43 protein-coding genes, 1 tRNA gene and 1 pseudogene are annotated in these 44772 nt (G+C 73.7%); 17 read left to right on the top strand and 28 right to left on the bottom strand.

Annotated elements, in window-relative coordinates; genetic code table 11:
- Nucleotides 1–161: 161 nt before the first annotated feature.
- The 5 genes from ADY01_RS03830 (at nucleotide 162) to ADY01_RS03810 (ending at nucleotide 6192) form a co-directional block, all read left to right on the top strand.
- A complete protein-coding gene (locus ADY01_RS03830; RefSeq protein WP_063784108.1) occupies nucleotides 162–2045 on the top strand; it encodes an IucA/IucC family protein in 1884 nt (627 codons plus the stop codon).
- Nucleotides 2042–3859 (top strand): IucA/IucC family protein, encoded by a 1818-nt coding sequence (locus ADY01_RS03825; protein ID WP_063784107.1) that lies wholly within the window; start codon nucleotides 2042–2044, stop codon nucleotides 3857–3859. The genes ADY01_RS03830 and ADY01_RS03825 overlap by 4 nt, the downstream gene beginning before the upstream one ends.
- Nucleotides 3856–4494, top strand: a complete 639-nt coding sequence (locus ADY01_RS03820; RefSeq protein ID WP_078899961.1) for a GNAT family N-acetyltransferase — start codon at nucleotides 3856–3858, stop codon at nucleotides 4492–4494. The genes ADY01_RS03825 and ADY01_RS03820 overlap by 4 nt, the downstream gene beginning before the upstream one ends.
- A 64-nt stretch (nucleotides 4495–4558) precedes the next feature.
- Nucleotides 4559–5467 (top strand): bifunctional helix-turn-helix transcriptional regulator/GNAT family N-acetyltransferase, encoded by a 909-nt coding sequence (locus tag ADY01_RS03815; protein WP_049565350.1) that lies wholly within the window; start codon nucleotides 4559–4561, stop codon nucleotides 5465–5467.
- Nucleotides 5464–6192, top strand: a complete 729-nt coding sequence (locus ADY01_RS03810; RefSeq protein WP_063784106.1) for an HD domain-containing protein — start codon at nucleotides 5464–5466, stop codon at nucleotides 6190–6192. The genes ADY01_RS03815 and ADY01_RS03810 overlap by 4 nt, the downstream gene beginning before the upstream one ends.
- Here the strand turns inward: ADY01_RS03810 and ADY01_RS03805 are convergent.
- The 6 genes from ADY01_RS03805 to ADY01_RS03780 all read right to left on the bottom strand — a co-directional run bounded on the left by ADY01_RS03805 (nucleotide 6093) and on the right by ADY01_RS03780 (nucleotide 10956).
- Nucleotides 6093–6581, bottom strand: coding sequence for a nitroreductase family deazaflavin-dependent oxidoreductase (locus ADY01_RS03805; protein ID WP_049565349.1), 489 nt, complete (start codon nucleotides 6579–6581; stop codon nucleotides 6093–6095). The two genes, ADY01_RS03810 and ADY01_RS03805, sit on opposite strands and share 100 nt — an antisense overlap.
- A gap of 108 nt (nucleotides 6582–6689) precedes the next feature.
- Nucleotides 6690–7271, bottom strand: a complete 582-nt coding sequence (locus ADY01_RS03800; RefSeq protein WP_159000938.1) for a hypothetical protein — start codon at nucleotides 7269–7271, stop codon at nucleotides 6690–6692.
- The gene (locus tag ADY01_RS03795) at nucleotides 7250–9472 is read right to left on the bottom strand and encodes a hypothetical protein (protein ID WP_049565347.1); all 2223 of its coding nucleotides are present in this window, start codon (nucleotides 9470–9472) and stop codon (nucleotides 7250–7252) included. The genes ADY01_RS03800 and ADY01_RS03795 overlap by 22 nt, the downstream gene beginning before the upstream one ends.
- Nucleotides 9473–9476: 4 nt before the next feature.
- Nucleotides 9477–9893 carry a hypothetical protein gene (locus ADY01_RS03790; protein ID WP_159000936.1) on the bottom strand — a complete coding sequence of 139 codons (417 nt, stop codon included), beginning with the start codon at nucleotides 9891–9893 and terminating at the stop codon, nucleotides 9477–9479.
- A gap of 59 nt (nucleotides 9894–9952) precedes the next feature.
- Nucleotides 9953–10144, bottom strand: coding sequence for a DUF397 domain-containing protein (locus ADY01_RS03785; RefSeq protein WP_049565338.1), 192 nt, complete (start codon nucleotides 10142–10144; stop codon nucleotides 9953–9955).
- Nucleotides 10141–10956 (bottom strand): helix-turn-helix domain-containing protein, encoded by an 816-nt coding sequence (locus ADY01_RS03780; protein WP_049565337.1) that lies wholly within the window; start codon nucleotides 10954–10956, stop codon nucleotides 10141–10143. Before ADY01_RS03780 ends, ADY01_RS03785 begins: the two co-directional genes overlap by 4 nt.
- Before the next feature lie 151 nt (nucleotides 10957–11107).
- On the opposite strand from ADY01_RS03780, the gene ADY01_RS03775 reads away from it, so the two are divergent.
- Both ADY01_RS03775 and ADY01_RS38850 read left to right on the top strand, forming a co-directional pair.
- Nucleotides 11108–11335, top strand: coding sequence for a hypothetical protein (locus ADY01_RS03775; protein ID WP_049565335.1), 228 nt, complete (start codon nucleotides 11108–11110; stop codon nucleotides 11333–11335).
- On the top strand, nucleotides 11325–11495 hold the full coding sequence (locus ADY01_RS38850) for a hypothetical protein (protein ID WP_159000934.1): 171 nt from the start codon (nucleotides 11325–11327) through the stop codon (nucleotides 11493–11495). The genes ADY01_RS03775 and ADY01_RS38850 overlap by 11 nt, the downstream gene beginning before the upstream one ends.
- Nucleotides 11496–11501: 6 nt before the next feature.
- Here ADY01_RS38850 and ADY01_RS39635 read toward each other — a convergent pair whose 3' ends face one another.
- The 6 genes from ADY01_RS39635 to ADY01_RS03745 are packed head-to-tail and all read right to left on the bottom strand — an operon-like array spanning nucleotide 11502 to nucleotide 19774.
- Nucleotides 11502–14966 (bottom strand): PQQ-dependent sugar dehydrogenase, encoded by a 3465-nt coding sequence (locus tag ADY01_RS39635; protein WP_199826155.1) that lies wholly within the window; start codon nucleotides 14964–14966, stop codon nucleotides 11502–11504.
- Between the two features lie 57 nt (nucleotides 14967–15023).
- Nucleotides 15024–15803: an ABC transporter ATP-binding protein gene (locus ADY01_RS03765; RefSeq protein ID WP_049565333.1), complete on the bottom strand. Its 780-nt coding sequence runs from the start codon at nucleotides 15801–15803 to the stop codon at nucleotides 15024–15026.
- Entirely contained in the window at nucleotides 15793–16536 is a 744-nt protein-coding gene (locus ADY01_RS03760) for an ABC transporter ATP-binding protein (RefSeq protein ID WP_049565332.1), read from the bottom strand. The genes ADY01_RS03765 and ADY01_RS03760 overlap by 11 nt, the downstream gene beginning before the upstream one ends.
- Nucleotides 16533–17678, bottom strand: coding sequence for a branched-chain amino acid ABC transporter permease (locus ADY01_RS03755; RefSeq protein WP_199826154.1), 1146 nt, complete (start codon nucleotides 17676–17678; stop codon nucleotides 16533–16535). Before ADY01_RS03755 ends, ADY01_RS03760 begins: the two co-directional genes overlap by 4 nt.
- Entirely contained in the window at nucleotides 17662–18546 is an 885-nt protein-coding gene (locus ADY01_RS03750) for a branched-chain amino acid ABC transporter permease (RefSeq protein WP_049565331.1), read from the bottom strand. Before ADY01_RS03750 ends, ADY01_RS03755 begins: the two co-directional genes overlap by 17 nt.
- Nucleotides 18547–18553: 7 nt before the next feature.
- Nucleotides 18554–19774 (bottom strand): amino acid ABC transporter substrate-binding protein, encoded by a 1221-nt coding sequence (locus ADY01_RS03745; protein ID WP_049565330.1) that lies wholly within the window; start codon nucleotides 19772–19774, stop codon nucleotides 18554–18556.
- 152 nt (nucleotides 19775–19926) lie between these two features.
- On the opposite strand from ADY01_RS03745, the gene ADY01_RS03740 reads away from it, so the two are divergent.
- Together ADY01_RS03740 and ADY01_RS03735 are read left to right on the top strand one after the other, a co-directional pair.
- On the top strand, nucleotides 19927–20985 hold the full coding sequence (locus ADY01_RS03740; protein WP_049565328.1) for a LacI family DNA-binding transcriptional regulator: 1059 nt from the start codon (nucleotides 19927–19929) through the stop codon (nucleotides 20983–20985).
- Nucleotides 20986–20995: 10 nt separating this feature from the next.
- Nucleotides 20996–21652 carry a class I SAM-dependent DNA methyltransferase gene (locus tag ADY01_RS03735; protein WP_049565327.1) on the top strand — a complete coding sequence of 219 codons (657 nt, stop codon included), beginning with the start codon at nucleotides 20996–20998 and terminating at the stop codon, nucleotides 21650–21652.
- 8 nt (nucleotides 21653–21660) lie between these two features.
- On the opposite strand, the gene ADY01_RS03730 is transcribed toward ADY01_RS03735, so the two are convergent.
- The 3 genes from ADY01_RS03730 to ADY01_RS03720 all read right to left on the bottom strand — a co-directional run bounded on the left by ADY01_RS03730 (nucleotide 21661) and on the right by ADY01_RS03720 (nucleotide 22878).
- Entirely contained in the window at nucleotides 21661–22032 is a 372-nt protein-coding gene (locus ADY01_RS03730) for a hypothetical protein (protein ID WP_049565325.1), read from the bottom strand.
- Nucleotides 22029–22241 carry a hypothetical protein gene (locus ADY01_RS03725; protein WP_049565323.1) on the bottom strand — a complete coding sequence of 71 codons (213 nt, stop codon included), beginning with the start codon at nucleotides 22239–22241 and terminating at the stop codon, nucleotides 22029–22031. The genes ADY01_RS03730 and ADY01_RS03725 overlap by 4 nt, the downstream gene beginning before the upstream one ends.
- Nucleotides 22242–22515: 274 nt before the next feature.
- Nucleotides 22516–22878 (bottom strand): ArsR/SmtB family transcription factor, encoded by a 363-nt coding sequence (locus ADY01_RS03720; protein WP_234320045.1) that lies wholly within the window; start codon nucleotides 22876–22878, stop codon nucleotides 22516–22518.
- Nucleotides 22879–22915: 37 nt separating this feature from the next.
- Between ADY01_RS03720 and ADY01_RS03715 the strand changes: the two genes are divergently transcribed.
- From ADY01_RS03715 to ADY01_RS03705, 3 genes are all read left to right on the top strand, one after another.
- On the top strand, nucleotides 22916–23719 hold the full coding sequence (locus ADY01_RS03715) for a methyltransferase domain-containing protein (RefSeq protein WP_049565318.1): 804 nt from the start codon (nucleotides 22916–22918) through the stop codon (nucleotides 23717–23719).
- Between the two features lie 77 nt (nucleotides 23720–23796).
- Nucleotides 23797–24573: an SAM-dependent methyltransferase gene (locus ADY01_RS03710; protein WP_049565316.1), complete on the top strand. Its 777-nt coding sequence runs from the start codon at nucleotides 23797–23799 to the stop codon at nucleotides 24571–24573.
- A gap of 4 nt (nucleotides 24574–24577) precedes the next feature.
- Complete coding sequence (locus tag ADY01_RS03705) at nucleotides 24578–25099, top strand: GNAT family N-acetyltransferase (protein WP_049565313.1); 522 nt, start codon at nucleotides 24578–24580, stop codon at nucleotides 25097–25099.
- A 217-nt stretch (nucleotides 25100–25316) separates the two neighbouring features.
- Here ADY01_RS03705 and ADY01_RS03700 read toward each other — a convergent pair whose 3' ends face one another.
- Together ADY01_RS03700 and ADY01_RS03695 are read right to left on the bottom strand one after the other, a co-directional pair.
- Nucleotides 25317–27050 carry a cellulase family glycosylhydrolase gene (locus ADY01_RS03700; protein ID WP_234320043.1) on the bottom strand — a complete coding sequence of 578 codons (1734 nt, stop codon included), beginning with the start codon at nucleotides 27048–27050 and terminating at the stop codon, nucleotides 25317–25319.
- A gap of 178 nt (nucleotides 27051–27228) precedes the next feature.
- Entirely contained in the window at nucleotides 27229–27753 is a 525-nt protein-coding gene (locus tag ADY01_RS03695) for a pectinesterase family protein (RefSeq protein WP_049565311.1), read from the bottom strand.
- Nucleotides 27754–27935: 182 nt separating this feature from the next.
- Between ADY01_RS03695 and ADY01_RS03690 the strand changes: the two genes are divergently transcribed.
- On the top strand, nucleotides 27936–29906 hold the full coding sequence (locus tag ADY01_RS03690; RefSeq protein ID WP_078899960.1) for a glycoside hydrolase family 97 protein: 1971 nt from the start codon (nucleotides 27936–27938) through the stop codon (nucleotides 29904–29906).
- A 162-nt stretch (nucleotides 29907–30068) separates the two neighbouring features.
- Here the strand turns inward: ADY01_RS03690 and ADY01_RS03685 are convergent, their stop codons facing one another.
- From ADY01_RS03685 to selD, 7 genes are all read right to left on the bottom strand, one after another.
- Nucleotides 30069–30584 carry a hypothetical protein gene (locus ADY01_RS03685; protein ID WP_049565309.1) on the bottom strand — a complete coding sequence of 172 codons (516 nt, stop codon included), beginning with the start codon at nucleotides 30582–30584 and terminating at the stop codon, nucleotides 30069–30071.
- A gap of 63 nt (nucleotides 30585–30647) precedes the next feature.
- On the bottom strand, nucleotides 30648–30824 hold the full coding sequence (locus ADY01_RS39630) for a hypothetical protein (protein WP_199826153.1): 177 nt from the start codon (nucleotides 30822–30824) through the stop codon (nucleotides 30648–30650).
- The gene (locus ADY01_RS03680) at nucleotides 30824–31756 is read right to left on the bottom strand and encodes a peptidoglycan-binding domain-containing protein (protein ID WP_049565308.1); all 933 of its coding nucleotides are present in this window, start codon (nucleotides 31754–31756) and stop codon (nucleotides 30824–30826) included. The genes ADY01_RS39630 and ADY01_RS03680 overlap by 1 nt, the downstream gene beginning before the upstream one ends.
- Nucleotides 31756–32271, bottom strand: a complete 516-nt coding sequence (locus ADY01_RS03675) for a hypothetical protein (protein ID WP_049565307.1) — start codon at nucleotides 32269–32271, stop codon at nucleotides 31756–31758. Before ADY01_RS03675 ends, ADY01_RS03680 begins: the two co-directional genes overlap by 1 nt.
- Nucleotides 32259–32822, bottom strand: coding sequence for a MauE/DoxX family redox-associated membrane protein (locus ADY01_RS03670; RefSeq protein ID WP_049565301.1), 564 nt, complete (start codon nucleotides 32820–32822; stop codon nucleotides 32259–32261). The genes ADY01_RS03675 and ADY01_RS03670 overlap by 13 nt, the downstream gene beginning before the upstream one ends.
- Nucleotides 32823–32829: 7 nt before the next feature.
- Nucleotides 32830–33534: a hypothetical protein gene (locus ADY01_RS03665; protein ID WP_049565295.1), complete on the bottom strand. Its 705-nt coding sequence runs from the start codon at nucleotides 33532–33534 to the stop codon at nucleotides 32830–32832.
- Between the two features lie 90 nt (nucleotides 33535–33624).
- Complete coding sequence (gene selD / locus ADY01_RS03660; RefSeq protein WP_049565294.1) at nucleotides 33625–34632, bottom strand: selenide, water dikinase SelD; 1008 nt, start codon at nucleotides 34630–34632, stop codon at nucleotides 33625–33627.
- A gap of 65 nt (nucleotides 34633–34697) precedes the next feature.
- Here selD and ADY01_RS38845 point away from each other — a divergent pair.
- From ADY01_RS38845 to ADY01_RS03645, 4 genes and pseudogenes are all read left to right on the top strand, one after another.
- Nucleotides 34698–34790 (top strand) — tRNA-Sec (locus tag ADY01_RS38845).
- A gap of 14 nt (nucleotides 34791–34804) precedes the next feature.
- Nucleotides 34805–36111, top strand: a pseudogene (selA, locus tag ADY01_RS03655) (L-seryl-tRNA(Sec) selenium transferase).
- 38 nt (nucleotides 36112–36149) lie between these two features.
- Nucleotides 36150–38018 carry a selenocysteine-specific translation elongation factor gene (locus tag ADY01_RS03650; protein ID WP_234320042.1) on the top strand — a complete coding sequence of 623 codons (1869 nt, stop codon included), beginning with the start codon at nucleotides 36150–36152 and terminating at the stop codon, nucleotides 38016–38018.
- Between the two features lie 97 nt (nucleotides 38019–38115).
- The gene (locus ADY01_RS03645) at nucleotides 38116–39399 is read left to right on the top strand and encodes an MFS transporter (RefSeq protein WP_063784105.1); all 1284 of its coding nucleotides are present in this window, start codon (nucleotides 38116–38118) and stop codon (nucleotides 39397–39399) included.
- Nucleotides 39400–39450: 51 nt separating this feature from the next.
- On the opposite strand, the gene ADY01_RS03640 is transcribed toward ADY01_RS03645, so the two are convergent.
- The 4 genes from ADY01_RS03640 to ADY01_RS03625 form a co-directional block, all read right to left on the bottom strand.
- The gene (locus tag ADY01_RS03640) at nucleotides 39451–40875 is read right to left on the bottom strand and encodes a PhoX family protein (protein WP_049565293.1); all 1425 of its coding nucleotides are present in this window, start codon (nucleotides 40873–40875) and stop codon (nucleotides 39451–39453) included.
- Nucleotides 40876–41079: 204 nt separating this feature from the next.
- A complete protein-coding gene (locus tag ADY01_RS03635; RefSeq protein WP_159000932.1) occupies nucleotides 41080–41640 on the bottom strand; it encodes a hypothetical protein in 561 nt (186 codons plus the stop codon).
- Between the two features lie 287 nt (nucleotides 41641–41927).
- Nucleotides 41928–43040: a glycerophosphodiester phosphodiesterase gene (locus ADY01_RS03630; protein ID WP_049565288.1), complete on the bottom strand. Its 1113-nt coding sequence runs from the start codon at nucleotides 43038–43040 to the stop codon at nucleotides 41928–41930.
- 150 nt (nucleotides 43041–43190) lie between these two features.
- Nucleotides 43191–44639 (bottom strand): Hsp70 family protein, encoded by a 1449-nt coding sequence (locus ADY01_RS03625; protein ID WP_234320047.1) that lies wholly within the window; start codon nucleotides 44637–44639, stop codon nucleotides 43191–43193.
- Nucleotides 44640–44772 lie beyond the last annotated feature (133 nt).

The following is a 44772-nucleotide window of genomic DNA, read 5'->3' as shown; positions in this document are numbered from 1 at the left end:
GACCGGTCCCCGAGCCGCTCACCCCGGCTCGGAGGGGGGCTGAGGGGGGCTGAGGGGGCGCCATCGCCGCATTGCAAATTAGGCAAGGCTAACCTAATCTGGTGCGCGTCTCGGGCGTGGAGCCCGGTCCTCTTCCTCCCCACCACGCCCGGAGCCGCTCGATGCCCACGTCCCGTACCAGCGCCGACGACCGGCGAGCCGAGGAACCCTCGCCGGCGGCACACCCCGTTCCCGAGCTGCCGGACGTGGACCCGGCGGCCTGGCGGGAGTCCGGCCGACGTCTGCTCGCCAAGGCACTGGGCGAGTGGTGCTTCGAGGACATGCTCAAGGCGGTCGAGACGGGCGAGGGCCGTTACCGGGTGGACCTCGACAGCGGTACCACCTACGTGTTCGCCGCCGAGCCGGGCGCGTTCGGCTGGCTCCGCGTGGACCCCGGCTCGATCAGCCGCACGGCCACCGGCATGCTGGGCAACTCCATCGCCGAACCGGCCTGGGACGTCCAGCGGTTCCTGCTGGACGCGGCCTCGACCCTGGGCACCGACGCCGCCACGGTCGCCACCTACTTCACCGAGCTGTCCGCCACCCAGGCCGTGGACGCCGCCCGCGCCACCCACGGGGGCGAGAAGGCCGACGAGCTGCTCTCCCTCGGCCACACCGAGCTGGAGTGCCGCATGACCGGGCACAACCTGCTGGTGGCGAACAAGGGGCGCGTCGGCTTCTCCGCCTCCCAGGTCCGCGCCTACGCCCCGGAGTCGGCCCAGCCGGTCCGCCTGCGCTGGATCGCCGTCCACCGCGGCCTCGCCGAGTTCAGGGGAACCTCCGAGCTCTCCGAGCGCGAGGTGCTCTCCCGCGAGCTGGACGAGGACACCCGGGCGCGCTTCACGGCGGTCCTGGACCGGGCGGGCCTCGCGCCCGAGGGCTTCGTCTGGATGCCCGTGCACCCCTGGCAGTGGGACCACGCCGTCCAGATCCTGCACGCCGCGGACATCGCGCAGCGCCGCATCGTTCCCCTCGGCGACAGCCCCGACGCCTACCTCCCGGGGCAGTCCATCCGCACCATGGCCAACGTCACCCACCCGGAGCGGTACGACGTCAAGCTGCCGCTGAAGATCCTCAACACCCTGGTGTGGCGCGGGATCCCGCCGCACTGCACCGCGGGCGCGCCCGTGGTCACCCAGTGGCTGCGCGGCCTGCTCGACCGCGACCCGCTGCTGACCGAGGAGACCAGGACGGTGTTCCTGGGCGAGGTCGCCTCGGTGACGGTGCGCCACCCCTACCTGGACGCGTTCCCCGAGGTGCCCTACCAGCACCTGGAGACGCTGGGCTGCATATGGCGCGAGTCGGTCTCCTCCCGCGCCGGTGCCGGGGAACGGGTCCGCACCTTCGCCTCGCTCCTGCACGTGGACAGCACCGGGGACGCCTTCGTCGCCGCGCTGGTGCGCTCCTCGGGGCTGCCCGCGGAGGAGTGGCTGGGCCGCCTCTTCAGCACGCTGCTCGATCCCCTGCTGCACGTCCTGTACCGGTACGGCGTGACGTTCAACCCGCACGGTCAGAACACGCTGCTCGGGTACGACGGGCGCGACGTCCCGGTCCGCCTCTACCTCAAGGACTTCGTGGACGACGTCTGCGTCTCCTTCGACGACGTGCCCGAGCGCGGCCCCGAGCCCGACAGCCACGGCCACATCCTGCCCCGCAAGCACCCGTCCGTGATCCGGCAGCACGTGATGGACCAGGTCTTCGTCGGGCACTTCCGCTACCTCGCGCCGCTGTGCGCCGAGCACCTCGGAGTGCCGGAGGCGACGTTCTGGGGCATGGCCCGCGACACCATCCTCGCCTTCCAGGCCCGCTTCCCCGAGCTGGCCGAGCGCTTCGCCGCCTACGACCTGCTGGTTCCCGACATCCCCCGCTACGGGCTGAACCGGGACCGCCTCGTGGTCACCCGTTACACCGACCGGGCGCTGCGCCATGCCCTGTATCCCAACGGCACCCACCCCAATCCGCTGGCGCGCGACCACGGCCTGAGCCCCCGGGGGAACGCCCGATGAGCCGCCCCCCGGCCACCGCCGGCGCCACCGCCGTGACCGGCCCCGTGACCGGCGTCGCGGCCACCGACCGGCTGCACCTGGCGGATGCGCGCGCCGCGGCGGAGCACGCCCACCTGGAGGCGATCCTGCGGTGCTGGCTCAACGAGCGGGGCTCGGCGCCGGTCGCGGGGCCGGTGCGGGTCGAGCTTCCCGTCTCGGGCCTGGCCCTGATCGCCGAGGTCACGCACTGGTCCCCCACCGGGTGGCACCGTTTCGGGCCCGTCACCCTGCGCGGCCCCGGCGGGCCGCTGGGCGCCGCGGCCGACCCGGTGACCGTGATCGCCCTCCTCGCCGCCGAGGCCGCCACGGCAGGGGGGCGGCGCGAGGGCGGGGTGCCCCCCGGCGAGGCGGCCGACCTGGTGGAACGCACCGCGGAGTCCGTGCGCCGCGTCGCCGCCTTCGTCGGCGCCCGCCGCGCCGAGCCGCGTCCCCCCGCGGGGGTCGACGGCTTCCTCGACGCCGAACAGGCCCTCCTGCTGGGCCACCTGCACCACCCCGCCCCCAAGAGCAGGGACGGGATCTCGGACAACGACGCGGCCCGGTACTCGCCGGAGCTGCGCGGCTCCTTCCGCCTGCACTGGTTCGCCGCGGATCCCTCGGTGGTCTCCCACGACGCCGTGGCCGGCGCGCCCTCGCTGGCCGGGCGGGACAGCGTCGCGCTCCTCGCCGACCTGGCCGGGCACCGGGATCCCGGCGGCCGGGTGCTGGTCCCGGCCCACCCCTGGCAGGCCCGCGACCTCCTGGAACGGCCCCGGATCGCCGCCCTCGTCCGCTCCGGGGCGCTGGAGCCGCTGGGCGAGCTGGGCCCGCCGTGGTGGCCGACGTCCAGCGTGCGCACCCTCTACCGGCCCGGCGAGCCGGTGATGCTGAAACTCTCGCTCGGCCTGCGGCTGACCAACTCCCGCCGCGAGTCCACGCGCACGGAGCTGCGCAGGGGCCTGGAGGTCGACCGGCTGCTCGACGCCGGATACGGCGCATCGACGTTCGCGGCGCACCCCGGGTTCGCCATCACCCGCGACCCCGCCTGGCTGGCGGTGGACGAGCCGGGCCGTCCCGGGGGCCCCGAGGTCACCGGCCTCGACGTCGCCGTGCGCGAGGTGCCGCCCGGCGTGGACGCGCTGCGCTGCCTCGCGGGCCTCGTGGCCCCCCGGCCCGGCCTGGGCCGCAGCCGCCTCGGCGAGCTGGTGGCCGCGCTCGGCCCGGGAGCCGCCGAGCGGTGGGTGGCCGACTACACCGACCGGGTCCTCGTCCCCATGCTGCACCTGTACGCGGCCACGGGCATCGGCCTGGAGGGGCACCAGCAGAACACCCTGGTCCGCCTGGACGCCGAGGGGCGGGTGGCGGGCGGCGCGTTCCGCGACAACCAGGGCTACTACCTGGCCCGTTCGCACCTGGAGGGGCTGCTGGCCACGTCCGGCGCCGCCGCCTCCACCCTGGCCGTGGTGGACGACGCGCTCGTCGACGACCGGCTGTCCTACTACCTCCTGCGCAACCAGGCGCTGGCCGTCGTCGGCTGCCTGGCCGTCGACGGGCTCGCGCCCGAGAGGCGCCTCCTCGGGGTGCTCTCCGACCGGCTGCGCGCCGCGCTGCCCGCCCTCGCGGACGCGGGCCCCGACGGCGACCGGCTGGCGCGCCGGTGGCTGGAGGCGGAGGAACTGCCCTGCAAGAGCAACCTGTTCACCCGGCTCCACGGCATCGACGAGGTCCTGGCCCCGCTGGACGCGCAGTCCGTGTACTACGAGGCGCGCAACCCGCTCCGGCCGGAGAAGGGGTGAGACCGCCCGTTCCCGATCCCGGTGACGGTCCCGATCCCGGTGACGGGGCCGCGGTACCGGGCCCGCCGCTGCCCCGCCTCGGCGGCGGCTGGACGGTCCGCGCGGCGGAGGCGCGGGGGGAGGACCTGGACCTCGTCCACCGCTGGATGGCGCGGCCCCACATCGCGGAGTTCTGGCACCAGGCGTGGTCCCGCGAGGCGTGGGCGGCGGAGCTCGCGGGGCAGCGGGCCGGGGTCCACTCCCTGCCCTGCCTGATCAGCCGGGACGGCACGTCCCTGGCCTACGTCGAGGTCTACCGGGTGCTGCGCGACCGGCTGGCCGGGTACTACCCGTGCCACCCGCACGACCTGGGGGTCCACATCGCCCTGGGCGATCGCCACCGCGTCGGCCGGGGGCTGGGCCGGGAGCTGCTGCGGGAGATCGCCCGGGGGCTGTTCGACGCCGACCCGGACTGCACCCGGGTCGTCGCCGAGCCCGACGCGCGCAACGCCGCGTCCACCCGGGCCTTCGCCGCCGCCGGATACCGCCCCCTGGGAACGATCGAACTGCCGGAGAAGACCGCCCGGCTCCTCGCACACCCCCGTCCGAGTGCTTGCCCCTCCGCCCCCTACGCACCAGCTCCGGGGGCGGCGTGAGCAGCTGCCGCGTGGAGTGGGCCGCCTCTGGTCACGCCCACAGTTGTCTGACTAGAGTCAGAGAATGGATGCGACGCAGATCGAGCGGGTGCGGCGGTTCAACCGCACCGTCACCGAGCGCGTGGGCGTGCTCCACGACCACTACCTGGGGCGCGACCGGCCCATCGGTGAGGCCCGGCTGCTCTGGGACATCGGCGAACGGGGCCAGGACGTACGGCGGCTGCGCGAGCGCCTCGGGCTCGACTCCGGTTACGTCAGCCGCCTGCTGCGTTCCCTGGAGAGCGACGGCCTGGTGACGGTGGAGCCGCAGCCCCGGGACAGGCGGGTGCGCACCGTCCGGCTCACCGACGCGGGCCGCGCGGAGCGCGCCCTGCTCGACGACCGCAGCGACGAACTGGCGGGCTCCCTCCTGGAGCCGCTCAACACCGCCCAGCGCTCCCGGCTCGTCGCCGCCATGGCCGAGGTCGACCGGCTGCTGACCGCCGCGACGGTCACGCTGGCCGCCGTCGACCCGGGTCATCCCGACGGGGAGCAATGCCTGCGGTCCTACGTCACCGAGGTGCGGGAGCGCTTCGAGAACGGCTTCGACCCGGCGCGGAGTCTGCTGCCCGACGCGGGCGAACTCCGGCCGCCGCACGGGCTGTTCCTGGTCGCCCGGCTGCACGGCGAGCCCGTCGGCTGCGCCGGTCTCAAGCTGCGGCCCGGCGCCCCGGCGGAGATCAAGCGCATGTGGGTCGCGCCCCACGCCCGGGGCCTCGGCCTCGGCCGCCGCTTCCTGGCCGAACTGGAGGCACGGGCCGCGCGGCAGGGCTTCGACCTCCTGCGCCTGGACACCAACAAGGCGCTCAGCGCCGCGATCGGCCTGTACCACTCCAGCGGCTTCCAGGAGGTCCCCGCCTTCAACGACGAGCCGTACGCACACCACTGGTTCGAGAAACGGATCACCCCGGCGCCGTCGGAGCGAACGGCATGACGGGACCGCGGGTTTTCGAGGCGGCGGCCGGATGGCCGTCCCTGCGTCAGCGATGGGCGCGGCGCGTCGCGGATCAGGACCTCGAACTGCTGGACGACGCGGTCGCGTTCGCCGTGCGGTGGCACGGGGACCAGACCCGGCCGGCGGGCGAGCCCTATGTCGAGCACCTGCTCGAAGCCGTGTGCGTGTTGGTCGAGGCGGTGGGCACGACCGACATCGACGTGCTGCGGGCCGCCGTGCTGCACGATGTCGTCGAGGACACGGAGTGTTCCTCCGAGGACGTGCGGGAGCGCTTCGGTGACCGCGTCGCGGTCCTGGTCGACTGGGTGACCAAGCCCGCGCCGTCGGAGGGACGGACCCGCGCGGAGGCTCGGGCGGCGTATCTGGCACGCCTGCGACATGCCCCGGACGACGCCCTGCTGGTGAAACTGGCGGACCGGCTGAGCAACGTGCAACGGCTGGACACGCATCCCCGGCCGGAGAAGCGCCGTTCGTACTACCGGGAAACGGTACGCGCCATCGTCCCCCTCGCGCAGTCGCACCCGTGGTTCCGCGAGTGGTACGCGGTCTGGCGCGAGGCGTTCGCTCACCTGGCCGACGAGGCCGAGCCAGGTGATCCTGGCGGTCACGCTGGGCCGACCTCGCCCTCTTGCCCTGCGCCGGCGGGTCCGTCCAGCGGGGTGAGCAGGACGATCGGGATCTCGCGGTCGGTCTTCCGCGCGTAGTCGTCGTAGAGCGGGAAGATCTTCACCATCCGCGCCCACAGGGACGCGCGCTCGGCCGGGGACGCGACGCGGGCGCGGGCGGTGAACCGGCGGGTGCCGACCTGCACCCCGACGCTGGGGTCCGCCTCGATGTTCATGAACCACGCCGGGTTCTGCTCGGCGCCGCCCTTGGAGGCGACGACGACGTACGCGTCGCCCGAGGTGCCGTAGATCAGGCAGGTGCGGCGAGGCGTGCCGGTCCGGCGTCCGGTCGTGGCGAGCACGAGGGTGTGCACGCCGTCGTTCACATGACCCTCGGTGCCGCCCGAGGCCAGGTACGTGCGGGTGTGCTCGGCGACCCAGTCCCACTGCGAGTCGGTGGCGCGATCGAGGTCCTCGGCGATGGCCATGGTGGCTGTCCTTCCGGTATGCGCGACGGTGCGGCCACGTCGGCCGCATCCGCCCCTGGGACGGAGCCGCCACACCGTTCTCGACATCCCGGCCGTGCCTTCGCGCGCTCAGCCGTCGGCGTGCTCCTCGCACGGGGTCTTCTCCATGACCACGGCCATCAGCGGCAGGATCACCTCGGAGAGGACCTGCCGTGACTCCTCGTCGTCTCCGGGGTACTCGGCTTCCACCGTGAGCAGCATGGTGTCAAGGCCCACTGTCGTGCAGGGCGCCAGGGACAGGGCGTAGCCCGGCCACACCCTCGCCTCGTACTCACCTGACACGACCTCGGCATCCGCCGGGTCGAAGGGCCCCGCATCCCACGAGTTCTCATCCCCGAAGGGCCCGGTGCCGGTCGCGTCCGCTTCGAAGAACAGCTCATCGTCCACGAGCAATTCGCAGCGGTGTGGCGGCAACTCCTGGTCATCCGCGAAGGTCTGCCTGACCCAAAGCTCTGAACCTCCGGGAAACAGGGGTGCGTACAACTCCTCGTCCATCTCGACGCCGCAGAGGTTGTCAGGTAGCGTGTACTCCCGCTCTGCCGACCCCCCGCACGCCACGGTCGTCAACGTCATCGTCAGAAGCACCGCGCCCACCTTGCCGAACGTGCGCCCTTCATAGCTCATGGCCTTTACCCTTCCGGTGGCTTCCACGCGATCTGGACTCCAAAGTTGTCCTGGGTGGTCATCCTGACCGTGTTGCGCAGAATCCTCGGCGCGTCGCTGTCGGATCCGTATCGTTCTCCGGCTGCCACTGTGACGGCGTTGGCCGCCGAGTCCACAGCAGCCTCGTAGCCCGCTGTGTAGCTTTCCCCGGCGTCCTGGGCCGCCTGCTCGCTGTTGTCACGCTCCAGCGTGGCGAAGATGGAGTCCGACAGCTCGCCCACGCCCCACTCGATGACCGGGCCCGCGACGGGGTACCTGTCGGCCACCCGTCCCACCGCCTCGTCCAGGACGACACCCGTCCAGTCCTGAACCATCGTGACGCGGTCGTTGTGTTGCTGATCGCCCGCGATTCCCTCCTCGAAGATCGCATTGGCTCGGGCCTCGCTCATGATCCCCGCGATCTGCGCCCCCGGGGCCACGGCCTGCGAGACGGTCTCCTCCAGTCCCATGCCCGGGGGCAGTTCCGCAGTCATGGCATGGTCGAGGGCGAGAGTCGTGTACGCCTGCTGGGCTCCGGTGACGATCCCGTGCGCGTCCTGGTCGCGCCCCAACTGCGAGAGGAAGGCGGCGATCTCCTCCGGCTCCCCCAGTGTGACGAGCCCCTCCGCCGCATCGTTGATCTCCATCCGCGTCAACTGCGCCTGAAAGTCCCCCATATATGCCGCCGTCATCGTGGCCAGTTCGGGGCGGAGGGTGGCGAAGGCGCCGTTGTCCGCGATCAGGGCGGCGTCGTCCGCGGCGAACTTGTCGAACACCAGCTCGGTGATCCGTTCACCGCCGCGCGTGAGGTGGAGCTCGGTCGGGCGCTCGCCGGCCGGGACGCCGGTCGTGGCGGCCTGGAGCGCGGCGCCGAAGCCCTCGTGCGACGACGGGAGGTCCACAGCGGTCGTCGGGCTGATCTGCATCGTCATCTGCGACCAGTCACGCTCGTCGATGAGGTACTCCAGCCGGTCGTTCCCGCCACCCGGATCGAGGTAGGACGTGGCCACGGAGGGCTGGTCGCCCATGATGCCGAGCATGGCGTCCATCGGGTCGGCCCTGAACCACTCCAGGTCCTCCTCGTCCAGTCCGTCGACCCCCTGGTCGTCGCCGGACTGGAGCCAGAAGTCCGGGTCGCCGCCCACGGCGGGGTCCTCGGCGGCGCGGATGTGGTCCGCGAGGTCGTGCAGCAGCCGGGCCGGGTACTCCGCCTCCCCGGAGCCCATCACGCTCGCGAGCAACTGGTACCCCCGCACGTCGCTCTCGGTCAGCCCCTCCACCTGGTACTCCGCGCGCCCGGCCTCGTCCAGCTCGGACATGAACCGGGTGTAGAACTGCTCCCCGTCCGTCCGCGACCAGCCCGGCCCCAGCGTCGTCACGTCGGTGCCGGTCGCCAGCAGCGTTCTCATGTGGTCCTGGATGGTGAGGAAGTCCCGTCGGGTGTCGCCCTCGCCGCCCGCGACCTGACCGGCGATCTGGGCGGACAGGTTGACGAACCCCTCCCCGCCGAGGCCGTCCAGCATCTCCCGCGCGAACTCCGGGTCGGACGCCTCCAGTTCCATCAGCCGGATGAGCTCGGCCCGCTCCCGCGCCGACAGTTCCTCGCCGCCGGCCAGCCTGGCGGCCAACTCCTGTGCGCGGCCCGCCAGTACCTCGTCCGTGGTGTCCTCGGCGCCGCCGTTGAAGATGCCCGCCTGCCTGCCGTCGGTCTCCACCGTCATCCGGGTCAGCGCCCGGTGCAGACTCTCGTCGGCCTGCGTCACCGCCTCCACGGCCCGGTCCAACACGCCCTGCCACGCGCTGCGTTCGCGCTCCAGGCGGTCGGACTCCGTGTCGTTGGCCCAGTCCGGGTTCAGCAGGACCCGGCCCTCGCCGCTCACGCTGAACCGCTCGGCCCTGATGTCGGCGACGACCGTCTCCAGCGCGTCGCGCAGGCGCACCAGTTCGGCCTTGCCGTCTCTGATGACGCCCGCGAGCGCTCGGGCCTCCGTGGTGGCGGCGTCCCACTCCTGCTCGGTCACGGAGAACCGGACGCTCGCCGCGCTCGCGCTCTCTCCCACCCACAGGTCCTCGTGGCCGGGCAGCGAGGCGACCTCGTCGCGGTAGCGCCCGGCGATCTCCTCGAACCCGTTACCGGCGGCGTCCAGTTCACTCGCCGCCGTCTCCAGGACCCCGAAGTCCTGTTCCATGATCTCGGCGTAGGTCGGCACCGGCTCAGCCGCTTCCGTCGATGAGGCCGAGCTGCCGCAGCTGGTACTGGGTCTCCAGCTCGCCGCCCGCGAAGCTTGTCGAGGTGCCGCGCAGCGCGTCCGCCTCGGCCCGCACCTGCGTCGTCAGCCGCTCCACCTTGCCGGACCAGGTGTCGGCGACCGCCTGGAGGCCGGTGGCCGACGCCCACCCGCTCATGCGGGCCGCCGCCTGTTCCAGCTCCTCCACCGGCCGGTTGCCCTCCCGGCGGGCGTCCGGAAGCAGTTCCCTCTCCAGGTAGTCGGCGGCCGTCCGCTGCGCGTCCGATCTGACCGTCAGCCGATCGTTCCCCCCGCCGCCACCCGAGGAGTTGAGCCGGGTGCGGATCTGTTCCTCTCGGGCCTCGGCCTGTAACTGGGCCCACTCTTCATCGAACGCCGACACGGAACCCCCCATGGGAACTGCGGAACGTCACGACGATCTTACGCCGGGGATCGGGCCCGTCAGAACGAACGAGACGCGACCATGCCCAGGAAGGCGGCCCAGGCCTCGTCACGTGTCACGATGACCGGCCCGCTGTCGCCCTGCTTGGTGTCGCGCACGGGCACTGCTCCGGGCATACCGTCGGCCACTCCCACGCACGCGTTGCCACTACCCCCCGAGTAGCTGGACGTGCGCCAGACGAGGTCAGTCATGACGAGTATTCCTTTACCAGTTGTTCAATGAGCCGCATCGTGTCGCGAACTCCCATGGACTCCGCGCGCATCCGATCGTATGCCTGCCGGGCAAACTCTCCTCGCGCCTCGTCTTCGCTCATCTGTCCACCCAGAGCGGTGTCTCCGAACAGCAACCGGCTTCCGTCCGGCTGTTGCAGCAAGATCATGGGTTCGACCGACGCCGGAGCCCCTGCCCGGAAGGGATGGACTTGAACGTTGACCATGGGGCGAGCGGCTACTTCGGTGAGTTTGGTCATCTGCTCGCACATGACACGCGGACCCCCGACGACCGTGCGAAGTGCCGCCTCGTGCAGCACCACCCATAGGCGCGGGGGGCGGTCTTTGAACAAGATGGCCTGCCGTTGCAACCGGTTTTTCACCAACGCAGAGATGTCCTCCCTACTGGCCGCAGGGTCATACGATTCGAAAACAGCCCTGGCGTACTCGGCCGTCTGGAAAATCCCCGTGATCACACTGGGCGCGTAGTCGAGGATCTCCACGGCCGTGCGCTCAAGTTGAGTGAACGGGACGAACCAACTCGGGTGCCCACGTTCCAGCAGCCTGCGGCGCAACCGGACGAACATGCCGTCGGTGCCCAGCACGAGGTCACACTTCGCCGCGAACTCCTCCGAGGGGATCTTCCGTCCCGCCTCGACTCTCGACACGTGACCCTGGCTGCACCCCACGCCTGTACCGAGCTGGCTCTGCGTCAGCTTTCGGGCAAGACGGGCCCTCATGACCTCCTCACCGAAATACTCAAGATCAGACATGTCTTCGCCGGTGGCCGACATCGCATCCTCGCTGACCTGCCACTACGCGCCGAATCCGACGATTCGGCCCGCACCCGTTATGCCTACGCGGCAGACATACCCATCGCGGACCCGCTCAGTCTGCTCTACTCCTCACAGAACGCAACCGATCCGGTACACGGAGGTCACCCCCATGACTCTGAACATCGCGGAGGAGCCCCGGCGCTCGCCCAAGGCCGAGGCCATGGACGCGCTCCAGGCGCTCAAGATCGCGCTGGACAAGCACGCCATCCTGCTGCCCACGCTCGAACTGGACACCTACAGCAGCCTCGTGCCCACCCCGCTGATCGCCCTGGGCCGCTGCAACGCCCAGACCGCCCGCGCGCTCGCCGCCGTGCTGGAGGCCGCCCATGTCCGCTGACGCGCTCGACGTGGGCGCCTACGTCCGGGACACGGCGCGCGGCGTCGAGGGGACCGTGGAGCGCATCGCCGTGTACACCGTGGTGATCAGGCGCTCCGACGGCTCCCCTCACTACGCCGACATCGATCACATCGTGGTCCTCCGCGCCGCCAGGGCGTAGCCCACCTCAGGGAAGCGGGGTCCCGGTGATCGTGGTGCCGGTGGTGCGGCCGTAGTTGTCGAACGAGCCGAAGCCGAGGCGTCCGCCGGTGAACGCGGTGTCGGTGGCGGTCATCAGCGGGGTGTCGGCGCCGTCCATGTAGACCTCGGTGCGGCCGGTCTCGGCGCAGAAGTCGACGCGGATGTCGTGCCAGTCGGTGTCGTCGATGGCCGGTGGGGCGCCCTCGTCCACGCCGTTCCACTGGTCGTCGGCGCGCAGCCGGTCGGCGTCGTTCACCACGAAGATGCCGTTGTGCGGGTAGATCGTGTTGTCCTGCGACAGGTGCACGTAGGAGAACCGGGTCGGTGAGCGGTAGTTGTAGATGAGTACGACGTCGCGGTCGTTCCGGGCGACCGGCTCGTCGATGCGGACGCTGGCCTCGTGGCGGAACGACCCGTACTCCGGGCCCGCGGTGAGGACGGCGTACTCGAACGGGCGGCGCGGGCCCTCGGGTTGCTCGCCCCGCTCGGTCTGGATGACCTCGCCGTTCTCGAAGGCCCAGCGGGACGGCGTCAGCGGTGCCCAGTCGTCGGCGTCCGCCACGTCGGTGGTGACGGTGTCGCCGAGGTCGCACCCGGAGCCCGTCCCGCCGCCTCCGGTCGCCGCGGTCACCCGCCAGATGGTGCCGTTGGCCTTGGACAGCAGGTAGAGGCGGCCCTCGGCGTCCTGGCCGAAGCGCAGGTCGGCGCGGTTGTTCCCGGCCAGTTCGCGCATCGTCGTGGGATTGCCCGCCGCGTCGACCAGGCCGACCTGGTGGAAGGGGGCGCGGTCGGCGCCGCGTCGCATCTCGGCCGCCTCGGCGAAGCGGATCTCGCCGCTGACGATGTCGCCGAAGAGGTACTTCCCGTCGAGCGAGGGGTAGGTGTCACCGCGCGAGACGAAGCCGCCGACGAGGGAGACGCCGGAGTTCCGGCCGACGGAGAGCACCGGATAGGTGTAGCCGTACCGCTCGTCGTCCGGGGGCAGCGGGTAGACGTGACCGGGGTCGGACTTCTTGAAGAGGAAGCCGCCCTCGCGCTCGTTCCACCCGAAGTCGTCGCCGGGCAGCACCTCGTAGACGGAGTCGACGGACCGCTCGCCGATCATCCCGACGAACATCCGGCCGTCGGCCGGGTCCCAGCTGAAGCGGTGCGGGTTCCGCAGCCCCATGGCGTAGACCTCGCCGAGGGCGTCCGGGTCGCCGACGAACGGGTTGTCGGCGGGGATGCCGTACGCGCCGCCGGGGCCGTCGCTCCCGGCCGGGTCGATCCGCAGGATCTTGCCCTGGGGCTGGCCCGGATCGCCGGGCCTGGTGGTGAAGTTGGGCACCTCGTCGCCGTCGCCCGAGGCGATGTACAGCAGGCCGTACTCGGCGTCGCCCGGCTGGGCGAGCGGGTGGAAGGAGATCTGCTGGAGCCCGTGCAGGAAACGGCTGTAGCCGACGCGCAGCACCTCGCGGCGGGTGCCGGAGAACGTGTCGGCGGCCGGGTCGTCCGCGATCCACTCCGTGATCACGCCGTGCACCCGGGTGTCCGGCGGCGGGGTGTGGGTGGGTGTCGCGGTGGTGAGGGCCTCGCCCGCCTCGGTGTGGACGGTGTAGAAGGTGCCGTTGGCCGCGAACTCCGGGTGGAACGCGACGAATCCGAGGCCGGTGCCCAGGCTGGGCTGGCGCACGAAGTCGGGGAAGGTGGCCGCCGCGTCCAGGTAGGTGGTGTGCGCGCCGCTCTCCTCGTCCACCAGGTACAGCGGGCCGTTGAGGTCGGGAACGGCCAGGCGTCCCGAGCCCTGCCCGTCGGCGGCGGGCAGCTCGGAGACGTAGTTGATCCTGGCCTCGCTGCCCGCGCCCGTGGTGGGCAGGTCGGCGACCTCCTCCAGGCGCAGCGTCACGTCGGAGGGGAGCGGGGTCTCGGGGATGGGGGTCTCGATCGGCTGGTCGCCGGTGTCCACGACGTCGCAGTCGCCCGCGTCGCCGCTGGGCACGCGGAGATTGGCGCTGTGCGCGTCGACGGCGATGTCGTCGATGAGCAGGCGGCCGTCGCCGGTGGCGCCGTTGATCGCGAGGAAGCGGTCGAGCGCGGCGGTCGGGGACTGGCGGAAGGCGAAGTCGAGGGCGTCGTCCACCGGCAGGCGGGTGGTGGTGCGGTAGGGGCCGCCGCGGCTGTACATCGCGAGCCGGTCGGTCTCGTTGTCGGCGACCATCCACACGCACTGCCAGGCGTCGGCGGGCCAGGTGCCGACGGTGCGGAACCGGTCGCCGTCGCGGACGCCCAGGTCGGTGGAGTTCTGGCTGTTGGCCTGCACGCGCATGTCGGCGAACGCGGCGGGGTCGGCCACGTCGGTGAGGCCGAGCGAGGTGTCGAGGAGGCCGTCGCGGTGCATGCGGAAGAAGACGGTGCCGACCGAGCCGTCGGCGATGCCCGGCACCGGGCGGTCGGCGGCCTGGTCGGCGCCGGTCATCTCCATGACGCGGTTGGGGGCGGCGGGGCCGGTCGGGTCGTCCAGGACCCGGGCGGCGGTGCCCGCGCGCCACCCGTCCTGCCCGTCCAGGGCGCCGGCCCGGTAGCCGCCGGACTCCTCGAAGCCCACGACCTCGGCGAAGGCGGGCGCCGGATTCCCGGTGGTGGCCGTCGTCGGCGCGACGTGGATGCTGTCCAGGTGGGTGTCGCCGGAGGGAGGCTCGTCCGGGTCGTTGAGCAGCAGGAACGTCTCCAGCGGCGCGTCGCCGCCGGTGCGGAAGGCGAAGTCGGTTTGGCCGTCGGGGCCTTGGGCCGGGCGCGGGGTGCCGTCGGCTCCCGCGACGTGGACCCGGTAGGTGTCGGCCGCGTTGTCGACGGTCAGCCACAGGCCGTAGCGCTCGCCGTCCGCCACGGTCACGTCCAGCACGCGCTCCCCGGCGCCGTCGCGGGCGACGAGCCCGCGGGCGTCCAGGGTGAGGTGGGGGCCGAAGTCGTCCAGGTCCAGGGGGTCGCCGGTGGTGTCGGCGCCGAGGCCGGGTGAGGTGTCGGCGCTCAGCCCGATGTTCAGGGCGGTGGCCGCCAGGTCGTCGGTGACCAGCTCCCAGAAGACGGTGCCGGTGGCGTCCGCGGGGACGGCCAGGTCGTCCAGGACCGCGTAGGCGTTGCCGCGGTACTGGACGGGCACCTCCTGCTCGGAGAGGAAGATCGTCAGCGCCTTGCCGGAGAGCGAGGCGGGGGCCTCGTCCGAGGCCACCGCCCCGTCCGGGGCGCCGGGGGTGTTGACGAACCACGGGCCCTGGGTGCGCAGGCTGCCGTTCGCGTAGTCGTCGAAGACCGCGAGCGGGGTGAAGCCGTCCGCGGCGGGGGCGGGTGGCGACTCGGCGGCGCCCTGGCCCGCGCTGAGCAGGGTGGCCACCAGCGCGCCCGCCACCGCCGTGGGGAGGAGCCCTCGCCCGCCCCGTGCCCTTCCTCGACCGCGTCCTTGTCCGCTGAACATCCGCATTCCTCTCGACAGCGTCGTCGTCGGTTCCGTGCAGGGGCCGCGCGGCGGGGGTCAGCCCTCGCCGCTGAGCGAGGGCTCGGCCGGCCGGCCGCCGAGGTACAGCTCGGAGAGCTGCGGGTCGGCGAGGAGTTGGGGCGCGGGGCCGCTGATGTGGACCCGGCCGAGGTCGAGAACGCAGCCGAGGTCGGCCGTCTCCAGGGCGCGGCGGGCGTTCTGCTCGACCAGCAGCACCGCGGTCCCGGCGTCGCGCATCCGCGCGACCTGCGCGAAGACCGTGGCGGTGGTCTTGGGGTCCAGGCCCATGGACGGCTCGTCCAGGAGCACCACCGCGGGGTCCACCATCAGCGAGCGGGCGAACTCGACCTGCTTCTGCTGCCCTCCGGAGAGCAGCCCGGCGAGCTGCTTCCAGCGCTCGCCCACGACGGGGAAGAGGTTCCGGACGAACTCCACCCGTTCCGCGATCCGCTCCTTGTCCCTCAGGGTGTACGCGCCGAGCAGCACGTTCTCGGCGACGGTCATCTCCCGGAAGACGCTGTGCCCTTGCAGCACGTGGGCGAGGCCGGAGGCCAGCATCTGCTGGGGCCCCTGCCCGGTGACGTCCCGGCCTCCGACGAGGACCCGGCCGCCGCGCGGCTTGAGCAGGCCGCTGGCGACCTTGAGCACGGTGGACTTGCCCGCGCCGTTGGGCCCGACCAGGCACACCACGGTGCCGGGCGGCACCTCGATGGTCAGGCCGCGCAGCACCATCGCGGCGCGGCCGTATCCGGCGTGGACGTCGTCGAGGACGAGCAGCGGCGCGGGCGTGCCCTCGGGGGTCGGCTCAGATGCCAAGGTAGGCCTCCAGCACTCGCGGGTCGGCCCGCACGGCCGACGGCGGGCCCTCGGTGATGGGGCGGCCCCGGTCGAAGACGATGACGTGGTGGGACAGGCTCATGACCATGTCCATGTTGTGTTCGACGACGAGGAACGTCTTGCCCTCGGCGTTGAGTTCGCGGATCAGGGTGCCGATGCGGCCGATGAGGGCGGGGTTCACACCGCCCGCGGGCTCGTCCAGCATGATGGTCTCCGGGTCGCCCATCAGGACCCCCGCCAGCTCCAGCAGCTTTTGCTGGCCGTAGGAGAGGGTTGCGGCCTCGGCGTTCTCCAGGTGGTCGATGCCGACGCGCACCAGCAGCCGCCTGGCCTTCTCGATGTCCTCCGGTTGCCGGGCGCCGGCGAGCAGGTCGCGCAGCCGGGTGCGGCGCACGGCGACGAGCATGTTCTCCAGCACGGTCATGCGCGGGAAGACGCGGCAGAGCTGGAAGCTGCGGCCGATCCCGGCGCGGGCGACGCGGTGCGGGGGCCTGCCGGTGATGTTCCGCCCGCGGTAGGTGACCGTTCCCGCGTCCGGCCTGATCATCCCGGTGACGCAGTTGAAGAAGGTGGTCTTGCCGGAGCCGTTGGGGCCGATCAGTGCGTTGATCTCGCCGTGCCGGAAGGTGACGGTGGCGCTGTCGACGGCGCGCACGCCGCCGAACGACTTGGTGAGCTCCACGGTCTCCAGGCCGCGTGGGGGCGTGGTCATCGGTCCTCCTCCTTCGCGCCGTCGCCCGCCGTCATGTTCCTTTCCAGCAGTTCGGCGGCGGTCATCTCGCGGATGGAGGAGTCCTGGGGGCCGAACCTCCTGACCAGGTCCCGGGCCGCGGGGATGATCCCGTCGGGGGTGAAGAGGACGACGACGCCCAGCAGCACGGCGGTGGCGACCAGGTGGAGCTGGGTGTCGCCGAACTCCAGCTTGAAGTACTCCAGGGCGCTGCCCACGATCAGCGCGCCCAGCAGCGGCCCGTAGAGGTGCCGCACCCCGCCCAGCAGCGCCATCAGCACCATGTAGGCGCCGAGCAGGATGGAGAACTGGAAGATCGGGTCCAGGTCGCCGAACCACAGGGCGTACAGGCCGCCCGAGAGGCCGGTGAAGAACGCGGAGACCAGGTAGGCGACCAGCTTGTAGTTCCGGGTGGGCACGCCCAGCGCCTGGGCCTTGTCCTCGTCCTCCCGCACGGCCTTGAGCCCGGCGCCGAACCGGGAGCGGTCGATCGCCCACCACACCAGGAGCATCGCCGCGAGCAGCGCGACGAAGAGGTAGAAGAACCTCCGGTGGTGCTCGGGCCGCAGCAGGTCGGGGAACGGGCGGGGCACGACCAGCCCGTTCGAGCCGCCGGTGAAGTCCTTCCACGCCTGCGAGACCAGCAGGAGGATCAGGACGAACGCGATCGAGACGATGACGAAGGACGCGCCGCGCACCCGCAGCGCCGCGATGCCGACGGGGATGGTGATGAGGAAGACGATCACGCCGGCGCCCAGCCAGGCGGCGAACGGCGACCAGGAGAGGTCGCGGATCAGCAGACCGGTGCCGTACGCGCCGAGTCCGAAGAACGCCGCGTGGCCGAGCGAGATGTAGCCGGTGAAGCCGCCCATGAAGTTCCACGCGGTGGCGGTGCAGGCGTAGGACGCGACGACGACACCGGCGGAGAGGACGTAGGGGTTGGGGGCCATGTCCGGGAAGGACAGGATCAGGGCGGCGGCGGCCAGGAACGCGGCCAGCCGCAGAGCCCCGCCGAGGGTGACCCGGGCGCGCGGCGACGTGCCGCCCCGGCGCCGCCGCTCCCCGCCGGGCCCGGCCGTCGCGGTGGTGGGCGGGGTCCCGTGGGTGTCAGAAGCGTTGGGCAAGGCGGCCTCCGAAGAATCCCTGCGGGCGCAGCATCAACGTCGCGAAGAGGGCGACATAGAACAGCGTCTGCGCCCAGGTGGTGCCCAGTTCGACCTGGAGGAGGCTCTGCCCGATGCCCAGCACCATGGCGGCGATCGCCGTGCCCGGCACGGACCCGAGGCCGCCCACGACGATGATCGCCATCAGCGGGCCGACCCAGTGCCAGTGCAGCGAGGGGTAGATGGTGGCGTCCAGCGCCAGCGCGGTGCCGCCGACCGCGGCGGTGGCGAGGCCGAGCCCGAAGCCGAGCCCCGCGACGCGGTCGGTCCTGATGCCGACCAGCGCGGCGGCCTCCCGGTGCTGGATGGTGGCGCGCAGCGCGTGGCCGAACCGGCTCTTCTTCAGCAGCAGGTACAGCAGCGCGAGGGAGACCGCGGCGAGCCCGAAGGCCACCAGCTTGACCACCGCGACGCGGGCGCCGAAGAACTCGATGTTGGAGCCGGAGTAGGGCAGTTGGACGCGCCGCTGGGTGCCGCTCCAGGCGAGGCCGATCAGGCCCTCGATGAACAGGGCGATGGCGAACGTCAGCAGCACCGACATCATGGTCAGCGTGGCCGGGCGCAGCCGGGTGATCAGGAGCCGCTGCATGCCGACGCCGACCACGAAGAACAGGGGCACGGTGAGGAAGAGCGAGAGCAGCGGGTCCATGCCGGTTCGCTCGTTGAAGTACCAGGCCAGATAGGCGGCGAGGATCAGGAACGCGGAGTGGGCGATCATCACCACGCGCATCACGCCGAAGTACAGGGTCAGCCCGGCCGCGAGGAGGGCGTAGAGCCCGCCGAGGAGGACCCCGAGCACGAGGCTCTGGAAGAGCAGGGATCCGGACACGGCGCGCTCACCACTCCGGCTTGGGGTGGAGGAACTCGGCCTCGGCGGCGTCCGCGGGGAGCACGATCCGTATGCCGCCGTCCACGTACTGCTGGATCATGTGGGCGCTCTGCGGGCGGCCCCGGTCGTCCCAGGAGAGCGGCCCGACGACGGTCTCCACCTCGTTCTCCCGCAGCCAGTCGATCAACTGCTGCTGGCATTCGCCCTGTTCGGCGCAGCCCACGGCCTCGACGGCGGCGGCGACGACCTGGCCCGTGGTGAAGGCGTTGGCCTCGTCCTCGGCGGGCGGGTTGCCGTGCGTCTCGGTGTACCGCTCGACGAACTCGACGTTGGAGGGCCAGGGGGCCTCGGGGGTGTAGCCGGTGGGGGCGAGGATGCCCTCGGTCCGCTCGCCGATCGCGGCGGAGAACTCGGGGTTGGTCGGCGCGGTGGAGAACGCCGCCAGCTGCGGCTGGTAGTCGAGCTGCTGGAGCGCGACGATGAGGTTGACGGCGTCCTGGTACTGCGTGCCGCCGATCACGACGTCCGCCCCCGAGTCGCTGATCTTCGCGGCGATGCTGGAGAAGTCGGTGGTGTTGGGCGGGTAGACCTCGTCGACCAGCACGTCGAGACCGGCCTCGGCGAGCTTGTCCCGCAGGCCGTAGGCCGTGCCCTGGGCGAACGGGTCGTCCATCGCCGCGACCGCGACGGTCTGCGGGCGTTCCCCCTCGGGCAGCGAGAGGATGTGCTCGGCAAGGTGGTTGTAGTGGTCGTCAGCGATGGCGGGGGCGGCGTAGAAGAGGTTCTCGAAGCCCTGGTCGAAGACCTCGGCGGCGGCGCCCGCGGGCTCGACGAAGAGCATGCCGTACTCGGAGGCGACGCGGGCGCTGGGCACCACCAGGCGGGTGGAGAACGGGCCGAAGACCAGGTCCACCTGGTCCTGGGCTATCAGCGCCTCGTAGTCCTGGACCACCCGGTCGGCGTTGGACTGGTCGTCGAGGATCTTGAGTTCGACCTCGCGGCCGAGCAGCCCGCCGTCGGCGTTGACGCTCTCGGCCCACGCCTCGTAGCCGCGCTGCACGCCCTTGCCCGGCTCGGAGAAGTCACCGGTGAGGGGGAGGGAGACGCCGATGGTGATGGTGTCGTCCGAGCCCCCGCCGCCGGAGTCGCCCGAGCAGGCGGTGAGGAGGAGGACGCATGCGGAAAGCGTGGCCGCGAGGCCCACCGCGGGCCGGTTCCACTGGGGCATGAGGTGACTCTCCCTGCTTCTTCGCCCATGGGACCTCATGGGCAGGCCGCTGCTGCCACGTTGAGTGAGTAAGCGCTTTCGCAAGCGCTTGCGGTACCGTACGGGCAACTCAGCAGCGTGGCAATGGTCACAACGAAAGACGGTGGTTCTCGATGGCCCGAGGCGTCCGCGGGGAGGGGACCGCGGGGCGCGCGGGTGCGCCGCGGCTGCTCGATGTGGCGGAGCGGGCCGGGGTCTCCCTCGCCACCGCGTCGCGCTCGCTGCGCGGCAGGGACGGCGTCTCGCCCGAGGTCGCCGCCCAGGTCCGCGCCGTCGCCGCCGAGATGGGCTATGTCGCCAACCCGCACGCCAGCACCCTCGCCGGCGGGGTGACCCAGGTGGCGGGGCTCGTCGTCTACGAGATCGGCGACCCGTACTTCTCGGAGATCGCCAGCGGTGCCGTCCGGGTCGCCGCGGAGAACGGCTGGACCGTCCAGATCAGCCACACGGCGCGCGAACCCCGCGCGGAACTGGCCCAGATCAGGCTGCTGCGCGCCCACCGGGTGGGCGCGATCGTGATGGCGGGCTCCGGGTATGTCGACCGGGCCGACGAGGAGGGCGCCGGGCGCGCCCTGCTCGACTACCAGAGCTCGGGAGGGCGGGTCGCCGTCATCGGGCGGCACCACCTGCGCTGCGACGCGGTCCTGCCCGACAACCGGGCGGGCGGCGCGACCCTCGCGGAGCATCTGCTCGCGCTCGGGCACCGGCGCATCGCCATCGCCGCGGGTCCGGCGCGTCTGACCACCATCCACGACAGGCTCGACGGCATCCACCAGGCCCTCGCCGAACGGGGGTTGGACCCGGGCGCGGTGCCCGTGGAGCCCGGCGCGTTCACCCGCGAGGGCGGCCGGGACAGCACGGAGCGCATCCTGCGCGACCACCCGGGGACCACCGCGATCATCGCGCTCAACGACGCCATGGCCACCGGCGTTCTCTCGGTCCTGCGGGAACGCGGCATCCCCGTGCCGGGGCGGGTCTCGGTGGCCGGGTTCGACGACATCCAGGTCGCGCAGGACCTCTCCCCCGCGCTGACCACGGTCGCCCTGCCCATGGCCGACATGGGGGCGGCGGCCCTGGAGATGGTCCTGCGCCCGCGGTCCGCGCGCCCCCGCCGCAAGACCACGGGTCACCGGCTCAGGGTGCGTGACTCCACGGGCCCGGTCCCGGCGTAGGGTTCCGGGCGTGACCGAGCCCTCCTATCTGCGCGACACCCGCGCCTCCTACGACACCGTCGCCGCCGACTACGCCAGGCTCGTGCCCGCCGCGTTCGCCCGCGACGCCTGGGGGCGCGCGATGCTGGCAGCCTTCGCCGAGCTGGTGTGGGAGGCCGGCGACGGCCCGGTCGCCGACGTGGGGAGCGGTCCCGGACATGTGACGGCGCATCTGCGCGCGCTGGGCCTGGACGCGTTCGGCGTGGAGCTGTCCCCGGGCATGGTCGCCGTGGCCCGTCGGGACCACCCGGGCCTGCGGTTCGACGTCGGGTCGATGACGGATCTCGACCTGGCGGACGGCGAACTCGGCGGCATCGTCGCCTGGTACTCCGTCATCCACCTGCCGCCCGAGGTGCTGCCCGCGGTGTTCGACGAGTTCGCGCGGGTGCTGGCCCCCGGGGGCCATCTGCTGCTCGGCTTCCACGTCGGCGACGAACGACGGCACAAGGACGAGGGATACGGCGGCCACGCGATGTCGCTCGACGTCTACCTGCTGCCGCCCGACCGCCTCGCCGAACTGGCCACCCGCGCCGGGCTCGTCCCGCACGCCCGCCTGCTCATCGAGCCGGCCGTCCCCGGCGGGACCCCGGGCGCCTGCCTCCTGCTCCACAAGCGGGACGCGGCCTGAGCCTGAGCTCAGTTGCTCCAGCTGCGCAGGATGGCTGCGACGGAGGCTGCGGTCGATTCGGGGCGTTTGAGTTCGGTCGCGAGGGCGGTGACGCCGTTCTGGGTGAGTTTGGCGTCGATGCCGGTGGCGGTGAGGTAGCCGTGGGCGACCGCGACGGCGACCCGGAGGTTGGAGCGTTCGAGCCATTGCAGCCTGCCCAGGGTGTGGGCCAGTGCCGCGGCGCGGGCGTAGGCGCCGTGGTAGATGTCCTGTCCGGCCAGGACGGCCTGGTGCCGCTCCACGGCCGCGACCGGCACGCCGTAGTCGTCCGGCGCGGGGTCGTCCTGTCCGGCGCGGCGCGCGACCTCGAGGATCCAGGTCAGGTCGATGTGGAGGGTCACGCAGTGGCCTCGATCTCGTCGATCAGGTCGCCGTAGGTGTCCAGGACTTCCTGGGCACCGGCCAGGAAGGTGTCGCGGAGCTTCTCGTTGTCCGCCCGGATCAGCCGCTCCACGTACTCGTTGACCGGCAGATGCCGTGTCTCGGCGGCCTGGCGGGCCATCTCGGCGGTGGCCTCTTCGAGCCGGAGGTTCACTTGTGTCTTCGCCATACCGGGAAGCTATCACCTGATAGCACAGCCGGGTAGCAGGTGATAGCAGCCCTTGAGGAGCCGGTCACACGGAGCCGCGGAGGTGGTCGCGGTGGCGAAGCTTCCGGTCACCCCGTGAGGCGTTGCTTCCGTCGTCGGACGACGAGGAGGTGGCGCTCCTTGCGGCCGACCTCGACGAGGGTGGTGTCGTTGCCCAGGGGCCGTCACGGGGAGCGGCCCTCGACGCGGTCGCACACGATCAGCACCGAGGAGACCGGGGCGGGGTGCCGGGCCCTCATGGGGCTGCCGACGGCGTCGCGTCCTTGGTGGCCAGCACGGCCGCGAGCCGCTCCAGGGCGGCGGGGAGCGCCCAGTAGTACACCCAGGTCCCGCGGCGTTCGCAGTCGATGAGCCCCGCCTGCCGCAACTGCTTCAGGTGGTGGGAGATCGTCGGCTGGGACAGTTCGAACGCCGGAGTCAGCTCGCACACGCACACCTCCCCGCCCGCGCGGGAGGCGATCATCGACAGGAGCCGCAGCCGCACCGGATCGCCCAGCGCCTTGAACACCTTCGCCAGATCCGCCGCCCGGCCCTCGTCCAGCGGCCCGGCGGCCAGCCGGGAGCAGCACCCGCCCGCGCCGCCGTCCTCGCCGAGCACCCAACGAACGTCGATACAACGGAGAGGGAGGCAGCCCATGACCGCGGAACAGAGCACCGGGCATAGCGCCGAGGGGGCCGACGGGCACAACGGCCTGCGGGAGGCCGTGCGCGAGCGCTACGCCGCCGCGGCCCTGAAGGTCTCCGTCGAGGGCGGGAGCCCCTGTTGCGACCCGGAGGCCACCGAACGCGACGAGCGCTTCGGCTCCACGCGCTACACCTCGGGCGAGCGCGACACCCTCCCCGCCGAGGCCGTCGCCGAACTCAGGGCGGGCGAGAGGGTGCTGGACCTGGGTTCGGGCGGCGGCATCGACGTGCTGCTCTCCGCCCGCCGCGTGGGCCCGACCGGCAGGGTCTACGGCCTGGACATGACCGAGGAGATGCTCGCCCTCGCCCTGGCCAACAAGGCGAAGGCGGGCGCGGACAACGCCGAGTTCCTCAAGGGCGCCATCGAGGCCATCCCGCTGCCCGCGAACTCCGTCGACGTCGTCATCTCCAACTGCGTCATCAACCTCTCCACCGACAAACCCGCCGTCTTCGCCGAGACCTTCCGCGTCCTGACCCCCGGCGGCCGGATCGGCGTCTCCGACGTCGTCGCCGATGACACGCTCACCCCCGCGCAGCGTGCCGAACGGGGCGACCACGTCGGCTGCATCGCGGGCGCCTTGTCGTTCGCCGAGTACCGGAGGGGCCTTCAGGCCGCGGGGTTCACCGAGGTGAGCATCACCCCGACCCACCAGGTCGCCGACCGCATGCACTCCGCCCTCGTCCGCGCCACCAAGCCTGTCGCCGAGCCCACCGCCCAGCCCTCCGCCGAAGCGGGCGTCGCCGCGGCGCCCTGACCGCTCCTCCGGACCATTCGTCCGAGAAGGCTACGCTTCGGGTGACCCGAACGACGCGGCCGACGGAGGCTCGGCGGATGGACATCGACAGCTCGACGGCGCACGCGGCCCGGGTATGGAACTTCTGGCTCGGCGGCACGGAGTGGTACGGCGCGGACAAGGAGGCGGGCGAGCAGATCACCCGCACCTGTCCCGGCATCGTGCGGACGGCCCGTTGCCAGAGGATGTTCCTCGCCCGCGCCGTCCGCTTCCTCGCGGGCGAGGCGGGGATACACCAGTTCCTCGACCTGGGCTCGGGCCTGCCCACGGTGGACAACACCCACGAGGTGGCCCAGCGCGTGGCGCCCGAGTGCCGCGTCGTCTACGTCGACAACGACCCGCTGGTCCTGGCGCACGCCCGCGCGCTGCTCACCAGCACCCCCCGGGGCAGGACCGCGTACATCGACGCGGATGTGCGCGCCCCGGAGGACATCCTCGAACAGGTCGCCCGGATCCTGGACTTCACCGAGCCCGTCGCCGTGACCATGCTGGGCATCCTCGGGCACATCCCCGATGAGGACCGGCCGGGCGACATCGTGCGCCGCGTCCTCGACCCACTGCCGCGCGGCAGCCATCTGGCGGTGAGCGACGGCACCGACACCAGCGCCACGCTCAACGCCGCCACCACCGGCTACAACGCCCGCCTGGCGGGCGGCTACACGCTGCGCCGCCCCGAGGAGGTCGCCGGGTTCTTCGAGGGCCTGGCCCTTCTCCCTCCGGGGGTGGTCACCGTCGACCGCTGGCGGCCAAAGTCCCCGCCCCCCGGAGTGGAGCGCCCGGTGGACGCCGTCTGCGGACTCGCCGTCAAGCCGTGACGGCATGGTGAGCCTGCGGGTCCTCACGGGGGACGACTGGCCGCTGTGGCGCGAGGCCCGCCTCGCCGCGCTGGCCGACGCGCCGCACGCGTTCAAGGCCCGGCTCGGTGACTGGCCGCGCGGCGGGGAGGAGCGCTGGCGCGCCCGCCTGACGCTGCCCGGCGCGCACAACGTCGTCGCCCTGCGGGACGGCCGCCCCGCAGGAATGGCCGGCGGCGTCCCCGGCCAGGGCGGCGCGGTCGAGCTGAGGTCCCTGTGGGTCGGCCCGGGGGCGCGCGGCCAGGGCGTCGGGGACCGGCTGATCGGCGAGGTCGAGGCGTGGGCCCTGCGGTCGGGCGCCACCACGCTGAGGCTGGCGGTGCTCCCGGACAACGCCCCCGCCGCCGCCCTCTACCGCCGCCACGGCTTCGTCCCCACCGGCGGACTCGGGGACCTGCTGCCCGACGGCGTGAGCAGGGAACGGCTGATGGCCAAGCCGCTCGGCCGACCGCCGGACCGCGAGACGGACCACGCAAGAGGACGGTGACGTGCGCGCACGGGGCATCAACTACGACACCGGATTCCTGCCCGGAGAGGGCATCTCCCGCAGGACCTTCACCACCGAGGCGGTCCGGGACGAGATGGCCGTCATCGCCGGTGGCGCCGATCAGGCGAACCGCCCACCCGGCAGGGGCCGCCGGGCCGAACGGGCCCCGGGCGAGGGGCGTCGCGAGGCGTCCGCCCGCGGCGCCCCCCGCGGTGACTCAGCCGGTGACGGCCGTGCCGGTGACGGTGGTGCCGGACCTGGTGAGCGTGTAGGTGACCCGTTCGCCGCTCCAGAAGTGGAACGTCAGCGTCACCGTGGAGTTGTCGGTGACCTCGGCGAAGAAGGCCGAGGGCAACGTGATGGCGCCGGTCGCGTAGTCCGGCGAGAAGGCGGCGCCGAACTCCTTGTAGGACGTCCAGTTGTGCGGGCCGGCGTTGGTGCCGTCGGCGTACACCGCCTCCATGGTGGCCAGTCGGTCGCCGTGGAAGGCGGCCGGGATCACCAGGGAGCTCGTCGTGCCGGCGGCGCTCTCCAGCACCGGGGTGTCGTGGACGAGGACGTCCACGTCCCACGGGACTCCCCCGGAGAACCGCAGGGAGAGCTCGGCGTTGACGCCGTACTGCTGGCCCGCGGTCAGGCCGGCCAGGGTGGCGGCGGCGAACGTGAGCTGGTCACCGCTGACGGTGTAGTCGCTGCCGAGGACCAGGGGCCGCGAGCCGTGCACGACCGAGTCCAGGCGGTGGCCGGCGAGGTCCAGCGTGATCGTCGCGTCCGAGGGGGCCTGGGCCCTGCGGACGAAGATCTGGTCGGTGGAGGCGGTGGCCGAGTCCGTGGTCCAGCTGGAGCTCATCTGCCGGTAGAGGCTCGGGTCGTTCCACTGGAGCGTGGTGCGGTTGAAGTGCTGGCCGTTGTCCCACAGCATCGTGGTGAGCTGCCGGTCACGGGCGTAGGCGCCGAGGAACTCGAAGAACTTCAGCTTCTCGCCCTGCTGGATGGTGTCGGTGCTGCGGTCGAAGCCCAGCAGCCCGTACTCCCCGACGAGCACGGGGATGCCCTCGGCCACGAACGCCGCGTGGACGCGGTCGAAGGTGTCCGTCAGGTCCTGCCGGGTCGCCGCGTCGAAGCGGGTGGTGCCCGCGACGTTCACGCTGAACGGCCAGTAGCCGTAGAAGTGGACGGTGGCCACGAGGTTGGGGTCGTCCAGCGCGGTGAAGGTGTCGACCAGCTCGTCCACCCGGGCCTGCTCGGGCGAGGAGTGCAGGCTCGGCAGGACCAGCAGCCGGGTCGCGTTGCCGCCCCCGGAGCCGCGCACCAGCGAGTGGAAGGTGCCGTTGAGCTCGTGCATGAGCTCGGCGTTCTGGGCGTCGCCCGAACTTCCCTCGAAGGTCGGCTCGTTGATGCTCTCGAAGAGCAGCTCGGGAGGCGCGTCGCGGAAGGTCCCGGCGATCTGTTCCCAGGTCGCGGTGTACCGGGCCAGCACGGCGTCGTGCTGGGTGGGCAGGTTCATGACCCACTGCCACGAGTCGTGGTGCACGTTGATCAGGACGTGGAGGTCCTCGGCCAGCGCCCAGTTCACGACCTCCTCGACACGGGCCAGATACGCCGGGTCGATCGTGTACGAGGGGGCGGCTCCCTGGTGCTGGCCCCAGGTCACCGGGATGCGGATGCTCTCGAAGCCCTGGTCCTTGACGCCGCGCAGCAGTTCGCGGGTGACGCGCGGGTTCCCCCAGGAGGTCTCGTCGGCGCCGGTGGAGTCGAAGGTGTTGCCCAGGTTCCAGCCGGGCTGCATCGCCGCGACCGTGGACATCGCGGAGGCCGCCCCGGGCGGCGGCCCCGACCCCCCGGCCGTACCGGCGTCGGCGGCATCGGCCGCATGGGCGGCGGGCGGTATGACCACCAGGCCGAGGAACACCACCAGGGCGGTGAGCAAGCGTCGTGAACGGCTCTTCACGGTCGTCCCTTCCGTTCGAGTCGGGGAACGGCGCACCCGGCGACGGACCGCTCGCCGTGCCCGTTCCGGCCATCCGATGGGAGCGCTCCCAGCGAGCGTGGGGCCGATGCTAACTGTCGAATGCCGTTCGCATAAGGGATCGCGCGGCGACGTCCGGCGGCCCGCCTTCCCTCGTCTCTCAACGGTCGGGCCGCAGGGTCACGCGGCGCAGCCTCAGTCCCTCGCCGGTGGCGTGGAGGGCGACCGCGGGCCCCTCCCCCGCGAAGGTGTTCTCCACGGTCAGATCGGCCAGCGTGACCCGGTCCGCCGGCACGGACAGCGTCGCGCTGCCCTCCGCGCCGTGGGCTCCTCCGTAGAACTTCTCCTGCTCGACGCCCAGGTCATAGGTGAGAACGGTGTCCCCCGGATCGCCCGACACGCCCCGGATGGTGACGCCGGAGGCGGTCGGCCAGACGTGGACGAGCTCACGGTAGACGCCGGGCGCCACCTCGATGGTCACCGGGCCCCTCCCGCCGGCGGCGGCAACGGCGCCGAGCGCGGCGCGGACGCTCGCGAAGTCGCCGTCCCCGTCCAGGGAGACGGCGAGGGTGCGCCTCGGCCGCCCGGGGGCGCGGCGCACCGGGCCGGCGTGGCGTCCGACGATCCCCGGCACGGAGCGGGCCGGATTGGCGCGGTAGGCGTAGTGGGGGACGTTCCTGCTCACTGGCGCACCTGGTCTCGAAATTTCGAATCGCCCCGCTCGCCCTCCTCGCCCCCGCGCGCGCCCGGACCCTTGACAGGTCCACCGGACAAGAATTCACTCAACCCGACTTGAAGCAACAGGTCGCTGCAACATGTCAGTGCAAAACGGTCCCTTTCGCTCGCACCGCATGTGAAGGAGCCCTTGTGCCCCTCCTCAGCCCGCTGGGACGGCGGCTGGTCGGCATCACGCTGACCGCGCTGACTGTTCTGGTCTCCCCCTGGCTCCCCGCGACATCCGCCGCCGCGCCCCCGGCCGCCGGCGGCTCCTGGACGGTCGCGGCGCCGCCCGGTCCCGCCCAGCCGCCGCCGTCCGCCCCGTCGGCGGAGGTCGAACACGATCCGGGGACCGGCGCGTTGACCCTCACCGTGCGCCGGGGCGATCAGGTCGTCCTCGGCGACTCACCGGTCGGCCTGCGCACGCGCGACGCCGACCTGACCCGGAACCTGGAGTTCCTCGGCCGCGAGGACCGGCACGTCACCGAGACCTACACGATGACCACCGGCAAGCGGCGCCACGTGCAAGCGCCCATGAACGAGTCCACGTTCGCCTTCCGTGGCGACGGCGGCACCCGCATCGACCTCGTGGTCCGCGCCGCCCACGACGGCGTCGCCTTCCGCTACGCGCTGCCGGACTCGGCCGGCGCCGTCGTCACCGGCGAGGCCACCGGCTACCAGCTGCCCGCCGCCGCGCCCGCCTGGCTGCTGCCGCACACCCCCGAGTACGAGGAGGTGCGCCGGGAGACGACCGCGGGGGACGCCGCGGCCGGCGAGTACGGCTACCCGGCGCTCTTCGAGGTCGGCGACAGCCATGTGCTGCTCACCGAGTCCGGCATGAGCTCCGCCTACCCCGGCGGCAGGCTGAGCACCACCGGCGGCTCCGGCGCGTACTCGGTCGTCCTCGCCGAGAGCGAGGTCGTCTCCGCGGGCGACCTCACCACCCCCTGGCGCACCGCGATCGTCGGCGACCTGGCCACGGTGACCGAGTCCACGCTCGTCAGCGACCTCGCGCCGCCCGCGCGGTTCACCGACACCTCCTGGGTGCGGCCCGGCACGGTGTCCTGGTCCTGGCTGGTCGAGCACGACAGCCCGCGCGACCTCGAACGGCAGAAGGACTTCGTCGACTACGCCGCCCAGCACGGCTGGGAGTACACGCTCGTCGACGAGGGCTGGGACCGCGCGTGGGTGCCGGAGCTGGTGCGGTACGCGCGCGAGCGCGGCGTGGACCTCCTGCTGTGGTTCCGCTGGTGGGAGGTCGACACCCCGGAGGAGATGGAGACGGTCTTCGGCGAGCTCGGCGACTGGGGCGTGAAGGGCGTGAAGATCGACTTCATGAACCAGGGCGAGGGCGAGCCCGAGGGCGTCGGCCGCCACGCCTGGTACGAGGACGTGCTCGCCGCGACCGCCGAGCACCGGCTGGTGGTCAACTTCCACGGGGCGACCGTTCCGAAGGGCCTCCAGCGCACCTGGCCGCACCTGATGACGTACGAGGCGGTGCGGGGCCACGAGTTCTACACCTTCGACCAGCCGCTCACGCCCGCCTACAACACGATGCTGCCCTTCACCCGCAACGTCGTCGGCTCGGCCGATGTGACCCCGGCGACGTTCTCGGTGGCCGGCCGGACCCACACCGACGCGCACGAGCTGGCGCTGCCCGTGGTCCACGAGTCCGGGCTCCAGCACCCGGCGGACAGCCCGGAGAGCTATGCGCGGCTGCCGGAGGCGGAGCGTGTGCTCGACCAGCTGCCCACCGTCTGGGACGACACCCGCTATCTCGGCGGCCGGCCGGGACAGGACGCGGTGCTGGGGCGCCTCGCCGGTGAGCGGTGGTTCGTGGGCGGCATCCACGCGGGCCCGGCGGGTGCGGTGGAGGTCGACCTGGGCAGGCTCGGCGGCGGCGAGGACCTCCTCGTCGAGCTCGTGACCGACGGCCCGGACGGCCTGCGCCGCGAGGCGCTGCGGGCCCGGGCCGACGAGACGCTGCGGGTGCCGGTCGAGGAGAACGGCGGGTTCGTGGCGCTGGTCTGCCCCGCGGAGGACGGGCGCGAGACCTGCGACCGGCCGGTCCGTGCCACGCCCGCGACGCCGTCCGCCGGCCCGGGGGCGGGGTCCGGCTGAGCGGGCCGCCCGCCGCGGGCGGCGAACGGCCGGGCTTCGGCCCGGCCGGGCCGGGCCCGGCACCGGCAGCTCCGCGTGAGGGCGGTGACCCGTCTCGTCCGCGACGGCCGCCCGCCCCCGGCGGATCCCTGCCGGGGGCGGGCCGGCGCGTCGCTATCCGCCCTATCCGTGCAGCGCGAGCGCCGTCAGGGCCCCGGCCACCACCGTTCCGCCCCCGATCGCGAGCAGCGGCAGCCGGTCGAGCAGCCGGTCGTCCCACTCCTCGCCCGCGCCGGAGGCGAGCCGCAGCGCGGGGGTGGCCGCCCGGCCCAGCGCGAAGCCGACGCCGGCCAGCAGTGCCGCGCCCGCGTCGTTGGCGAGCAGCACGCCCACGGCGACGACGTACGGGAGGCTCGCCGACACGTAGGTCCGCACCCCGGTGCCCAGCTCGAAGCCGAACTGGAGGGCGCCGCGCACCAGATCACGTTGCAGGACGTCCTGCGGCACCTGACGCGCGTTCTGCGGCAGCCGCAGCCTGACCAGGCCCGCGTCCCGCGCCACGCCCGTCAGCGCGACCGCGACGGCGGCGAACGCCCGCCCGCTCCCGGGCAGCGGCGCGACGAGGCCCGAGGCGAGCCACAGGGCCGAGGCCGACAGGGCGCCGCCGAGCAGCAGTCCCGCCGTGAAGATCCCGAGCACGGTGGTCTGCCGATGAACCGCCCGCCAACCTGGCGAGGCAAGCGCGTGCGCGCTGTTGCGCGTTCAAACGGAGCCGGAGAGCGAGTAGCCGGCGAGTCCGCCGATGACCGCCCAGGTCAGCACGGAGGCGTACCAGGAGGCGGCGACGGCCCCGCAGACCAGCGCGAGCACCGGCACCGCCGGGTCCGTCAGCCGGCCGCGCCACGCCGGGCGGGCGGCCCCCGCCTCGACGCCGCCCACTACGCCGTGCCGGTCAGCGCGCGCCAGGTCTGCTGGCCGACGACCGCGTCCGCGGTGAGCCCGCCGGCCCGCTGGAAGGTCCGCGTGGCCTCGGCGGTGAGCGCGCCGAAGGCGCCGTCGACGGTGAGCTGGTGGCCGTGCTTGACGAGCTGCCGCTGCGCCGCGCTCACCGCCTCGCCGTCGTCGCCCTGGCGGACCGTGACGACCAGCCGGGGCCAGGTCGCCGGGTCGGCGACGCCGGTCGCGCCGAGCCCGGCGGACTCCTGGAACGCCGTGACGGCCGCCTCGGTGGCCGGCCCGAACACCCCGTCCGGGTCCGTGGCGAACCCGTGGTGGGAGACCAGGTGCTGCACCGCGTACACGTCGGGCCCCCGGGCGCCGGACCGCACGGTGGGCCAGGTGACGGCGCCCTCACAGCCGCAGTCGGTGGTCCAGCGGCAGATCGAACGCACCCAGCCGGAGCCGGAGTTGAGGTACCCGTCGTGGCAGCGTCGTTCGATGCCGCAGCCGCAGGCGCCGCACGCGCCGCTGAAGCGCCACAGCCAGCCGTCGTAGGAGCCCGAATAGCACTGGTTGGGCCGCAGCGTCCAGGTGACGCCGTCGTTGCGGTGGAAGCCCGCGTTCGCGCCGCTCGTCTCGCAGGCGGCGGCGTACACCGTGCTCGGCCCGCAGCCGGGCGAGCAGTCGTGGTCGGAGGCGTAGGAGGGGCACTCCCCGGTCCAGATGTCGTATCCGTCCGCGTACGCCTCGCGGGCCGCCGCGAAGACCCCGAGCGCGGTGAAGCCGACGGCCGTCGCGGACTGGAGGACGGTGCGGCGGCTGGGAACGAACCGTGGCAGGCCCTCCGCCCTCGGCCGCCGGGCGGGTCGGTGGGCGGGTCGGTGGGCGCCGTCGGCGCGGCGCAGCAGGGGGACCTCGTCGAGGCTGGTCATCACGCGCTCCTCGGCTGGCTGGGATACGGGGCGGCGAGCAGCTCACGCAGGGCGGCCGGGGAGCCGAGCGGTTCGGAGCGCACCACGCGGCCCGTCGCGCCGACGACGACGGCGAACGGGGTGGCGATCGCGTCGTAGGCGGTGAAGAGGTCGGGCCGGTGGTCGGTGACCGGCACCGTGGCCGCAGTGGGGGTGGGGGCGGCGCCGGCGTAGACCGCCCGCACCTGGGGGCCGTCCGCCGACCGGTGCGCGCCGGCCCGGTCGGCCTCGGCCAGCACGTCGGCGCAGGTGCGGCACTCGGCGCTGAGGAAGAGCAGCAGCGTGTCGCGCCCCTCCGCGAGCAGGTCCCCGGCGTGCGGGGCCGGGCTTCCGGGGGTGACGCCGAGGTGGCGGGGAGAGCGCGCCACCCCGCCCCGGGAGAGCTGGTGGACCTGCCGCACCAGGCCGGACACCACCAGGGCGAGCAGGGCGATGGCGACCCAGGAGACGAGCAGGGCACTGGTCACGAAGTCCACGGCTGGTGGCCTCCTTTCACGGGTCCGGCCTGCTGTGCCATGGCCGTCGGCAGCACCCACAGCAGGGCGGCGAAGGTCAGCGCGGCGAGCGCCGCGGTGGTCGCCTCGGCGGCGCCCTCCGGCGGTGTCCCCGGCCCGGTCGCCACCAGGGCACCGCCGAGCGCCAGCAGGGCGAACGCCCAGGCCCGGCCGACGACCCAGCCACTCAGCGGCACCTCGGCGCGCGAACAGCCGCAGGGGCCGCCGCGCCCGGTGGCGAGGGTGTGGCGCGTGTAGAGCGCGTAGCAGGTGAACAGGGCGGCGGCGGCGGCCAGGACGACGGTGAGGCCGAGGCGGTGACGGCCGAGCAGGGCCGCCGTTCCGGCGGCGCCGAGCAGGCCCTCGGCCAGGGTGACGGCGCCGGCGGCGAGCGGCACGGCGCGGGCCGGCAGCACCCGGTGGGCGGCGAGCGCGGCGGGGAGCGCCGCGGGCCGGGACAGGTGCGCGGCGCAGCCGGCGAGGAGGACGAGCAGCACCACGCCGGTGGTGACGGCGCCGAGGAGGGTCGTCACCCGCGCCTCACCCCGCGGTCCGCAGGTCGAGCCCGTCGATGAGGCCGGGCACCCGGTCGACGTCGGTGTCGGCCAGCGGCACGATGGTGGCCCACACCTCGGCGCCGGAGACCACGAAGAACGGGCGGCCGTCGGAGAGGCTGTCGCGGAACAGTTCTCCGGCGGCGACCGAGGCACCCTGCCAGGGCGGCAGTTGGGCCGCGTGCTCCCGGGTCCGCCGGGACATCTCGACCAGGCCGAGCCCCGGCACCTCCTTGACCACGGTGGCGGGCCGCGCCCACCGGGTGCCCGCGGCGTTGTCGGGCGTCAGGGTGAGGCCGTCCTGGTGCTCGGCGAGGCCCAGGGTGCGCAGCAGCAGCAGCACGTCGGTGAGCGCGGCGCGGTAGAGCCGCGTGATCAGGCTGAACCGCCGCCCCTGCCAGACCACCAGGGTCGGATTCTCCACCTGCTGGGCCCGCTGGTCGTACTCGCTGGTGGTGGCGGTCTTCAGCGTGCCGCCCTGGAAGGCGAGTTCGGTGTCGAAGCCGGTGATCCCGAGCGAGGCGGCGACCGCGTCGGCGAGGCCGAGGGGGCCGGAGGTGAACTCGTGGAGGCGGCCGTCGGCGACGATCTCGACGACCGAGGTGGCCGACCGCGTCAGGTCGAGGGCGCCGCCGAGGTGGTACGCGACGCCGTCCAGCGCGCGGTGCTCGACGACTGCGGATGGCGCCACGGCGTTCCTCCCGAGAGCCTTGTCCCACGTCGACTGTGCTTAACGGTCGTTCACCCTAGCGGCTCATCATGTCGATGTACAGTCAAGCGTTCAGACGCGCACCACCACCGGCGCCGCGCCCCGCGGCAGCACCTCGCCTATCACCGGGTGCCCCGGGATCTCCCCGGCCAGCAGCAGCCCGCCCGAGGTCTGCGCGTCGGCCAGCAGCAGCCGTTCCGCCTCGGGGGCGGCGCCGAAGTCCACGTGCGGCTCGACCCAGGCGAGGTTCCTGCGGGTGCCGCCGCTGACGAACCCGTCCGCCACGGCCCGCCGGGCGTCCGCGAGGAACGGCACCGCGGACGCGTCGATCGCCACCGTCACCCCCGAGGCGCGGGCCAGCTTGTACGCGTGCCCGAGCAGGCCGAAGCCCGTCACGTCGGTGCCCGCCCGGATGCCCGCCGCGACCGCCTCCCGCGACGCGTCCCGGTTGAGCGCCGCCATCACCGCCACCGCCTCGGGGAAGACGGTGCCGGTCGCCTTGTGCCGGGCGTTCAGCACCCCGCTGCCCAGCGGCTTGGTGAGCGTCACCGCGCGCTCGGGCGCCGCCGCGTCCAGCCGCAGCATCCGGTCGGGGTGGACGATCCCGACCACCGACATGCCGTACTTCGGCTCGGGATCGGTGACGCTGTGCCCGCCCGACACCTGGCAGCCCGCGGCGTGGGCCACGTCCCGCCCGCCGCGGAGCACCTCCGCCGCCATCTCCATCGGCAGCGTCCCCCGCGGCCACGCCAGCAGGTTGACCGCCGCCCAGGGCGTCCCGCCCATCGCGTACACGTCGGAGAGCGCGTTGGCCGCCGCGATCCGCCCCCAGTCGTAGGGGTCGTCCACCACCGGCGTGAAGAAGTCGGCCGTGGTGACGATCGCCCGCTCGGCGTCCAGGCGCACCACGGCGGCGTCGTCCCCTCCCCCGTCGAGACCCACCAGCAGCTCGGCCGCCGGTTCCACCGGCGGACGCACCGGAGAGGCCAACGCGGCCACGAGGTCGTCGAGTTCGCCGGGTGGGATCTTGCAGGCGCAGCCACCACCACCGGCGAGCTGGGTCAGGCGCGGCACGGTCACGCACCGGAACCTAGCCCGGAAGGGCCGCTTGGTACAGAGGGGTTAACGGATCTAGACTCCGCGCCGGAGGCGGGCGGGTGCCTGGTGGCCCTCACGGTCTTCAACACCGATGCGGTCGGGGATCCCGGCCGGGTGGGTTCGATTCCCATACGCCTCCGTGGGGGACCAGCCGATGACGGACGCCAGACGACGCGTTCCGCGCACCGACGCGCTGCTGGCCGACCCCCGACTCGTCGCCGCGGCCGAGCGGTTGGGCCGCGACCTGGTCCGCCGGGCCGTCGCCGACGCCCAGGAGCGGGTGCGGCGCGGCGCGTTGGCGCCGGAGCGGGCCGCCGACGCGACGGTGGCCGCCCTGCCCCCGACCGCCGCCTCGCTGCTGCCCGTCCTCAACGCCACCGGAGTGGTGATCCACACCAACCTCGGCCGGGCGCCGCTCTCCGAGGCGGCCCGCGAGGCGCTCCTGGCCGCCTCGGGGCCCACCGACGTCGAGTTCGACCTGGCCACCGGGCGGCGGGCCCGCCGGGGCACGGGCGCCCTGTCCGCCCTCGCCGAGGCCGTGCCCGGGGCCGAGGCGGTCCACCTCACCAACAACAACGCCGCCGCCCTCGTCCTCGCCGCGACCGCCCTCGCCCGGGGCCGCGAGATCGTCCTCAGCCGCGGCGAGATGGTGGAGATCGGCGACGGGTTCCGCATCCCCGACCTGCTCCAGAGCACCGGGGCCCGGCTCCGGGAGGTCGGCACCACCAACCGCACCCACCTGGCCGACTACCGGGCCGCGATCGGGCCCGAGACCGGCTTCGTCCTCAAGATCCACCCGTCCAACTTCACCACCACCGGCTTCGTCTCCTCCGTCTCCGTCGCGCGCCTGGCCACCCTGGACGTGCCCGTGGTCCACGACATCGGCTCCGGCCTGCTGCGGCCCCACCCCGCGCTGCCCGGCGAGCCCGACGCCGCGACCTCGCTGGCCGAGGGCGCCGCCCTCGTCACCGCCAGCGCCGACAAGCTGCTCGGCGGCCCCCAGGCGGGACTCCTCCTCGGCCGCCGCGACCTGGTCACCCGGCTCGCCACCCACCCGCTGGCCCGCGCCCTCCGCGTCGACAAGCTCACCCTCGCGGCGCTGGAGGCCACCCTCCGGGGACCCGACACCCCCGTCCACCGCGCCCCCCCGGCCCGCTCCGCGGACCCGCCGGCCGCGCCGCCCGCCTCGCCGACGCGTTGCGCGCCCGGGGCGTCGACGCCCTGCCGCTGCCCACCGAGGCCCGGGTCGGCGGGGGTGGCGCGCCGGACGTGGTGCTCCCCGGCGCCGGCGTCGCGCTGCCCGCCGCCCTCGCCGCGCCGCTGCGCGCCGGACGCCCCGCCCTCGTCGGCCGGCTCCACGAGGACCGGCTGCTGCTCGACCTGCGCACCGTGCCCGAGGAGGACGACGGCGTCCTGCTCGCCGCCGTCCTCGCCGCTCACGCCGGGGTGCCGGCGCCCTGACCCGGCAGCCGACCCGCCCGACGCTCAGGAGAGGTGCCGTGACAGGGACCGAGACCTACGTGGTCGCCACCGCGGGACACGTCGACCACGGCAAGTCCACGCTGGTGCGGGCGCTCACCGGAACCGACCCCGACCGGCTCGCCGAGGAGCGGCGGCGCGGCCTGACGCTGGACCTCGGCTTCGTGTGGACCACCGCGCCCAGCGGGCGAAGCCTCGCCTTCGTCGACGTGCCGGGCCACCACCGGTACCTGGCCACCACCTTCGCCGGCGTCGCCACCGCCCCGGCCGTGCTGCTCGTGGTCTCCGCCGACGAGGGGTGGCGCGCCCAGACCGAGGAACACCTCACCGCCCTCGACGCGTTCGGGGTCCGCACCGGGCTGCTGGTCGTGACCCGGGCCGACCTCGCCGAGCTGGCCGCCGCCCTCGGCGAGGCGCGGGCGCGGACCGCCGGCACCGGCCTCGCGAACGCCCCGGCCGTGGCCGTGAGCGCCCGCACCGGGGAAGGGCTCGACGTCCTCAGGCACCGGCTCGACGCGCTGGCGGCAGCCCACCCCCCGCCGGACGCCGGTGCCCCCGTGCGCCTCTGGCTCGACCGGGCGTTCACCGTCGCCGGCGCCGGCACCGTCGTCACCGGCACGCTCACCGCGGGCACCCTCGCCGTGGGGGACGTGCTGGAGCTGGCCCCGGCCGGCATCCCCGCCGCCGTACGCGACCTCCAGTCCCTCGGGCGACGCGTCCCCCGCGTGACCGGGCCCGCCCGTGTCGCGGTGAACCTCCGCCGCATCCCCGCCACCGAGGTACGCAGGGGCCACGCCCTGGTCACCCCAGGACGCTGGTGGCGGACCTCCACCGTGGACGTCCGCCTCGACCGCCGGCCCGCGCCGTCCCAGGGCCCGCCCCGGCCGGACCCGCGTCTCCCCGCCGAACCGCTGATCCACTGCGGCACGGCCGCCACCAGCGCCCGGCTGCGCCCGCTCGGCCCGGACGCCGCCCGCCTCGCCCTCCGGACGCCCCTCGACCTGCACGTCGGGGACCGGCTGCTGGTGCGCGACCCCGGCTCGCGGCTGCTGCTGGGCGCCACCGTGCTGGACGTCGCCCCGCCCGCGCTGAACGGCAGGGGCGCCGCGGCGGCGCGGGCCCGCCACCTCGCCGCCATCGCCCACCCCGCCGACGCCGCCGCCCGGCTCCGTGCCACCGGGCTCGCCCACCGCGCCGACCTCACCGCGATGGGCTTCCCGCCGGGCGGCTCCCCCGTACCCGGCGCGCTGACCGCCGGCCCCTACCTGATCGACGCCGAGCACGCGGCCCGGCTGCGCGCCGCGCTCCACGACGAGGTCGACGGGCACGCCGCCGCCCACCCCGCCGACCCCGGCCTGCCGTTCACCCGGGCCCGGCGCCGCCTCGGTCTGCCCGACGCCCTTCCGCTGACCGCGCTCACGGGAAAGGACCTCACGGGAAAGGACCTGACGGGAAAGGAGCTGAACGGGCGGGAGCTGGTGGCGGTGGACGGCAGGGTCTACCGCGGGCCGGACGCGGAACGGCTGCCCGCGCCGGTGGCCGCCGCCCTCGACCGGCTGCTCGCCGACCTGCGCGAGTCCCCGTTCCGCGCCCCGACCCGGCGGCGGCTCGACGACCTCGGCCTGACCGCCGAGGCCCTCGCCCTGCTGGTGCGGCGCGGGCGGCTGGAGCGGATCGGGACGCTCCACCTCGGCGCGGGCGCGACCGCGCGTGCCGCCGCCCTGCTCCGCGCGCTGCCCGAGCCGTTCACGGTGGGCGAGTGCGCCCGCGCGCTGGCCACCAGCCGCCGGGTGGCGCTTCCGCTGCTGGAGGCGCTCGACGCCGCGGGCACCACCCGGCGGGACGAGGACGGCCGGCGCACCCTCGCCCCGCGGCCGAAATGGAGTTGAGGGCCGCCGGCGCCCGTGTTAGACACGACGGCTGGTCATCGGGCTGATCATCGGACTGGTCATCGGGCGGTCGAGGGGGACGAGGGCGGTGCATCGCGTGGCACGGGCGGCGGCGGACGACGGCACGGGGCGAGGCGGCGGGCGCGGCTGGCCACTCCTGGCCGCGGTGGCGGTCGACTCCCTGGGCACGGGCCTGTACCTCCCGCTGTCGCTGCTGTACTTCCTCAGGGCCACCGACCTGGACCTGGCGACGATCGGTGTGCTCATCAGCGTGACCACCGCGCTGACGCTGCCGGTGCCGATACTCGTCGGGCGGCTGGTCGACCGGCTCGGGCCGCGGCTGGTGGTCGCCGGCGGCCAAGCGCTGCAAGGTCTCGGCTTCCTGCTCTACCTGACGGTCTCCGGGGCGGGGTCGCTGGTGGCCGCCGTCCTGGTGACGACGGTGGGCATGCGGGTCTACTGGTCCTCGGTGTTCACGCTCATCGCCGACCAGGCGGACGCCGAGGGGGCCCTCGCCAAGGACGACTGGTTCGCGCGGACCGGGATGATCCGGGAAACGGGCGCCGGCGCCGGGGCGCTGCTCGCGGGAGCGCTGCTCGGCCTCGACTCCGCGCGCGTCTACGACGGCCTGATTCTCGGCAGCGCCCTGGCCTACCTGGTCGCCGCGCTGGTGGTCGTCCTGGCGGTGCCGTCCGCCCCGCACGCCCCGCCACCGGCCGAGGGCCCCTCCGGCCACCGCGCGCTGCTGCGGGACCGGCCCTACCTCGCGCTGATCGGAACGTGCACGATCTTCGCCCTGTGCAGCTCGTTCCTCGCCCTGTCGCTGCCCGTCTACGTCGTCCAGGGCCTGTCGGGACCGGACTGGGTGCCCGGCCCGCTCCTGGCCCTGAACACCCTGCTGCTGGCCACCTGTACGGCCGCCCTCACCCGCTTCGTCCGCCGCCGCTGCACCCGCGCCCGCGCCATGGCGTGGGCCGGCGGGCTCTGGGCGCTGTGGTGCGCCGCGTCCGCGGCGGCGGCGCTGCTGCCCTCCGGGGCGCTGGTGCCGTTCCTGGTGGCGGTGGTGGTCTGCTACACCGCCGCGGAGATGATCTACGGGCCCGCGTCGAACGCGCTCGCCGCGGACGCGGCACCGGCCGGGTCGCGGGGCACCTACCTGGCGGCGTTCCAGTACTCCTTCGCCGGTGCGAACATCCTCGCGCCCAGCCTGTTCGGTCTGCTCTTCAGCCAGAACCGCCTGCTGCCCTGGCTCGCCGTGGGCCTCCTCGCCGCGCTGGGCGCGGCGCTGATGCCGCGCCTGGAGCGCCGGCTGCCCCCGGAGCGCCGGGCTGCGGAGCGCGTGGGCGGCCCCCGGGGCGCCGTGCCGGAAGGCGCGGCCTGACCGGGCCGCGGACGGGCGCGCGATGACCGCCCGCCCGTCCGGGGCGCGGGCTTACAGGGAGCCCCTGCGCCAGGGGCCGGTGATGGCGAAGGTGATGCCGGGGCTCTGCGCGTTGGCGAAGAGCCAGTTGCCGTTCCTCGGCTCGAAGGTCGAACCGCACCACTCGGAGCCCGAGTAGTCGCCGGGGGCGACCGACTTGCCGGGGACGCCGCCCTCGGGGATCACGATCTGGTTGAGGGCGAAGGGGAAGATCTCCCCGTCGGTGGTCAGGCCGTGCACGTACTCGCCCTCACTGCCGTCCTCGCACAGCACGATGCCGCCGCGCGGGCTGACGCAGATGTTGTCGGGGTTGTTGAGCACCGAGGCGTCGGGCGAGGCGAAGAGCACCTCCATGCGCTCCGCGCGCGGGTCGTAGGCGAAGACCTGGCCCTGCCCGGTGGGGCCTCCGCTGGTGGAGACGACATAGACCCGCTCGTTGCCCCACCAGGCGCCCTCCAGGCGGGTGAACACCGCGCCGCCGAGCGCGGCGCCCTGCTCGGCCGGACGCGTCTCGCCCGGCGCGTAGTCGGGGTTCGGGATCGTGACCCACGAGGTCCGGTACTCGACTCCGGTGCCGTCGGTGTAGGTCGAGTACGACCCGCCCTCCGGCGTCTCGATGACCATCATCTGCAACTCACCGCCGGCGGCGAGGTGGCCGCGCCTGCGCGGGAGGTAGCGGTAGAGACCGGAGGGGGTGGCGTCCTCGGTCAGGTACACGATCCCGGTCCGCGGATCCACCGCGACGGCCTCGTGGCTGAAGCGCCCCATCTCCGTGAGCGGGGCCGGGTCGCCCTCGCCGTCGAAGGGCACCTCGAAGACATACCCGTGCCGGGTCCCGTCCGGGCCGATCTCGGTCGTCTCCTCGCAGGTCAGCCAGGTGCCCCAGGGGGTCGGGCCGCCCGCGCAGTTGCGGATGGTGCCGGACAGGCTGGCGCGCGACTCCAGGAACGCGCCGCGGTCCGGGTCGAAGACCAGGTTCGTGGTGCCGCCGCCGGCCGCGGGGTTGTAGGCGGGCTCGGTGAACGCGCCGTCGTAGTCGCCGCGTTCGTGATTGCGGACGAGCGCGATCTTGCCGTCGCGGCGGTGGAACGCGGCCATGCCGTCGTGCGCGCTCGGGGTCGGCGTGCCGTCGGACATGAGGTCGCCGGTCCAGCCGTAGCTGAGGTACTCGAAGCCCCGGGGAAGTCGGAGCAGTTCCAGTCCCGTGGTCTCGTCCCTGACCGGGTACAGCGGACCGTAGTCGGGGCTGGCGGCACGTTTCGCCATGGGGGCCGCGCCGGCCGTCCGGGCGCTCAGCGCCTGGAGCGGCCCGGCCGCGGCGAGCGCGGCGGCGGTGGTGATGCCGCCCCTGAGGAAGCCCCGGCGCGCGGAGCCCCGGCGGGTCGTCTCGTCAGAGCCCTGGTCGGAGCCCTGGTCGGGGTCGAAGGTGTCGGTCACGAGTGGCCCTCTCCTGTCGTCCTGTCCGAAGAATGTTCGGCTGGAGGAGGCTAGTTCGACGGCCGTCGACGTGTGTGGAACGTGTGCGGAAGCCCTGGTGAACAAACGAACGCCCCGCCCCGGAGGGCCGAAGCGGCGGCGCGGCATGCCGTGCGGCGCGCCGTCTCCGGCCCCGGCGGTGTCGGCCCCCGGCCCCGGCGGCGGTCAGCCGGTCGCGGGCTCGCCCCGCCGCCGGAGGGACCGTTGCCGCCCGCCGGACGGCACGTCGGCCCTGCCGTCCGGCGGGCCGTCCGCCCCGGCGTGCGGGCTTCCGCCCGCGCGGGCGGCGAGCTCCTCCGCCAGGGACCGCGCGTCGTGGGTGAAGCCGGTGACCGGCAGCGAGCCGCCGCGGCGGAGCGCGACGCGGGCGATCACGTCGCGGCCCGTCAGCCATCGCAGCGCGCGGCCCCGGCCGCTGATCCGGACGGCCTCGATGTCCCGCCAGGGGAGGGCCGTGGCCGTGCCCCGGCGGCGGTGGACCGCGCCGCGCTCCCGGATCATGAACACCTCGCCGCCCAGCCGCCGGTGGTCCACGGCCAGGGCGGTCCCTCGGACCAGCCCGGCCAGGCCCACCACCAGCAGGAGCCCGCCGACGTAGCCGGGGAGCCCGGCGGCGACCGCCCCCACGGCGATCGCCGCGGCGAGCACCCCGGGGACCAGCGCCCGCAGGGCCGCCCTGCCCCGTCGCCGGTTGTCGGTCCGGTGCTTGGCCAGCATTCTGCCCAAGGCCCTTTCGGTAGCGGAGGCCAATGCCCTCACCTCGCGTCTCTTCGTTCTCCGTCTGCCAGAGGAATCTGCGGGGACAGAAGTAGATTTCAGGCAGGACTCCGCCCCGTGTCAACCACTCGGCGAGGCCGGATCGGACGCGCCGGTGCGCTGCCGCCGTCCTCCACGGCGATCGAGCGCCGCGGCCCACACGCTGCCCACCGCGTCTGAGAGCGCCCTGTGCCCGGCATGAGAATCTCCTCAGAACCGGCCCGTGCCCGACGGTGGACCCTCGCGGGCGCGGTGGGTCAGTGGCGGCGCGGGCGGTACTGCTTCGGGAGCGTGAGGCCGCGCTCCTGCATGACGGTGCGCAGCCGGTCGGGGTAGTCGGTGATGATGCCGTCGACGCCGTCGTCGATGAGCTTGTTCATCGTCGCCACGTCGTCCACGGTCCACGGGATCACCCGCAGGCCGGCGGCGTGCGCCTCGTCCACCATCGCCTCGGTGACGTAGGGCACGTAGCCCGGCTGACCCACCTGGCCGTCCTGCGGGGCGCCGTGCACGGGCGAGATCGCGTCCGCGCCGAACGAGGCGGCGGCGTCGACGAGGCTGCCGCCGAAGTCGTCGATGTCGATGCCGCCCAGCCAGGGGGACGCGCCGGGCATGCCGACCTGGAGGAACTGCTGCCCGTTGGTCAACGCGACGATCGGCAGCCGCGGTTCGACCTCGCGCATGCGCATCAGCGCGCCCCAGTCGAAGCTCTGGACGGAGACCTGGTCGATCATGCGGGCCCGGCGGACCTCCCGCGCCACGACCTGGACGAACTGCTCCCTGGGAGCCGTCTCGTGCGGGGCGCCGGCCTCGACCTTGGTCTCGATGTTCAGCTGGACGCCGTGCGCCCGGTACCGCTCGACCAGGTCGAACACCTCGGTCAGCAGCGGCATCCGCGCGCCGGGGCTCGGCCGCTGCTCCGGGAACTGCGGCAGGGTCTGCGAGCCGCAGTCCAGGGTGCGCACCTGGGCGAGGGTCAGGTCGACGATGTACGAGCCGACGTACGGGTACTCCGGGTCACCGGCGAACGCGGGCCCGGTGTCGCGGCACTTGGTCCCGGCGATCTGGCGGTCGTGGGTCACCACCGCCCGCCCGTCCTCGGTGATCTGCACGTCGAGTTCGAGGGTGGTGACGCCGAGTTTCAGGGCGTTGGAGAACGAGGCGATCGTGGATTCCACGCGCAGTCCGAGGCCGCCGCGGTGGGCCTGGAGATCGAAGGGGCGGGAACCGTGTCCGTGGCCGCCGGCGGCGGACGCGGGCGCCGCGACGGCCAGCGCCGCCACCGAGGCGGCGGCGAGCGCGGTCGCCAGGAACGCGCGCGGGCGGGAGCGCGGGCGGGGAGTGCGGATGCTTCTGAGGTGGCCCAGCATGGGTGCTGCCCTCCGTCGGGATCGGGAGTCGCGTATCCGCACGAATATGTGAGCCGTCAGGGGACGGGGACTGTCCGGGCCGCGCTCTTCAGGTGATGCGCGGATGACGTTTCCGTCACGCGCTCCCCGCGCGGGGCCCCGGCGGGCGCCTCACCCGCGGGGAACGCCGGACCAGCGCCGGCGGATCGCGTCGCCGATGGTGCGGTCCGAGACGGTGAGGGCGGTGATCCGGCCGGTGGCGAGGTCGCGAGCGGACGCGTGGACGGTCCTGTTCGAGGCGACGTCGATTGTCACCTCGGCCCTGCTCGGGCCGGGGCGGGCGGGGAGTTCGAGGACGGCCAGGAGGTCGTTGCGGGCGGGCGACGGCGCGTTCCCCTCGTACACCCCCACGGCGGCGGGTGTCCGGCCGCCGGGGAGGTCGACGGTCACGGTGCGCCGCCTCGGGATGGTGGTGCCGCGCGGGATCACCGGGGTCAGGTGCCCGGCGTCGTCCGTCGCCACCGCGAGCATGGCGGGGGTCACCTCCATCAGCAGCGCGTCGCGCTGGTGCCCCGTCAGGCCGGCCGCCTGGATGGCGGCCCCCGCGGCGACGGAGTGGGGATCGGCGGTGCGCAGCCGCGGCCGGCGGCCGCGGTACCGCTCGACGAGCAGCTCGTGCAGGGCGGGGAGGCGCGCCGCCTCCCCCGCGAGCAGGACCTCCCGCACGCTCGACGGGCCGTATGCCGAGGCCCGCTCGGGCACTACCCCGGCGAAGACGCCGTCGAGGGCCGCGGCACACCGCCGGGCCAGATCGCGGGTGAGGGCCGCGAGCTCGGAGCGGGACACGGTGGCCTCCAGGTCCACGAGCCCGCCGCCCGCCGCGCGGGCCAGGCTCGGCACGCGGATCTCGGTCTCCTGGGCGGTCGACAGCGCGATCTTGGCCCGCTCGGCCGCCTCGGCGACCCGCCGCCGGGCCACCGGATCTTCGCGCAGGCGCACTCCGTGGGTGTCCTCGAACGCGTCGCAGAGGTGCTCGGCCAGCCGTCGGTCCCACGCGAGGCCGCCGAGCGCGCCGTCGCCCCCGGTCGCCAGGATCTCGCACACGCCGTCGCCGATCTCGGCCAGCGACAGCCCCAGGCTTCCGCCGCCCAGGTCGAGGACCACGACGGTCCCGTCGATGTCCCGTGGCGGGGAGGAGGCGTGGGCCAGCGCGGTCGCCGCGGTGTCGCCGATCAGGCGGCTCACCTCCAGACCGGCCCGTTCCGCCGCCTCCGCCACCGCGCACCGTCCGGCGAGGCCCGCGTGGGAGGGCGAGGCCAGGACGGCCGCACGGGGCCGCTCCCCCAACTCCCGTTCGGCGTCGTCCAGCAGGGACCCGATGACGGCCGCCGCCAGGTCCACCGGATCGTGCCGCACCCCCGCGTGCTCGAAGGGCCACCGCGCCGCCAGCCGGGCCGGGATGTCCTCCGCCACGGCGGCGGGGGCCAGAACAGCGCGCTCCCTGGCGGCCCGCCCCACCAGCCGCCGCCCGTCCTCCGTGAAGGCGACGGCGCTGGGCGTCCGCGCGCTGCCCGCGCGGTTCGGGATCGGCCGCGCCCTGCGGGTCGACGTGTCGAACACGGCGATCGACGCCCCCCACGTCCCCAGGTCGATCCCCACCGCCGCACCGGTACCCTGCGCGTGATCGTCATGTCACCGGGCTTCTGCGTCCTGACGGACAGCATGACGTACCGCTTCACGCGGGGCTGACGGC

Source organism: Streptomyces sp. SBT349, from assembly GCF_001083795.1.
GTDB lineage: Bacteria > Actinomycetota > Actinomycetes > Streptomycetales > Streptomycetaceae > Streptomyces.
The sequence above is the reverse complement of the archived record's forward strand: the minus strand, read 5'-3'. Positions and strand labels throughout refer to the sequence as shown.

Excerpts from the sequence above, each read along its gene's own strand:
- ADY01_RS03830 (WP_063784108.1), top strand. The coding sequence starts at position 162 with ATGCCCACGTCCCGTACCAGCGCCGACGACCGGCGAGCCGAGGAACCC.
- ADY01_RS03825 (WP_063784107.1), top strand. The coding sequence starts at position 2,042 with ATGAGCCGCCCCCCGGCCACCGCCGGCGCCACCGCCGTGACCGGCCCC.
- ADY01_RS03815 (WP_049565350.1), top strand. The coding sequence starts at position 4,559 with ATGGATGCGACGCAGATCGAGCGGGTGCGGCGGTTCAACCGCACCGTC.
- ADY01_RS03810 (WP_063784106.1), top strand. The coding sequence starts at position 5,464 with ATGACGGGACCGCGGGTTTTCGAGGCGGCGGCCGGATGGCCGTCCCTG.
- ADY01_RS03805 (WP_049565349.1), bottom strand. The coding sequence starts at position 6,581 with ATGGCCATCGCCGAGGACCTCGATCGCGCCACCGACTCGCAGTGGGAC.
- ADY01_RS03785 (WP_049565338.1), bottom strand. The coding sequence starts at position 10,144 with ATGACTGACCTCGTCTGGCGCACGTCCAGCTACTCGGGGGGTAGTGGC.
- ADY01_RS03780 (WP_049565337.1), bottom strand. The coding sequence starts at position 10,956 with ATGTCGGCCACCGGCGAAGACATGTCTGATCTTGAGTATTTCGGTGAG.
- ADY01_RS03775 (WP_049565335.1), top strand. The coding sequence starts at position 11,108 with ATGACTCTGAACATCGCGGAGGAGCCCCGGCGCTCGCCCAAGGCCGAG.
- ADY01_RS38850 (WP_159000934.1), top strand. The coding sequence starts at position 11,325 with ATGTCCGCTGACGCGCTCGACGTGGGCGCCTACGTCCGGGACACGGCG.
- ADY01_RS39635 (WP_199826155.1), bottom strand. The coding sequence starts at position 14,966 with ATGTTCAGCGGACAAGGACGCGGTCGAGGAAGGGCACGGGGCGGGCGA.
- ADY01_RS03760 (WP_049565332.1), bottom strand. The coding sequence starts at position 16,536 with ATGACCACGCCCCCACGCGGCCTGGAGACCGTGGAGCTCACCAAGTCG.
- ADY01_RS03745 (WP_049565330.1), bottom strand. The coding sequence starts at position 19,774 with ATGCCCCAGTGGAACCGGCCCGCGGTGGGCCTCGCGGCCACGCTTTCC.
- ADY01_RS03740 (WP_049565328.1), top strand. The coding sequence starts at position 19,927 with ATGGCCCGAGGCGTCCGCGGGGAGGGGACCGCGGGGCGCGCGGGTGCG.
- ADY01_RS03725 (WP_049565323.1), bottom strand. The coding sequence starts at position 22,241 with ATGGCGAAGACACAAGTGAACCTCCGGCTCGAAGAGGCCACCGCCGAG.
- ADY01_RS03715 (WP_049565318.1), top strand. The coding sequence starts at position 22,916 with ATGACCGCGGAACAGAGCACCGGGCATAGCGCCGAGGGGGCCGACGGG.
- ADY01_RS03710 (WP_049565316.1), top strand. The coding sequence starts at position 23,797 with ATGGACATCGACAGCTCGACGGCGCACGCGGCCCGGGTATGGAACTTC.
- ADY01_RS03705 (WP_049565313.1), top strand. The coding sequence starts at position 24,578 with ATGGTGAGCCTGCGGGTCCTCACGGGGGACGACTGGCCGCTGTGGCGC.
- ADY01_RS03680 (WP_049565308.1), bottom strand. The coding sequence starts at position 31,756 with ATGACCAGCCTCGACGAGGTCCCCCTGCTGCGCCGCGCCGACGGCGCC.
- ADY01_RS03630 (WP_049565288.1), bottom strand. The coding sequence starts at position 43,040 with ATGCTGGGCCACCTCAGAAGCATCCGCACTCCCCGCCCGCGCTCCCGC.